Origin of the sequence: Streptomyces sp. NPDC058008 (assembly GCF_042886395.1) — a bacterium.
Lineage (GTDB): Bacteria > Actinomycetota > Actinomycetes > Streptomycetales > Streptomycetaceae > Streptomyces.
Window position 1 is genome coordinate 1 of the sequence record NZ_JBHVQX010000048.1, and the last position, 48492, is coordinate 48492.

At 70.7% G+C, this 48492-nt stretch carries 42 protein-coding genes and 6 pseudogenes; 28 read left to right on the forward strand and 20 right to left on the reverse strand.

Annotation, left to right across the window (positions count from 1 at the left end; all coding sequences use genetic code 11):
* Positions 1-751: 751 nt before the first annotated feature.
* Positions 752-2395, reverse strand: coding sequence for a class I adenylate-forming enzyme family protein (locus tag ACFVS9_RS32375; RefSeq protein ID WP_389938262.1), 1644 nt, complete (start codon positions 2393-2395; stop codon positions 752-754).
* A 254-nt stretch (positions 2396-2649) separates the two neighbouring features.
* On the opposite strand from ACFVS9_RS32375, the gene ACFVS9_RS32380 reads away from it, so the two are divergent.
* The 14 genes from ACFVS9_RS32380 to hsaA all read left to right on the forward strand — a co-directional run bounded on the left by ACFVS9_RS32380 (position 2650) and on the right by hsaA (position 18556).
* Positions 2650-3411, forward strand: coding sequence for an SDR family NAD(P)-dependent oxidoreductase (locus ACFVS9_RS32380; protein ID WP_389938265.1), 762 nt, complete (start codon positions 2650-2652; stop codon positions 3409-3411).
* A gap of 473 nt (positions 3412-3884) precedes the next feature.
* Positions 3885-5120 (forward strand): NADH:flavin oxidoreductase, encoded by a 1236-nt coding sequence (locus ACFVS9_RS32385; RefSeq protein ID WP_389938268.1) that lies wholly within the window; start codon positions 3885-3887, stop codon positions 5118-5120.
* 11 nt (positions 5121-5131) lie between these two features.
* A complete protein-coding gene (locus tag ACFVS9_RS32390; protein ID WP_383117980.1) occupies positions 5132-6790 on the forward strand; it encodes an AMP-binding protein in 1659 nt (552 codons plus the stop codon).
* Between the two features lie 61 nt (positions 6791-6851).
* Positions 6852-8018, forward strand: a complete 1167-nt coding sequence (locus ACFVS9_RS32395) for an acyl-CoA dehydrogenase family protein (protein WP_389938272.1) — start codon at positions 6852-6854, stop codon at positions 8016-8018.
* Positions 8015-9118 carry a bifunctional MaoC family dehydratase N-terminal/OB-fold nucleic acid binding domain-containing protein gene (locus ACFVS9_RS32400; protein WP_389938275.1) on the forward strand — a complete coding sequence of 368 codons (1104 nt, stop codon included), beginning with the start codon at positions 8015-8017 and terminating at the stop codon, positions 9116-9118. The genes ACFVS9_RS32395 and ACFVS9_RS32400 overlap by 4 nt, the downstream gene beginning before the upstream one ends.
* Positions 9118-10227: an acyl-CoA dehydrogenase family protein gene (locus tag ACFVS9_RS32405; RefSeq protein WP_389938278.1), complete on the forward strand. Its 1110-nt coding sequence runs from the start codon at positions 9118-9120 to the stop codon at positions 10225-10227. The genes ACFVS9_RS32400 and ACFVS9_RS32405 overlap by 1 nt, the downstream gene beginning before the upstream one ends.
* The gene (locus tag ACFVS9_RS32410) at positions 10224-10688 is read left to right on the forward strand and encodes a MaoC/PaaZ C-terminal domain-containing protein (RefSeq protein ID WP_389938281.1); all 465 of its coding nucleotides are present in this window, start codon (positions 10224-10226) and stop codon (positions 10686-10688) included. The genes ACFVS9_RS32405 and ACFVS9_RS32410 overlap by 4 nt, the downstream gene beginning before the upstream one ends.
* Positions 10685-11857, forward strand: a complete 1173-nt coding sequence (locus ACFVS9_RS32415) for a lipid-transfer protein (protein WP_389938284.1) — start codon at positions 10685-10687, stop codon at positions 11855-11857. Before ACFVS9_RS32410 ends, ACFVS9_RS32415 begins: the two co-directional genes overlap by 4 nt.
* A complete protein-coding gene (locus ACFVS9_RS32420; RefSeq protein ID WP_389938287.1) occupies positions 11854-12720 on the forward strand; it encodes a MaoC/PaaZ C-terminal domain-containing protein in 867 nt (288 codons plus the stop codon). The genes ACFVS9_RS32415 and ACFVS9_RS32420 overlap by 4 nt, the downstream gene beginning before the upstream one ends.
* On the forward strand, positions 12713-13501 hold the full coding sequence (locus tag ACFVS9_RS32425) for a 2-keto-4-pentenoate hydratase (RefSeq protein ID WP_383117973.1): 789 nt from the start codon (positions 12713-12715) through the stop codon (positions 13499-13501). Before ACFVS9_RS32420 ends, ACFVS9_RS32425 begins: the two co-directional genes overlap by 8 nt.
* A 183-nt stretch (positions 13502-13684) precedes the next feature.
* Positions 13685-14617, forward strand: a complete 933-nt coding sequence (locus ACFVS9_RS32430; RefSeq protein WP_389938290.1) for a 3-oxoacyl-ACP reductase — start codon at positions 13685-13687, stop codon at positions 14615-14617.
* A 261-nt stretch (positions 14618-14878) separates the two neighbouring features.
* The gene (locus tag ACFVS9_RS32435) at positions 14879-15682 is read left to right on the forward strand and encodes an SDR family NAD(P)-dependent oxidoreductase (RefSeq protein ID WP_389938293.1); all 804 of its coding nucleotides are present in this window, start codon (positions 14879-14881) and stop codon (positions 15680-15682) included.
* Complete coding sequence (locus ACFVS9_RS32440) at positions 15679-17367, forward strand: FadD3 family acyl-CoA ligase (RefSeq protein WP_389938296.1); 1689 nt, start codon at positions 15679-15681, stop codon at positions 17365-17367. Before ACFVS9_RS32435 ends, ACFVS9_RS32440 begins: the two co-directional genes overlap by 4 nt.
* A gap of 22 nt (positions 17368-17389) precedes the next feature.
* Positions 17390-18556, forward strand: a complete 1167-nt coding sequence (gene hsaA, locus ACFVS9_RS32445) for a 3-hydroxy-9,10-secoandrosta-1,3,5(10)-triene-9,17-dione monooxygenase oxygenase subunit (protein WP_389938299.1) — start codon at positions 17390-17392, stop codon at positions 18554-18556.
* Between the two features lie 451 nt (positions 18557-19007).
* On the opposite strand, the gene ACFVS9_RS32450 is transcribed toward hsaA, so the two are convergent.
* Together ACFVS9_RS32450 and ACFVS9_RS32455 are read right to left on the reverse strand one after the other, a co-directional pair.
* Complete coding sequence (locus ACFVS9_RS32450) at positions 19008-19820, reverse strand: SDR family oxidoreductase (protein WP_389938301.1); 813 nt, start codon at positions 19818-19820, stop codon at positions 19008-19010.
* 127 nt (positions 19821-19947) lie between these two features.
* Positions 19948-20565 (reverse strand): TetR family transcriptional regulator, encoded by a 618-nt coding sequence (locus ACFVS9_RS32455; protein ID WP_383117967.1) that lies wholly within the window; start codon positions 20563-20565, stop codon positions 19948-19950.
* Positions 20566-20841: 276 nt separating this feature from the next.
* On the opposite strand from ACFVS9_RS32455, the gene ACFVS9_RS32460 reads away from it, so the two are divergent.
* From ACFVS9_RS32460 to ACFVS9_RS32475, 4 genes are all read left to right on the forward strand, one after another.
* Positions 20842-22365, forward strand: a complete 1524-nt coding sequence (locus ACFVS9_RS32460; protein ID WP_389938304.1) for an FAD-dependent oxidoreductase — start codon at positions 20842-20844, stop codon at positions 22363-22365.
* Between the two features lie 552 nt (positions 22366-22917).
* Positions 22918-24078, forward strand: a complete 1161-nt coding sequence (locus ACFVS9_RS32465; RefSeq protein WP_389938307.1) for a Rieske 2Fe-2S domain-containing protein — start codon at positions 22918-22920, stop codon at positions 24076-24078.
* Positions 24078-24377, forward strand: coding sequence for a ferredoxin (locus ACFVS9_RS32470; RefSeq protein ID WP_389938310.1), 300 nt, complete (start codon positions 24078-24080; stop codon positions 24375-24377). The genes ACFVS9_RS32465 and ACFVS9_RS32470 overlap by 1 nt, the downstream gene beginning before the upstream one ends.
* A 295-nt stretch (positions 24378-24672) precedes the next feature.
* Positions 24673-25224 carry a DUF4241 domain-containing protein gene (locus tag ACFVS9_RS32475; RefSeq protein ID WP_383117941.1) on the forward strand — a complete coding sequence of 184 codons (552 nt, stop codon included), beginning with the start codon at positions 24673-24675 and terminating at the stop codon, positions 25222-25224.
* A 110-nt stretch (positions 25225-25334) separates the two neighbouring features.
* Here the strand turns inward: ACFVS9_RS32475 and ACFVS9_RS32480 are convergent, their stop codons facing one another.
* The 8 genes and pseudogenes from ACFVS9_RS32480 to ACFVS9_RS32515 all read right to left on the reverse strand — a co-directional run.
* Complete coding sequence (locus ACFVS9_RS32480; RefSeq protein WP_383117940.1) at positions 25335-26423, reverse strand: aldo/keto reductase; 1089 nt, start codon at positions 26421-26423, stop codon at positions 25335-25337.
* Positions 26424-26500: 77 nt separating this feature from the next.
* Positions 26501-27760: an MFS transporter gene (locus ACFVS9_RS32485; protein ID WP_389938313.1), complete on the reverse strand. Its 1260-nt coding sequence runs from the start codon at positions 27758-27760 to the stop codon at positions 26501-26503.
* Between the two features lie 247 nt (positions 27761-28007).
* A complete protein-coding gene (locus tag ACFVS9_RS32490; RefSeq protein ID WP_389938316.1) occupies positions 28008-28307 on the reverse strand; it encodes an aldo/keto reductase in 300 nt (99 codons plus the stop codon).
* Between the two features lie 288 nt (positions 28308-28595).
* Positions 28596-29407: pseudogene (locus ACFVS9_RS32495) on the reverse strand (IS5 family transposase).
* A gap of 41 nt (positions 29408-29448) precedes the next feature.
* The gene (locus ACFVS9_RS32500) at positions 29449-29643 is read right to left on the reverse strand and encodes a hypothetical protein (RefSeq protein ID WP_389938319.1); all 195 of its coding nucleotides are present in this window, start codon (positions 29641-29643) and stop codon (positions 29449-29451) included.
* A gap of 618 nt (positions 29644-30261) precedes the next feature.
* Positions 30262-31230 carry a helix-turn-helix transcriptional regulator gene (locus ACFVS9_RS32505; RefSeq protein WP_389938354.1) on the reverse strand — a complete coding sequence of 323 codons (969 nt, stop codon included), beginning with the start codon at positions 31228-31230 and terminating at the stop codon, positions 30262-30264.
* A gap of 141 nt (positions 31231-31371) precedes the next feature.
* Positions 31372-31905, reverse strand: a pseudogene (locus ACFVS9_RS32510) (transcriptional regulator); the annotation flags it as partial.
* A pseudogene (locus ACFVS9_RS32515) lies at positions 31885-32482 on the reverse strand (class I SAM-dependent methyltransferase); the annotation flags it as partial. The pseudogenes ACFVS9_RS32515 and ACFVS9_RS32510, both read right to left, overlap by 21 nt.
* Positions 32483-32816: 334 nt before the next feature.
* On the opposite strand from ACFVS9_RS32515, the gene ACFVS9_RS32520 reads away from it, so the two are divergent.
* Both ACFVS9_RS32520 and ACFVS9_RS32525 read left to right on the forward strand, forming a co-directional pair.
* Complete coding sequence (locus ACFVS9_RS32520; protein WP_389938322.1) at positions 32817-32987, forward strand: hypothetical protein; 171 nt, start codon at positions 32817-32819, stop codon at positions 32985-32987.
* Between the two features lie 153 nt (positions 32988-33140).
* On the forward strand, positions 33141-33509 hold the full coding sequence (locus ACFVS9_RS32525) for a VOC family protein (RefSeq protein WP_383117935.1): 369 nt from the start codon (positions 33141-33143) through the stop codon (positions 33507-33509).
* A 69-nt stretch (positions 33510-33578) separates the two neighbouring features.
* Here ACFVS9_RS32525 and ACFVS9_RS32530 read toward each other — a convergent pair whose 3' ends face one another.
* The gene (locus ACFVS9_RS32530; protein ID WP_389938325.1) at positions 33579-34223 is read right to left on the reverse strand and encodes a DNA-binding response regulator; all 645 of its coding nucleotides are present in this window, start codon (positions 34221-34223) and stop codon (positions 33579-33581) included.
* A 118-nt stretch (positions 34224-34341) separates the two neighbouring features.
* Here ACFVS9_RS32530 and ACFVS9_RS32535 point away from each other — a divergent pair, with 118 nt between their 5' ends.
* Positions 34342-35181, forward strand: coding sequence for an oxidoreductase (locus ACFVS9_RS32535; protein ID WP_389938327.1), 840 nt, complete (start codon positions 34342-34344; stop codon positions 35179-35181).
* A 274-nt stretch (positions 35182-35455) separates the two neighbouring features.
* On the opposite strand, the gene ACFVS9_RS32540 is transcribed toward ACFVS9_RS32535, so the two are convergent.
* A complete protein-coding gene (locus ACFVS9_RS32540) occupies positions 35456-35911 on the reverse strand; it encodes a hypothetical protein (protein WP_389938330.1) in 456 nt (151 codons plus the stop codon).
* Between the two features lie 303 nt (positions 35912-36214).
* On the reverse strand, positions 36215-37321 hold the full coding sequence (locus ACFVS9_RS32545; RefSeq protein ID WP_383117931.1) for an epoxide hydrolase family protein: 1107 nt from the start codon (positions 37319-37321) through the stop codon (positions 36215-36217).
* Positions 37322-37463: 142 nt separating this feature from the next.
* Here ACFVS9_RS32545 and ACFVS9_RS32550 point away from each other — a divergent pair, with 142 nt between their 5' ends.
* Entirely contained in the window at positions 37464-37946 is a 483-nt protein-coding gene (locus ACFVS9_RS32550) for a MarR family winged helix-turn-helix transcriptional regulator (RefSeq protein WP_383117930.1), read from the forward strand.
* 773 nt (positions 37947-38719) lie between these two features.
* Positions 38720-39853: an alpha/beta hydrolase gene (locus ACFVS9_RS32555; protein WP_389938334.1), complete on the forward strand. Its 1134-nt coding sequence runs from the start codon at positions 38720-38722 to the stop codon at positions 39851-39853.
* A gap of 260 nt (positions 39854-40113) precedes the next feature.
* Here ACFVS9_RS32555 and ACFVS9_RS32560 read toward each other — a convergent pair whose 3' ends face one another.
* Complete coding sequence (locus ACFVS9_RS32560; RefSeq protein WP_389938337.1) at positions 40114-40911, reverse strand: YrhB domain-containing protein; 798 nt, start codon at positions 40909-40911, stop codon at positions 40114-40116.
* 17 nt (positions 40912-40928) lie between these two features.
* Between ACFVS9_RS32560 and ACFVS9_RS32565 the strand changes: the two genes are divergently transcribed.
* Positions 40929-41642 carry a hypothetical protein gene (locus ACFVS9_RS32565; protein ID WP_389938340.1) on the forward strand — a complete coding sequence of 238 codons (714 nt, stop codon included), beginning with the start codon at positions 40929-40931 and terminating at the stop codon, positions 41640-41642.
* Between the two features lie 36 nt (positions 41643-41678).
* Here the strand turns inward: ACFVS9_RS32565 and ACFVS9_RS32570 are convergent, their stop codons facing one another.
* Entirely contained in the window at positions 41679-41927 is a 249-nt protein-coding gene (locus ACFVS9_RS32570; protein ID WP_389938341.1) for a hypothetical protein, read from the reverse strand.
* 54 nt (positions 41928-41981) lie between these two features.
* Positions 41982-42104, reverse strand: coding sequence for a hypothetical protein (locus ACFVS9_RS32575; RefSeq protein WP_389938357.1), 123 nt, complete (start codon positions 42102-42104; stop codon positions 41982-41984).
* Here ACFVS9_RS32575 and ACFVS9_RS32580 point away from each other — a divergent pair.
* Positions 42087-42430 (forward strand): annotated as a pseudogene (locus ACFVS9_RS32580) (hypothetical protein); the annotation flags it as partial. The gene ACFVS9_RS32575 and the pseudogene ACFVS9_RS32580 overlap by 18 nt on opposite strands.
* 725 nt (positions 42431-43155) lie before the next feature.
* On the opposite strand, the pseudogene ACFVS9_RS32585 reads toward ACFVS9_RS32580, so the two are convergent.
* A pseudogene (locus ACFVS9_RS32585) lies at positions 43156-43512 on the reverse strand (carboxymuconolactone decarboxylase family protein); the annotation flags it as partial.
* Between the two features lie 198 nt (positions 43513-43710).
* Between ACFVS9_RS32585 and ACFVS9_RS32590 the strand changes: the two are divergent.
* Positions 43711-44049, forward strand: coding sequence for a hypothetical protein (locus ACFVS9_RS32590; protein WP_389938344.1), 339 nt, complete (start codon positions 43711-43713; stop codon positions 44047-44049).
* A 358-nt stretch (positions 44050-44407) separates the two neighbouring features.
* Here the strand turns inward: ACFVS9_RS32590 and ACFVS9_RS32595 are convergent, their stop codons facing one another.
* A complete protein-coding gene (locus ACFVS9_RS32595) occupies positions 44408-45043 on the reverse strand; it encodes a TetR/AcrR family transcriptional regulator (RefSeq protein WP_383117923.1) in 636 nt (211 codons plus the stop codon).
* 147 nt (positions 45044-45190) lie between these two features.
* Between ACFVS9_RS32595 and ACFVS9_RS32600 the strand changes: the two genes are divergently transcribed.
* Positions 45191-45949: an SDR family NAD(P)-dependent oxidoreductase gene (locus ACFVS9_RS32600; RefSeq protein ID WP_389938348.1), complete on the forward strand. Its 759-nt coding sequence runs from the start codon at positions 45191-45193 to the stop codon at positions 45947-45949.
* Positions 45950-46903: 954 nt separating this feature from the next.
* Here ACFVS9_RS32600 and ACFVS9_RS32605 read toward each other — a convergent pair.
* Positions 46904-47603: pseudogene (locus tag ACFVS9_RS32605) on the reverse strand (transposase family protein).
* Between the two features lie 46 nt (positions 47604-47649).
* Here ACFVS9_RS32605 and ACFVS9_RS32610 point away from each other — a divergent pair.
* Complete coding sequence (locus ACFVS9_RS32610; RefSeq protein ID WP_389938351.1) at positions 47650-47967, forward strand: DUF6221 family protein; 318 nt, start codon at positions 47650-47652, stop codon at positions 47965-47967.
* Positions 47968-48492: the final 525 nt, after the last annotated feature.

A 48492-nucleotide genomic window follows, 5' to 3' on the forward strand; every position in this document is an offset into this window, starting at 1 on the left:
CGGGAGGCCTGGCGGTGCCATGCGGAGTGCGCTCGGCTCCCTGAGAAAGGGGGTCTACGTCGCCCTGGTGCCTTCGACGTGGCGTACGCCGCCCGTCGCCAGGATCCCGTGGGTCGCGGCGGGCAGGGGGCGGCGCACGGGCCGTGACGGCGCCGACGCCGTCGAACCGCTGGGGGAGAGTGCGCAGCCCCGCGCCCCCGTCCTCCGTCCGACAACGGCACCGAACCCGTGTCCAGGACGTGAGGGCCCCGCTCCTCGGTGCGGGGCTCCCGATGTGCGGCAGCGCGCCTCAGGCGCGGCGGACGGGGCAGGGATCCGGGCAGCTGGCAAGCACCTGCGTGCGAGCGTCCCCGGCCCCGCGGCGCGGGACCGCCGTGGCCGGGGCCGATACGACACCACCCGCGGAGGCCCGCCCCCCTTGGCCCCGGCCGCGCGGAACCGTGGACCGGCTGCTGCGACTCCCCAAAACCGCCGATCCGAGAGCCGGGACCGGGACCCCGTCCACCGTGGCGGGGAGTCGTCGGGGTGCCCGACGCGCCGGAGCCCCGGTCCCGCCGGTCCCACCGAACGCGCGGTCCCGCCGGTCCCGCTGAACGTACAGTCCTGCCGGTTCTGCTGCTCCGCCGACCGTGCCGTCCCGTAGTAACCCCCGGAATGCCTGGAGCGAAGGGCCCACCGCACGCGTACGTCCAGCGGGCCCCGCACGCCACGCCACGCCACGCCATGCCACGCCACATGACGTGACGTGACGTCAGGCGTGGACCTCGCGGCGGATGACCTTGCCCGTGGCGTTCCTGGGAAGACTCTCGTCGGTGACACGCCAACGTGAGGGGACCTTGTAGTACGCGAGGCGCTCGCTGACGAAAGCGGTCAGGGTCTCCTCGTTGAGGCCGGAGCCCGCGTCGATGACGACCACCGCCGCCACCTCCTGGCCCAGGTCGGGGTGGGGGACCCCGGTGACCAGGCACTCCCGCACCCCTGGGTGCTCGGACAGCACGCTCTCGATCTCCGCCGGGTACACGTTCTCCCCGCCGCGCAGGATCAGGTCCGATCGCCTGCTGGTGAGCCGCAGCCTGCCGTCCTCCACCATCCCGATGTCGCCCGTGTGCAGCCAGCGGTCCGCCCGGATGGACTGGGCCGTGGCCCGGGGGTCCTCCCAGTAGCCGAGCATCACGTACGGGCTGCGCAGGCAGATCTCGCCCTCCTGGCCCTCCGGCAGCGGCCGGCCGGCCGGGTCGCGTACCTCCAGGTCCACCCCCACCACCGGCCGGCCCAGGGTGTCCGGCGCGACGGCGAGGTCCGCCGGGGTCCCCACAGCCGCGCCGGTGCAGCACTCGGTGAGCCCGTAGCTGTTGGCGAGGCCGTCGCGGGCCACCGGCAGCACCGCGCGCAGCCGTTCGTGGAAGGCGGGGGTCGACGGGGCCGACGCCAGCGCGAAGGACGTCAGCGACGACAGGTCGTAGCCGCTGAGGTCGCCGTGCTCGATCAGCCGGTTCGCCATCGTCGGCACCGCGCCCCAGTTGGTGACCCGCTCCCGTTCGATCAGCCGCAGCACCCGGTCCACCTCGAAGCGGCCCTGGTACATCACCACCGTCCCCCCGTCCATGAGCCGGGGGACCGCCAGATTGTGCAGTGACGCGATGTGGAAGAGGGGCAGCGACAGCAGGTGCCTCCGGTCCTCGGGCGCGACCGGGTCGCCCAACTCCGCCGCCAGCACGTTGTTGTAGCGCAGGTAGCCGATGACGGCCAGCAGATTGCGGTGCGTGTGCACCGCCCCCTTGGGCCGGCCCGACGTACCGCTCGTGTACATGATGACCGCGGGATCGTCCTCGTCGATCTCCGGCTTCGGCAACGGGGCGCCCGGGTGGCGCCGGACCAGATCCGGCACGTCCTTCTCGAACGTCAGCAACGGCACCCCGGAGCCGTCCACCTTTGCGGCCCGCCTGGCGTCGGCCAGGACCACCTTGGGCCGTGTGTGCTCGATACCGCGGGCGATCTCGGGCGCCGTCCACCACGAGTTGTAGGCGACGGCGATGGCGCCGAGCGAGACCGTCGCCCAGAACGCGATGACCCAGCCGGGGTTGTTCGCCGCCAGCAGCGCCACCCGGTCGCCCTTGCCTACGCCGTACTCCTGCTCCAGGACCCGGGCAAGGGACGCCACTCGGTTCGCGTGCTCGGTGAACGAGATCCGCTCGTCCCCGGCCACGATGTAGTCGCGCTCACCGTGTCGCACGGACGCGGCCACCACATCGGCCAGTGACCTCTCCCGGTGGGCGAACACCTGCGTGCGTGCTCCGAGCACGTCCTCGCGGACCAGCTCGAAGGCACCGCCGGGGCCGGTCAGCCGCCGCAGGATCTCCGGCACCGTTTCCTGGTGATCCGCCGTCGCGCTCATGCGCCTCCCTCTCGCCGGAGTGGATGATGTGCGCGCCATCGTTCTCCTCCGGCTCGTGCGGGAAAGCGCGGTTCCCGGTCACCGGGACGCCGGCCGCGAGCACCCACGAGGCCCTACCACTCAGTGGGACCGCTGCCCCCGCGCCGCCCGCGCCACCCGAACCTGGACGGCCGCGGGCGCCCGGCCGGGCGCAGCCGCACCGACCGGTACCGCCCGGCCGGAGCGGTGCCGCACCACCGGGAAAGAGGGATCACGTGGGACACCTCCAGGGCAAGGTCGCGATCGTCACCGGTGCGGGTCAGGGGGTGGGCCAGGGCATCGCCCTCGCCCTGGCAGGCGAGGGCGCGGCAGTCGCCGTACTCGGCCGGACGGCGGCGAAACTGGAGGCCACCCGCGACCTGCTGCGGGCCCGCGGAGCGCGGGCCGAGGTGTTCACCTGCGACGTGTCGGACACGGCACGGATCCCGGGACTGGTGGACGAGATCGCCGAGCGTCTGGGACGTGTCGACGTCCTCGTCAACAACGTCTACGACGGTGCCTACGGGCCGCTGCTCTCGCTGAGCGACACCGACTTCCAGAAGGGGTTCCGCAGCGGCCCCTTCGCCACCTTCGCGTTCATGAAGGCCTGCCACCCCCACCTCAAGAGCTCGGGGGACGGTGCCGTCGTCAACCTGGTCACCTCCGCCATGGTCCGCTGGGACCTGAGCACCTACGGCGCCTACGCGGCCGCCAAGACCGCCGTCCGCTCCCTGACCCGTACCGCCGCGAACGAATGGGGGCCCGACGGGATCCGCGTGAACGCGATCGCCCCGCACGCCGCGTCACCCGGCTACCTGCGCTGGGCCGATGCCAACCCGCAGGAGGCCGAGGCCTTCTGCGCCTCCGTGCCGCTGCGCCGGGTCGGCGACTGCGAGAGGGACATCGGCCGGGCCGTGGTGATGCTGTGCGGGCCGGACGCCCGCTACCTCACCGGCGCGACCGTCCCCCTCGACGGCGGCCAGGCCAACTTCGACTGACGGCCGCTTCCCGGCGGGCGGCGTGTCCTCGTCGGGCCACCCGTTTCCCGGCGGGCGGCGTGTCCCGCACGAGTCGTCCGTCTTGCGATCACAGGTGCGTCCCCGCGCGGGGCGCCCGTTTCCCGGCGGGCGGCGGGCCCTCGTCGGGCCACCCGTTTCCCGGCGGGCGGCGTGTCCCGCACGAGTCATCCGTCTTCCGATCACAGGTGCGTCCCCGCGCGGGGCGCCCGTCCCCCCGGCGTGCGGCGCGCCCTCGTCGGGCCACCCGTCTCCCGGCGGGCGGCACGTTCCCGCAGGGGCACCCGCCTCCCGGTCACCGGCACGTCCCGGCCCGTCGGGTGCCCCGCCGGCCGGGGACGTACCGCCCGGCCGGAGCGCCCCTCCCGGTCAGCGGGACGAGCGCCCGACCGGCCGCCCAGCGCCGCATAACGTCGCGACCGCCACCACGACGGGTGCGCGGACGGAGGATCACCTTGACTGAGACATCGCAGCAGCCGCCCGGAACTCCGGACGTCCTGGCCCCCGCGACACTCGGACCCATCACCCTGCGCAACCGCATCGTCAAGGCGGCGACGTACGAGGGGCTGAGCCGAGACAGCCTGGTCACCCAGGACCTGATCGACTTCCACCTCCGGTACGCGCGGGGCGGGGTCGGCATGAGCACCGTCGCCTACTGTGCGGTGGCGCCCGAGGGCAGGACCGACAGGCACCAGGTCCTGTGGCGGCGCGAGGCCCTGCCCGGGCTGCGCAAGCTGACCGACGCCGTGCACGCCGAGGGCGCCGCCGTCTCCGCCCAGATCGGTCACGCCGGCCCGGTGGCCAACCCGAAGTCGAACGGACTTCCCGCGCTCTCGCCCAGCCGGCACTTCCACAGGACGACGCTCAGCTTCGCCAAGGAGGCGTCCCGGGCCGACATCCAGCGCATCGTCCGCAACCACGCCGACGCTGCCGCCATGGCCGTCGAGGCGGGCTTCGACTGCGTCGAGATCCACCTGGGCCACAACTACCTCGCCAGCTCCTTCCTCAGCCCGCGCATCAACCACCGCAAGGACGAGTACGGCGGCAGCCTGGAGAACCGGTTCCGCTTCGCCCGGCAGATCGTGCGCGCCGTGCGCGAGGCGGTCGGCGACCGGATCGCCGTCATCGCCAAGCTCAACATGGACGACGGTGTCCCCGGCGGCTTCTGGCTCGACGAGGCCATCCCCGTCGCTCGCACCCTGGAGAGCGACGGCTGTCTCGACGCCCTGGAGCTGACCGTCGGCAGCTCCCTGCTCAACCCCATGTACCTCTTCCGCGGCGACGCCCCGCTCCACGAGTTCGCGCAGATCATGCCCGAGCCGATGAAGACGGGCATCAAACTCGTCGGCAGGAAGGTGCTGCACAGCTACCCGTACGACGACGCCTACCTCCTCGGACAGGCCCGCCAGATACGCGCCGCCGTCGACATGCCGCTGATCCTGCTCGGCGGGATCACCGGCAGGCCGAGCATGGACCTGGCCATGGACGAGGGCTTCCAGTTCGTCGCCATGGGCCGCGCCCTGCTGCGCGAACCCGACCTGATCAACCGCATCGCGGCGGAAGCGGACACCCCCTCGCTCTGCATCCACTGCAACAAGTGCTTCGTCACCATCTACGGCGGCACCCGTTGCGTACTCGTCGACCCGCCCGGCCGCGGTACCGCCGCCGGCAAGACGCCCATCACCGCCTGAGGGGGACGACGTTGGCACCCGACACCATCGCCGATCTGCTCCTCGCCCGCGCGGGGGACGCCCGTCCCGGTCTGCGCACCCGGCACCGGGACTGGACCTGGGACGAGGTCGTGCGCGAGAGCGCGGCCCGCGCCTCACTGCTGCGCGAGCCGCGCACCGACGGCCCGTCCCACATCGGCATCCTCCTCGACAACGTGCCGGAGTACGTCTTCTGGCTCGGCGGAGCAGCCCTCGCCGGCGCGGCCGTCGTCGGCATCAACCCGACGCGGCGCGGCAGTTACCTGGAGCAGGAGGTGCGCCGTACCGACTGCCGGTGGATCATCACCGACCGGGCCGGGCTCAAGCTCCTCGACGGACTGGACCTCGGCGTCCCGGCCGAGCGGTACCTGCTCGTGGACGAACCGGCGTACGGGACGGCCCTCGCCGCGCACGCGGCGGCCGAGCCCGTCCGCGACCCCGCCGTCACCGCCGCCACCCGCATGCTGCTGCTGTTCACCTCCGGCACCACCGGCGCCTCCAAGGCGGCGATCTGCTCGCAGGGCCGCCTCGCCGCCCTCGGACACGACAACTCCGCCAAGTACGACGTCGGCGCCGACGACGTCTGCTACTGCCCGATGCCGCTCTTCCACGGCAACGCGCTGATGGCCCTGTGGGCCCCGGCCCTGGCAGCCGGTGCCACCATCGCCCTCACCCCCAAGTTCTCCGCCACCGGCTTCCTGCCCGACGTGCGGCACTTCGGCGCCACCTTCTTCACCTACGTCGGCAAGGCCGTCGCCTATGTCCTCGCCCGTCCCGAACAGGACGACGACGGCGACAACCGGCTGACCCACGCCTTCGGCACCGAGGCGTCCCCCGAGGACCAGGCCGCTTTCCTGCGCCGCTTCGGCTGCCGCCTCATCGAGGGCTACGGCTCCAGCGAGGGCGCCGGCATGCTCGCACGCGTCCCCGACGGGCCGCCCACCGCGCTCGGCAGGCCCGCGCGCGACGGGGTGCGGATCGTCGACGCCGAGACCCGCGCGACCTGCCCACCCGCGCGCCTCGACGAGCACGGCCGGGTACGCAACCCGGAGGAGGCGATCGGCGAGATCGTCGACACCGAGGGCGCCGCCCGCTTCGAGGGCTACTACAGGAACGACGCCGCCAACGCCGAACGCGTCCACCACGGCTGGTACTGGACCGGCGACCTCGGATACGTCGACGAGGCCGGGTACTTCTACTTCGCCGGACGGAGCGGGGACTGGATCCGTGTCGACGGGGAGAACACCTCCGCCCTGCTGACCGAACGCGTCCTGCGCCGGCACCCCGACATCGTCGCCGCCGCGGTCTTCGGCATCCCCGACCCCCGCTCCGGCGACCAGGTCATGGCCGCCCTGGAGATCCCCCGGGGCACGGCCTTCGAGGAGCTGCGACTGCCCCGGTTCCTCGCCGGCCAGCAGGACCTGGGCACCAAGGGCACACCCCGCTACGTCCGCGTCTCCCACGCCCTGCCCACGACCGGCTCGGGCAAGCTGCGCAAGAAGGAGATACAGGTCGAGAGCTGGCGCGTGGACGAGCCGGTCTACCACTGGCGGGGCCGCGGAGAGCCCGAGTACGCCCTGATGACCGACGAGGACAAGGCGGCGCTGCGCGCGGAGTTCCTCGCCAGCGGACGAGGACGCTTCCTGCCCTGAGAGCCCCGACACAGGCTCCGATTCCGCCGGCGAGGAGACACGAGAGGAACTGGAGAACCACATGCGACTGCGCGAGAGCGCCGCTCAGCTCGGACTGCGCCGTGAGCTGAGGGCGTACTTCTCCGGGCTGCTGCCCGAGGACGAACGGCGCCGAGCCGGTGAGGAGGGCGTCGGCGGCCCCCGCTTCCGCGAGATCGTCGGCAGGCTCGGCGCCGACGGCTGGCTCGGCATCGGCTGGCCCACGGAATACGGCGGCCAGGGCCGCTCCGTCGAGGAGCAGTACGTGTTCTTCGACGAGGTCCAACGGGCCGGTCTGCCCTTCCCGTTCGTCACCGTCAACACGGTCGGGCCCACGCTCATGCGGTACGGGACCGAGGAGCAGAAGAAGCGGTTCCTGCCGGGCATCCTCTCCGGCGACACCGTCTTCGCGATCGGCTACACCGAGCCGGGCGCGGGCACCGACCTGGCCTCCCTCAGCACCAGGGCGGTGCGCGACGGCGACGGGTTCACCGTCGACGGCGGCAAGATCTTCACCAGCGGCGCCAACACCGCCGACCACGTGTGGCTGGCCGCCCGCACCGACCCCGACGCGGCGAAGCACCGCGGCATCTCCATCCTGATCGTGCCCACCGACGCCACAGGCTTCTCCTGGAGCCCCATCCACACCGTCGGCGGCATGGTGGTCACCGCCACCTACTACGACGGTGTACGGGTGCCCGCCACCGACGTGGTCGGCGACGTCGACGGCGGCTGGCGGCTGCTGACCGCCCAGCTCAACCACGAGCGCATCGGACTGGCCGCCCTCGGCGGACGCATGATCCAGCTGTGGGAACAGGCCCTGGAGTGGGCCAGGGACAACGGAACCCTCGAACAGCCCTGGGTCCGCCAGGAGTTCGCCCGCACCCACGCCCGGCTGGAGGCCATGCGGCTGATGAACTGGAAGATGACCGACGCCGTCGCCCACGACCGGCTCACCGGAGCGGACGCCGGCGCGGCCAAGACGTACGGCACCGAGACCCACATCGACGTGCAGCGCACCCTGACCCAGATCCTCGGCGCGGCGGGCCGCATCCGCCCCGGTTCGCCCGGCGCCGCCCTGGCCGGACAGGTCGAACAGCTCTCCCGGCAGGGCATCGTCAACACCTTCGGCGGCGGAGTCAACGAAGTGCTGCGCGACATGGTCGCCGTCCAGGGACTCGGCCTTCCCCGCAAGGGGCGTGGCCGGTGAGCACACGCAGCGGGAACCCCCGCGACACGGCCGGCACGGCCGGTACCGCCGACTACGAGGAGCGGCTCGGCGCCTTCGTCGGCCGCGAGCTGACCCCCCTGACCCCCGGCCAGGACCCGGTCAACCAGCCGATGATCCGCCACTGGGCCGAGGCCATGGGTGACACCAACCCCGTCTACACCGACGAGGCCGCGGCCCGCGCCACCGGACGGCCGGGCGTGGTCGCCCCCGCCTCGATGGTGCAGGCGTGGACGATGCGCGGGTACGCGGCCACCGTCTCGCCGCCGCCGGAACGCCGCCGCTCCGACGAACTGGTCGATCTGCTCGGCGAGGGCGGATACACCTCCGTCGTGGCGACCGACTCGGAGCTGGAGTTCACGCGCGAACTGGTGCCCGGCGACCACGTCGCCGTGCGGGAGGTCGTGGAGTCCGTCTCGCCGGAGAAGAGGACACGGCTCGGCGCCGGCCGCTTCGTCACCACGGTGAGGACGTACCGCGACCAGGACGGCGAGGTCGTCGCCACCCAGCGCTGGCGCACCCTGCGCTTCCGCCCCGCCGCGACGCCGGACACCACCCCGGAGCCGGACACCACGACGACCGCGGCGGACCCGGACCCCACCACCGCACCGGACGCGGTGGACCCCGCAGGAGCCGAGCGGGCCGCGGCTGCGCCCGCCCGCGCCGAACCGCGCGCCCTGCGCCCCCGCCCCGCCCTCAACGGGGACAACGCCTTCTGGTTCGAAGCCGCCAGGGAGCACCGGCTGGTCATCCAGCGCTGCCTCTCCTGCGCGGCCACCCGCCACCCGCCCGGCCCCTGCTGCCCGCACTGCGGCTCCTTCGAGTGGGACACCGTACGCGCCTCGGGCCGCGGCCACGTCCACAGCTTCACGGTCAACCACCACCCCAGACACCCGGCGTTCGACTACCCGCTGGTCGTCGCCCTCGTCGAACTCGCCGAAGGCACCCGCCTGATCACCAACCTGACCGGCGTCGCCCCCGAGGACGTCACCATCGACATGCCCGTCGTCCTCGACTGGCTCGACGCCGACCCCGACCTGTCCCTGCCGGTGTTCCGGCCCGTCGCCTCGGAGAACCGCTGATGGACTTCTCGCTGGGAGAAGAACTCGAAGAGCTGCGGGCCCTGGCCCGCGAGATCTTCACCGACCACGCCACGCCCGAACGGCTGCGGGCGGCCGAGACGTCCCGGACCCGCGTCGACGACAAGCTCTGGGCCGACCTGAGCGCGGCGGGACTCCTCGCCGCACCGCTTCCCGAGGACGCGGGCGGCGCCGGTCTCGGCCTGCCCGGAATCTGCGTCCTGCTGGAGGAGCAGGGCCGCCGCGTGGCACCCGTGCCACTGTGGACGGCCGCCCTCGGCGCGCTCGCCCTCGCCGTCCACGGCACGGCCGCGCAGCGCGCCGCGCTGCTGCCGGCCGCGGCCGACGGGTCGGCCCGCATCACCCTGGCCCTGGAGGAGTTCGCCCCGGCCGACCCACGCACGCCCCTCACCACGGCCGTGTCCGAGGGCTCCGGCTGGCGGCTCACCGGCACCAAGGCCGTGGTGCCCTCCGCGGCCGGCGCCGCGCACGTGCTGGTCACCGCCACCACCGACGCCGGCACCGGCCTCTTCCTGATCCGCCGCGACGCCCCCGGCACCACCTGGACGCCGGCCGAGACCACCACCCACGACCTCGCCGCCCACCTCGGCCTGGACGCCACCCCCGCCGAAGCGGTCGGCGCGCCCGGGACCGGCGTGGGGGAGTGGATCGACGGCCACGCCCGTACGGCGCTCGCCGCGGTGCAACTCGGCGTGGCCCAGGGCGCGGTGCGGTACGCGGCCGACCACCTCAGCACCCGGGAGCAGTTCGGCCGCCCGCTGGCCACCTTCCAGGCCGTGCAGCACCAGCTCGCCGACTGCGTCATCGAGACCGACGCCATGCGCGTGACGCTGTGGCAGGCGGTGACCGCGCTGGCGGACGGCGAGGACACCGAGCAGTCGGTGCTGGTCGCCACGTGGTGGGCCGGTGAGGGCGGTCTGAACGTCGTCCACCGCGTCCAGCACGTGCACGGCGGCATCGGCGTGGACACCGACTACCCGGTGCACCGCCACTTCCTGTGGGGCAAGCAGATCTCGACCACCCTCGGCGGGGCCGCCGGCGACCTGGCCCGCCTCGGCGACCTCCTGGCGGAGCGGACGGTGACCTCATGACGGTGCCCGTGACCCGCACGTACGACGAGGTGACGGTCGGCGAGCGGCTGCCGCCGCTGGAGATCCCCGTGACCCGGACCCTGATCGTCGCCACGGCCCTGGCGAGCCGCGACTACCAGGACGTGCACCACGACCCCGAACTGGCCCGCGAGCGCGGGTCCGGGGACGTCTTCATGAACATCCTGACCAGCAACGGCCTGGTCGACCGGTACGTCACGGGATGGGCCGGACCGGCCGCGAGCGTACAGGCCATCCGCGTCCGCCTGGGCGCGCCCAACCACCCCGGCGACACCATGGTCCTCACCGGCACGGTCACCGCCAGGTCCGGCGGGACCGGCGGGCGGGACGAGGCCGGTGCGAGGGGCCGCGTAGAGATCGCGGTGCGCGGAACCAACGGCGTCGGCACACACGTCAGCGGCACCGTCACCGTGCTCCTGCCCAGGAAGGCCGGTGCGCGATGACCGGGACCGCACCGGCCGTCATCGCCGGTATCGGCGCCACCGAGTTCTCGAAGAACTCCGGCCGCAGCGAGCTCCAGCTCGCCTGCGAGGCCGTCCTCGCCGCCCTTACGGACGCGGGCCTCACCCCCGCCGACGTCGACGGCCTGGTCACCTTCACCGCCGACACCAGCGGCGAGATCCACGTGGCCCGCAACACCGGCATGGGCGAGCTGACGTTCTTCTCCCGCGTCGGCTACGGCGGCGGAGCGGGCTGCGGCACCGTGCGGCAGGCGGCCATGGCCGTCGCCACCGGCGCCGCCGAGGTCGTCGTCTGCTACCGCGCGTTCAACGAGCGCTCCGGCGAACGCTACGGCCTCGGGCAGGCCGACCGGGCCATGGACACCGGCGCCGACCGGGCCGCGTACGCGTGGATGACGCCGTACGGGCTGAACACACCCGCCCAGTGGGTCGCCATGTTCGCCCGCCGCTACATGCACGAGTACGGCGCCACCGGCGAGGACTTCGGCCGGGTCGCGGTGGTGGACCGCAAGCACGCGGCGAACAACCCGGCCGCCTGGTTCCACGGCCGCCCCATCACCCTTGCGGACCACCAGAGTTCACGCTGGATCGCCGAACCGCTGAGGCTGCTGGACTGCTGCCAGGAGACCGACGGCGGCCAGGCCCTGGTGATCGTCTCCGCCGACCGCGCCCGCGATCTGCCCCACCCGCCCGCCGTGATCCTCGGCGCGGCACAGGGCTCGGGCGACGACCAGCACATGATGACCAGCTACTACCGGGACCGCATCAGCGGCCTCCCGGAGATGGGCCTGGTCGGCCGGCAGCTGTACGCGCGCAGCGGCCTCGGCCCCGACGACATCGACGCCGCGATCCTCTACGACCACTTCACCCCACTGGTGCTGCCGCAACTGGAGGAGCTGGGCTTCTGCGCCGCGGGCGAGGCCAAGGACTTCATCGCCGACGGGAACCTGGAACTCGGCGGCAGGCTGCCGGTGAACACCCACGGCGGGCAGCTCGGCGAGGCCTATCTGCACGGCATGAACGGCATCGCCGAGGCCGTACGGCTGGTCCGCGGCACGTCCGTGAACCAGCCCGGCAACGCCGCCCACGTCCTGGTCACCGCCGGTACGGGCGTACCGACCAGCGGCCTGATCCTGGGAGCCGCCCGATGACCGCCCCTCCGGCCGTCTCCCCGTGGCGCGGCCACGACCTCGGCACCCGCACCGTCGCGTACACCGAGCGCGACGCGATCCTCTACGCGCTCGCGGTGGGCGCGAGGGCCGACGACCTCGACCTGGTCTTCGAGAAGCGCCTGCGGGTCCTGCCGGCCTTCGCGCTGACCCTGGCCCAGTGGGCGCCCGACGCCCTCGGCGCGCTCGGCGCCTTCGACACCACGACCGCGGTCCACGGCTCCCAGCGGCTCACCGTCCGCCGGCCGCTGCCCCGGTCCGGGGAGGTGTCGATGAGCGCACGCGTCGCCGAGGTGTGGGACAAGGGCGGTGCCGCCGTCTTCGACGTCGAGGTGAAGAGCCACCACTTCCTGGCGACCTGGTCCCTGTTCGCCCCCGGCAGCGGAGGCTTCGGCGGCGAGCGCGGGCCCAGCGGCCCGAAGCGCCCCGGACAGCCGGCCGGCCGGCGGCTGAGCGTGGCCACACACCCCGAGCAGGCGGCCCACTACCGGCTGCTCGGCGACCGGCACCCCATGCACATCGACCCGGAGGCCGCCCGCACCGCGGGCATGCGCCGGCCGTTCCTGCACGGCCTGTGCACACTCGCGGCCGTCACCCTGCCCGCCGCCGGCGCCCTGGGAGCCCACCCGGCCGGCCTGACGGAACTGGAGGCCCGCTTCAGCGCCCCCGTCTACCCCGGCGACAGGCTCGCCGTCGACGCCTGGGACGACGGCCCCGGCGGCCTGCGCCTGGAGGCATCGGCGTACGGCCGCCCGGTCCTCACCGGCGTGCGTATCCGCTTCGCCGGCGCGCCGGAGCACCCCTTCGACGCTCCCCTCCAGCAGAAGGAGACCTCGGATGCTTGACGCGTCGCAGCGCGCTGCCGCCGCCGACCTGCTGCGCCGGGCCGAACAGGACCGCGCCCCGGTCGCCCCGCTGGCCGGGACGTTCCCCGGCATCGGCGTCGTCGACGCCTACGAGATCCAGCTGAGCAACATCCGCAGGCGGCTGGAGCGGCCCGGGGTGAGCGTGACCGGCCACAAGGTCGGGCTGACCTCCGCGGTCATGCAGCGCATGATGGGCGTCGACGAGCCCGACTACGGTCATCTGCTCTCGGACATGGTGCTGGACGAGGACACCCCGGTGGAGACGGCCCGCTACTGCTTGCCGCGCATCGAGGTGGAGATCGGCTACGTCCTCGGCGACAGCCTGCCCGGCGAGGACTGCACCGAGAAGGACGTCCTCGCCGCGACGCAGTACGTCGTCGCCTCCCTCGAACTCATCGACAGCCGGATCACCGACTGGCGGATCGGGCTCGTGGACACCATCGCCGACAACGCCTCCTCCGCCGGCGTCCTCCTCGGCGCGACCCGCGTCGCCCCGGCGGACCTGGACCTGGCCGACATCGGCGCCGTGCTGTACCGCGGCGACGAGGAGGTCGCGCGCGGCCGCACCGGCGCGGTCCTGGGGGACCCGACCACGGCGGTCGCGTGGCTGGCCCGCAAGGTCGCGGCGTTCGGGGTACGGCTGGAGGCGGGGCACGTCATCCTGCCGGGCTCGTGCACCGCCGCCGTCGACGCCCGGCCGGGCGACCACTTCCGGGCCGAGTTCGACGGCCTGGGCGCGGTCTCGGCCCGGTTCGTCTAGGGCGGACGTGGCCCGGGAAGGCCGGCACACACAGGGAGGTCCCCGGGAAGAGCGGGGCCGGTGCGGCGCGGCCGTGCGGCGGCTCCCACCACTCAGCGGGACAGCTGCGACGGCAAAACAAGAATTCATACTAGTTTTTGCCGCGCCGTATCCGTCACGCAGGACAGGAACGAAAGAGGCAGCATGAGCACCAGGACCAGTCTGGAAGGCCGCACGGCCGTCGTCACCGGGGCCGGAACCGGCCTGGGCCGCAGCGAGGCGCTGGCACTGGCCGCCCAGGGCGCCCACGTCGTCGTCAACGACGTGGGCCCCGCCGCCGAGGACGTCGTCGCCGAGATCAAGGCCCTCGGCGCCGACGCCGTCGCCGCCACCGGCGACATCGGCGACTGGTCCATGGGCGACCGCCTGGTCCGCACAGCCCTGGAGACCTTCGGCAGCCTGGACATCGTCGTCAACAACGCGGGCATCCTGCGCGACAAGATGGTGTTCAACCTGACCGAGTCCGACTGGGACGACGTCATCCGCATCCACCTCAAGGGACACGCGGCCGTCACCCGAGCCGCCGCCGCGCACTGGCGGGCGGCCGGAAAGGCGGCAGGCGGTCCGGTCTACGGGCGGATCGTCAACACCTCCTCCGAGGCGTTCCTGTTCGGCGCCCCCGGACAGCCCAACTACTCCGCCGCCAAGGCCGGCATCACCGCCCTCACCCTCGCCACCGCACAGGGCCTGGCCCGCTACGGCGTCCGCGCCAACGCGATCTGCCCGCGCGCCCGCACCGCCATGACCGCCGACGCGTTCGGCGCCGGCGCCACCCCCGAGGGCGGCATCGACATCATGGCCCCGGAACGGGTCGCCACCTTCGTCGGCTACCTCGCCTCCCCGGCCGCCGAAGACATCAACGGTCAGGTCTTCGTCGCCTACGGCGACATGGTCGCACTGCTCGCACCGCCCACCGTCGAGAAGAAGTTCACGGCGGCGGACGGCACCTTCACCCCGGAGGAGCTGGAGGCCACCCTGTCCCCGTACTTCTCCGGCCGCGACCAGCACCGCACCTTCGCCGCCTACAGCGTCGCCGCACTCGACACCACCGGCACACAGCCCACACCCGGCAGCTGAGACGCGGCCCGCCCCGCCCGGACGCCGTAGGGCCCGGCACCGCCGAATAGCCGTAGGGCCCCGGCACCGCCGAGTACCGGCCCGCACGGGCACCTCACCGGCCGCACGGGCGCGGCGAGTCCGGGCGAGGCCGCCCCGGAGCCCGCACGCCCGGGGCGACCGCACCCGCCGCGCCGGGGAAACCCGCAGGCCACCCCGCCCCCCTTTCACCCGCTCTCCACCCGCCATCGCGCGGCCCCAATCCCCGCAGGAAGGAAACCGATGACGGACAAGGACCTCTACGGCCCGTGGGCGGTCATCGCCGGCGGATCCGAAGGAGTGGGCGCCTCCTTCGCCCACCAGCTCGCCGACGCCGGAATCAACCTGGTGCTCATCGCCCGCAAGGCGGGCCCCCTGGAAAAGACGGCCGCCAACACCCGCGCCAAGGGCGTCGAGGCCCGCACCCTCCAGCTGGACCTGCTCGACCCCGGCGCCCTGGACACGATCCGCGCCGTCACCGACGGCCTCGACGTCGGCCTGCTGATCTTCAACGCCGGAGCCAACACCTACGGCCACGAGTTCGTCGGCGGTGAACTCGACCGCGTCCAGGCCGTGATCGACCTCAACATCACCTCCCAGCTCGCCCTCACCCACCACTTCGCCGAAGCGATGAAGGAACGCGGCCGGGGCGGCGTCCTGCTCGTCGGCTCCCTCGCCGGCTACATGGGCCAGGCACGGCTGAGCACCTACTCCGCGGTGAAGGCGTTCAGCCGGGTCTTCGCCGAGGGGCTGTGGCTGGAGCTCGCGCCGCACGGCGTGCACGTCCTCGAACTCGTCCTCGGCGTGACCCGCACCCCCGCCATGGAACGGGCCGGCCTGCGCATGGACCTGCCCGGCCTCAACGTCGCCGACCCCGACGACATCGCCCGCGAGGGCCTGGAACACCTGGCGGACGGCCCCCTGCGGATCGCCGGCGGAAACCTGGCCACGGCCGAGGAACGCTCCGCCGTCCGCGACCGCACCGGCCTCGTCCGCGGCGCCCACGAGGCCTCCCAGCGCCTCCTTCCCGAGGAGCGACGGGCATGACGGCCGACGCGGCCACCGTCCCCGCCCTCCTCGCCCACGCCTCCGAGACCTTCCCGGACGCGGAGGCCCTCGTCGACGGAGACCTACGGCTGACCAACCGTCAACTGCACGATCAGACCCTCGCCGTCACCAGATCACTGATGGCACTCGGCATCCGGCGCGGCGAACGCGTCGCCCTGTGGGCGCCCAACAGCGCCCGCTGGATCACCACCGCGCTCGGCGTGCTCAGCGCCGGAGCCGTACTGGTCCCCGTGAACACCCGGTACAAGGGAGACGAGGCCCGCTGGCTGCTGGAGAGGAGCCGAGCCCGGCTGCTGCTCGTCGAGAACGGCTTCCTCGGCCACGACTACCTGGACATGATCGGCGCCGAGGCCCCCGATGCCATGGAGGCCCCCGAGACCGCCCAGTCTCCCGATACCGCGAAGGACACGGCGGGGGAGCGGAGCCCCGTACCCGGCCTCCCCGCACTCGCCCACGTGATCGACCTCGCCCGACCGGCGGCCCCCGACGACGGTCAGGACCCGTCGCACCGCCCCCGCGCCACCGCCTTGGAGGCCTTCCTGGACCTGGGAGCCTCCATCCCCACGGCCGACGCCGTCACCAGGGCGGCGGGCGTACGCGAGGACGACGTGTCGGACGTGCTGTTCACCTCCGGCACCACCGGCCGCCCCAAGGGCGTGATGACCACCCACCGCCAGAACGTCCGCACCTACCTGGGCTGGTCACTGCGGACCGGACTCACCCGAGGCGACCGCTACCTCATCATCAGCCCCATGTTCCACTGCTTCGGCTACAAGGCGGGCGTCCTCGCCTGCCTGCTGCGCGGCGCGACGATGGTGCTCCAGCCCGTCTTCGACGTCACCGAGACCCTGCGCCTGATCCAGCACGAGACGATCACCGTCCTGCCCGGCCCGCCCACCGTCTTCACCACCCTCCTGGACGCCCCCGGCCGCGACAGCCACGACCTGTCATCGCTGCGCCTGGCCGTCACCGGCGCCGCCACGGTGCCGGTCGCCCTGGTCAGACGCGTACGGGCGGAACTCTTCCCCGTCGTGGTCACCGCCTACGGCCTCACCGAGTCCTGCGGCACCGTCACCGTCTGCCGCGCCGCCGACGACGACGAGACCATCGCCCGCACGGCCGGCCGCCCCATCGACGGCGTCGAGGTACGCATCGCCGGCACCGACCGCGAACCGCTCCCCACAGGGCAGGACGGCGAGATCCTCGTCCGCGGCTACAACGTGATGCTCGGCTACCTGGACGACCCCCGGGCCACCGCCGCCACCGTCGACGACCAGGGCTGGCTCGCCACCGGAGACATCGGACACCTGGACGAAGCGGGCCGGCTGACCCTGACCGGACGCCTCAAGGAGATGTTCGTCGTCGGCGGGTTCAACGTCTACCCGGCCGAGATCGAACAACTCCTCAGCCGGCACGACGCCGTCTCCGAGGCCGCCGTCATCGGCGTCCCCGACGAACGGCAGGGCGAGGTCGGACGCGCCTACGTCACCCTCCGCCCCGGCACCAGAGCCACCCCGGACGAACTCACCGCCTTCTGCCGCGCACGCCTGGCCAACTTCAAGGTGCCCCGCGAAGTCGTCGTACTCGACACCTTCCCACGCAACGCCGCAGGCAAGATCAGCAAAGCCGACCTGGACACCCGGACCGACCCCGACGCCCGGTAGCGACACCCGAAGGGACGACCCCATGCGCAACACGGTTCTTGAAGCGGTGCGCGCCCTGCTCCCCGCCATCGCGGACAGGGCCCGGGCCACCGACGAAAAGGGACACGTCCCCGAGAAGACCGTGCGCGAACTTCAGGCCGCCGGAGTCTTCCGGATGCTCCAGCCCCGCGCCTTCGGCGGACACGAGAGCGACCCCGTCGACTTCTACCAGACCGTACGGGCCATCTCCGCCGCCTGCTGCTCCACAGGCTGGATCACCTCCGTCCTGGGCGTCCACCCCTGGCACCTGGGACTCTTCACCGCCGAGGCACAAGCCGAGGTCTGGGGCCACGACCCCGACACACTGCTCTCGTCCGCGTACGCACCCGTGGGCCGGCTCACCCCCGTCGACGAGGGCTACCGGCTCACCGGCCACTGGAGCTTCTCCTCCGGCTGCGGCTACGCCGGCTGGGCACTGCTGGGAGCGCTGGTCGTCGGCGACCAGGGGCGGCCCGTCGACTTCCTCACCGTGCTCGTGCCCCGGTCCGACTACCGGATCGAGGACGCCTGGGACGTCGTCGGCCTCCGCGGCACCGCCAGCAACGACATCGTCGTCGACCAGGCCCTCGTCCCACCCCACCGCGTGATCCGCAACTACGAGACGGCCCAGCTGAAGGGACCCGGCCAGAAGACCAACCCCGGCCCGCTGTACCGGCTGCCGTTCGCCGCCGTGTTCACCAGCGCGGTCACCGCACCCCTCGTCGGCGCCGTCGCCGGCGGCTACAGGTCCTACGTCCGCCTGATGAGGGAACGCACCCGGCTGAGCCTCGGCGGCGGCCGGTTCGCCGAGGACCCGCACACCCAGGTCGCCGTCGCGCGCGCCGCATCCGAGATCGACGCGACGATCCTGCAGATGGACCACAACATCGGGGAGCTCACCGCGCGCGCCGCCGCAGGCCAGGACATCCCGATGGAACTGCGCCTGCGCACCCGCCGCGACCAGGTACGCGGCACCGAACGCACCATCGCCGCGATCGACCTGCTCTTCAAGACGGCGGGCGGCAACTCGCTGCGCCGCGGCAACCCGATCGAACGCGTCTGGCGCGACGCCCACGCCGGCAGCGTGCACGTCGCCAACGACGTCGAACGGACCCTGGCCATGTACGGGCGCAACGCCCTGGGCCTGACGGTCGAGGACAACCTGATCTGACCCGCCCCCCGACACCACGCGCTCACGGTGCCCCGCCTGGCCAGGGGACCCGTTCCCTGCCGGGCAGTGTCACCTCACCCCGCCCGGCCCGGGGCCCTTCTCTGCCGGGCAATGGCACGGCACCTCGCCTGGCCCGGAACCCGTTTCCCGCCCGGCAACGACACGGCGCCCCGCCTGGCCCGGGGCTCGTTCCCCGCCGGCAATGGCACCTCACCCCGCCTGGCCAGGGGACCCGTTCCCCGCCCGGCAACGACACCCCGCCCGGCCCGGAACCCGTTCCCCGGCCGGGCCCGCTGCCGCCCTCACCGCACCGGCCCCACGCCCACGGGCGCGGTCCGTGACCCCTCCTGCACCCGCTCACGGGCGAGGCCCTCGGGGAGTCCGCCCTCCGGGCGGGCTGGACCGCACACCGCCCGGCGGCTACCGCCGGGACCCACCGGGCGGCAGCCGCCTACTCCGCCCCTGGCGACACGCCTGCGCACCCCGGCCGGCTCCGGGACACCGCGAGATAGCGGGCGGGCAGCTCCCCGCCGCCGTGCACCGCGATATCCGCGCCGTTCACGTACCTGGCCAGGTCTCCGGCCAGGTACAGACAGGTCCGGGCGACATCCTCGGGGACGGCCATCCTCCCCATCGGGATCACTCCGGCGACGGCCGCGCCACCGTCCTCGCCGTACACCGGGGCGGCACTCTCGGTACGGATCAGCCCGGTCGTGATGTGGTTGACCCGCACCCTCGGCGCCCACTCCAGGGCCAGGGCCCGGGTGAGACCGAGCAGTCCCGCCTTCGCCGCCGTGTACGCGGCGGTACCCGGCTGCGGGGTGTGCGCCGAGACACTGCCGATGTTGATGACCGAACCGCCCTCGTCCTGGGCCCGCATCACCCGGTTCGCCGCCTGAGCGGTGTAGAACGGCGCCAGCAGGTTCAACGCGACGATCCTCTCGACGAACCGCGGCGAGACGGTCGCCGCATCGGCGTCAGGGGAGCCGCCCGCGTTGTTCACCAGGACGTCCAGCCGCCCGAACCGCTCCACCGCGCCGTCGACCAGCCGGCTCGCGGCCTCGGGATCACGCACGTCCGTGGCGATGAACACCGCCCGCCGCCCCGCCGCCGACGGCAGCGCATCCGGCTCACCGCGCCCGCAGACAACGACGTGCGCCCCGGCCGCGAGGAACGCCCCGGCGATGCAGAAGCCGATGCCCTTCGTTCCCCCGGTCACCACCACGACCCGGCCCGTCAGATCCAGAGGATTGCCGATGTCCATGATCCGCCTTCCCCGCCGGGCGGAGGCCCGGCCGTCATCGTCGAACCCGACGATCGAAGCAGCCGGACCACGGGACAGGCGGGGACGGTCCCGATGACCGGGAACCGGGAACGAGGGCGCGGCCCCCTCAGCGCGCGGCGGTTCCGGAACGGGCGCCCAACAGCACCTGGCACGCCAGCCGGATCTCGGTCTCGGCGTCGACGAGGGTCGTGTGGCCGTAGATCACCGAGACGAGCACCCCGTGCCAGCTCTTCATCAGCAGCCGGATCAGCCGGTTGTCCCGGTCCGTCGGGTGTTCCAGCCCGAGCAGCCTGAGCACCGTACGGTGCACCCTTGCCTCGATACCGGCCGCCTCGCTGACCGTGGCGGTATGAGCGGCATAGTTGCTCTGCATCATCGCGCTCGCCAGCAACGGGGTCCGCAGCATGTGCCGCGTCGACCGCAACAGCGTCTCCGCGACGGCGTCCACGGGATCGCAGGCGGCGAGGATCTCGGGCGACTCGTCGTCCATATGGTCGACCTGGTCGGCCATGATCGCGGTGAAGAGATGCGTCTTGGACGGGAAGTAACGGTAGAGCGTGGCGATCGCGACACCGGCCTCCTTGGCCACGTCGTGCATCTGCACGTGCTCCAGGCCCCGCTGCGCCCCCAGACGGGACGCGACGTCCAGGATGCGCGCGTACCGCGCCTTCTGCCCGGGTGACTGCGGCTCCGCCGCTGGCCGATGCTCGGCGACTCTGGGCACGATTCCCCTCTCCCCGGCTCGTGATCGCGTCCTCGGCACACCATGCTATCGGTGCGGACGCCCCCGCGGACGGGAGACGGCCGCGGACCCCGGGGACACCACCGGGCCCGCCCGCCCCATCACAGCGCCTCCTCCCGCCGCCGCGCACCCCCACGTACTGCTCAGTGGGACCAGGGCCGGCACACCACGCCGACCGGGGGTTTCCTGACGCCCGCAGGACACACCGGCGAAACACCTTACGAACGCCGAGCACCGGCGAGTGCGGGAGGCCGAACCGTGACGCACGAACAGGAATGGGACGAGGAGTACGACGTCATCGTCGTCGGATCCGGAGGCGGAGCGCTGACCGGCGCCTACCTGGCCGCCCGCGCGGGCCTGGACACCGTCGTCGTGGAGCGGACGGGCCGCCTCGGCGGAACGAGCTCCTACTCCGGCGGCGCCATGTGGCTGCCCGGCTCACCGGTCCAGCGCCGCGACGGCGTCCCCGACTCCACCGAGTCGGCCCGCACCTACCTGCGGGCGCTGCTGGACGACAGCGCCGAGGCGAAGCTGGAGACCTTCCTCGCCCAGGCCCCCGCCCTGGTCGAGCGACTGGAGCAGGACCCGGCGCTCACCTTCACGTTCCAGGCGTTCCCCGACTACTACGAGCGTCCCGGCAGGGTGCCCGGCGGACGCTCCTTCGTCCCCCGGGCCCTCGACCCGGCCGAACTGGGCGACGACCTGCTCGCCCTGATCCGCCCCCCACTGGACCGCGACCGCGCCGGCCAGGACCACGACACGTCGGCCCCGCTGACCGCCGGACGCGCACTGATCGGCCGCCTCCTGCTCGCGTACCACCGCACCGGGCACGGAGCCGTGACCACGGACACCGTCATGGACGAACTCGCCGCCACACCCCGACGGGTCACCGGGATCCTCGCCACCCGGCAGGGCAGACGCATCCGTATCGGCGCCCGCAGGGGTGTCCTCCTGGCCGCCGGCGGATTCGAGCACAACGAACGCCTGCGCGGCGTCCACGGCGTCCCCGGCCGCTCCGACTGCTCCATGGCACCGGCCGGCACCAACCTCGGCGAACCCGTCGAGGCGGCGGTGGCGCTCGGCGCGGCCACCGATCTGATGCACGAGGGCTGGTGGTGCCCGGGCGTCCGGATGCCCGACGGGCGGCCCGCCTTCGTCTGCGGCTTCACCGGCGGCCTCGTCGTCGACGCGAACGGCTCCCGCTACGCCAACGAGTCCCTGCCCTACGACCGGTTCGGCCGGGAGATCCAGGCCGAACCGGACCGCACCCCGTCCTTCGTCGTCTACGACTCCCGTACCGGCGGCAGGCTCCCGGCGGTCACCCAGCCCCCATGGGGCGACCCCTCGGCCCACCTCGACTCCGGCACCCTGGTGAAGGCGGACACCCTGGAGGAACTGGCCGGCATCCTCGGCGTGGACGCGGGCCGGCTCACCGCCACCGTGGCACGCTTCAACAGCTTCGCCGACAACGGCAAGGACGAGGAGTTCGCCCGCGAGGCCGACGAGTTCGGACACTGGTTCGGCGACCCCGTGCTGCGGCCCGTGCGCGAGGCCCCCTACTACGCGGCCCGGATCGTGCTCTCCGACCTGGGCACCAAGGGCGGCCTCGTCACCGACACGTCGGCGAGAGTCCTCCGGGAGGACGGCACCCCCATCGCTGGCCTGTACGCGGCCGGCAACACCAGCGCGTCGTTCACCGGCCCCTTCTACCCGGGCCCGGGCATCCCCCTCGGCACGGCGATGCTCTTCGCCTCCCGGGCCACAGCCGACATGTCCGCCTGACCCGCCACCGCCCGTACGGCGCGGCAGCCGCCCTGGCAAGAGCCGGCGGCGCCCCGGCCGGGATTCCGGCGACGTCAGCGCCCGACCCGTCCGGGGTCAGCGCCCGGCCGGTCGGGGGCCGAGCCCGACCCGTCCGGGAACCTGAGGCCTGGCTCCGGGGGACCGGGTGAACGCACCTCGGGGCACGACAACGCCTCGGGGCCGTCCGGCCCATCGGCGCCCGTGACCGTGCCGCACCCACCCTTCCCACCGGGATACCGCTGAGTGGGACCGGGGATCCGGCGGGACGCCGGGCGCCGTACGTTCACGGAGACATCACCGTCGGCCGGCCCACCGGGGACCGCCCGTGCGCCGACCGCGACGGGTCCGCCCGCCGCAGCCCCGCAACGGCCGGCCAACGGACCGGGCAGGAGCCGCACCACCACAGGGCGTACGGGACGCCCCTCCCGGAACCCGCACCACCCCCGGCAGGAGCCGCACCACGACAGGCGCGGGCCGCCCACCCGCCCCGTACCGTGCCGAGCACAGCCTCGGTGGAAGGGAAGGCCACAGATGACCACCTCGCCCGAAGTCCGCACGATCGAGGCGGACGCCGTCCCGAACCGCTTCGCCCGCGGCTGGCACTGCCTGGGGCTCGCCGACGGCTTCGACGACGGCACACCGCACACGGTGCGCGCCTTCGGACAGAAGCTGGTCGTCTGGGCCTCCAGGAACGGCAAGCTCAACGTCCTCGACGCCTACTGCCGCCACATGGGCGGCGACCTCTCCCGCGGCACCGTGGAGGGCGACGACGTCGCCTGCCCCTTCCACTCCTGGCGCTGGAGCGGCGAGGGCCGCTGCACCCGCATTCCCTACGCCCGCCGCGTCCCGATGCGCGCACGCACCGCCGCCTACCCGACCCTCCAGCAGGACGGTCTGCTGTTCGTCTGGAACGACCCGGAGGGCAACCCGCCCCCCGAGGACGTGACCGTTCCCAGGATCGAGGGCGCGACCAGCGACGAGTGGACCGACTGGTCCTGGTACTCCGTCACGATCGAGGGCTCCAACTGCCGCGAGATCGTCGACAACGTCGTGGACATGGCGCACTTCTTCTACGTGCACTACTCGTTCCCCACGTACTTCAAGAACGTCTTCGAAGGGCACACCGCCACCCAGCTCATGAAGGGCGTCGGCCGGGAGGACGTGCGCAGGCCCCAGGCGGAAGGCAGCGGCGCCCCCAAGATGCTGGGCCAGACCTCCCTGGCGACCTATCACGGCCCGTCGTTCATGATCGACGACCTCACCTACCACTACGCCGACGGCGACACGAACTCGGTACTGATCAACTGTCACTATCCGGTTGACGAGAACTCGTTCGTCCTCCAGTACGGCATCATCGTGCGCAAGGCCGACCACATGGGTGACAGCGCCGACGAAGTGGCTGACAAACTCGGCGAGTTCATAAAGATCGGATTCGAGCAGGACGTCGAGATCTGGAGGAACAAGGCTCGCATCGACAACCCCCTGCTCTGCGAGGAGGACGGCCCCGTCTACCAACTGCGCCGTTGGTACGAGCAGTTCTACGTCGACGCCGGCGAGGTGCGCGACGAGATGACCGACCGCTTCGAGTTCGAGATCGACACCACCCGCCCGAACGAGGCGTGGCGGGCCGAGATCGAAGCCAACCTCGCCCAGCAGAATGCCACCGCGACACCGGCGAGCGGTTCGGTCTGATGGCGCCCCGGCCGGACAACAGGCTTCTCGACGCCCCCATGGTCCCCGTTTCCTGCGAGGCCTGCGGGGCGCAGGTGGAAGCCCGTAAGAGCAGCTGGGAGCAGACCAGCATCCAGTGGCACGCCGAGGGCCTGCGGACCTGCGCGGAACGCCGTGACGCGAGCCGCGCTGAACGGCCTGCACCGTTCACCGGCTGCCGCAGCCTGACGACGGCGATCGGCCAGGCCGCCCTCCGCGGTCGGATCCGGGTCCAGAGCGAGGAAGCGGACACAACGGACCGCCCGGCCGACGGCCTCTGACCCCCCGTACGGACACAGAAACACCTCGCGCCCGCCGCCGGAGCCCGGCGGGGGCGCGACACCTACCGCCCTCCGGCACACGTCCACCCACGCCCCACCACGACGCCCCTCCGGCCGCCCGCCTCATGACCGCCGCGGAGCCGCGCCGGTCTGGGACTCCGCGCGTGCCGAGCGGCCTGTCGGCCATATCCGGACCGGACGGCCCCTCCGACGACCGGCCCGCCATCACGGTCCCCGTCCCGCCCGGGGAGTACGTACTCGAAGAAGCTCGGGTCCATGTCGGCTACGACTGCGAGTGGAGCCAGAACTCACCCGCACGGACACCACAGCGGTCCGACTACGCGTCAGTGAAACCCCTGCCGCCTCGTGCGAGATGGGTCCCGGACCGGACGACGGCCCCCGCCTACTCGGGAAGAACGAGATCTTCGGCTTCGATACCGACGGCGCGACCGGCTGCTTCGCAGATGCCGGCGCCCGGGAGCCGCTCCACCAACTCTTCGAGCGACACCTTGTCCAGGGGGAGCCGGATGCCGGGGAGGACATCCCCGACTCCATGCACCTCCTGCGTGCTCAGGACGAGGCCTCGGGCGGCGAACCGGCAGCCTTCGCGACGACCAGCGACAGTACCTACCCCGTGTGGATGGGACGCTCCGCCGACGGGGACCTGGCCGAGGTGGTGGTGCTGGTGGACGGGACGCCGACGGTGCTCCAGGACGGCAGTGTCGACGGTGCGGTGACGACGCCGGCTCGGGACCGGGCCGGCCGGTCGGAACATCGGGACGAAAGCAGAGGGGCGACAACGGCTCTATCAGCGAACAAAGTTCTTTCGAGGCGGTCCACGACGTGACTCTCCCTTCCCCACGAACAACCCTGCGAGCGTCCAAGTCGGCAGTCACACCATGCGAGGCTTCTGTCAGGGTCTCTTGGTGGTTGACGACCAATGCCCCTACGGCGTGTTCAGTGACGGCCGAGCGGGTGGTCGGAGCCTTGTCCGACGAGGTCGCCGAGCGCCTGGTCTCCGCCCTGGAGGCGGCGGTCGCGCTGGCTGACGCCGAAGGCGCCGTAGGGGTAGTCGCCGGGTGTGGGGGTGCTGACCTTGTCGAGTGCGGCAGTGGCTTCCTCGTCCAGGGCGAGGTCGGCTGCGGCGATGCTGTCGTTCAGCTGCTCGAGGGTGCGGGCGCCGAAAATGGGTGCGGTGACGCCGGGACGGTCCGCGATCCAGCTCAGCGCGACCTGGGCGGGGGTGGCGCCGGTCTCGCCTGCGACGCGGACGACTTCGTCGATGGTGGCCCAGTTGCGGTCGACGGCGGCGTACTCGCCGGACACGTACTGGTACAGCTGGTCGTCGGAGCCGGCGCGGGTGTCTCGGGCGGGGGTGGTGCCGCGCCGATACTTGCCGGTGAGGAAACCGCCGGCCAACGGGGACCAGGGCAGCAGACCGATGTTGTTGTGCAGGGCGGCGGGGACCATCTCGAATTCGCTCTCGCGGGAGAGCAGGCTGTACTGCTGCTGGAGAGTGAGCGGGACGTGGACGCCCATCGCCTTGGCGGTGGAGACGGTCAACTGGAGCTGCCAGCCGGTGAAGTTCGACAGGCCCGCGTAGTGGACCTTTCCGGCGCGGATCGCGTCGTCGAGGAAGGACAGCGTCTCCTCGACAGGGGTGCGGGCGTCCCAGCCGTGCATCTGGTAGAGGTCGATCGTCTCCACGCCGAGGCGCTGCAAGGAGGCGTCCAGGGCGCGGGTGAGGTGGCGGCGGGACAGGCCGAGGTCGTTGACGTCGGGCCCCGTGGTGTAGCGGCCCTTGGAGGTGAGCACCACCCGGTCGGTGACCTCGGCGGGGCGGGCGGCCAGCCAGCTGCCGATGATCTGCTCGGAGAGGCTGCCGGAGTAGACGTTCGAGGTGTCGAGCAGGTTGCCGCCGGCCTCGGTGAAGGCGTCGAGCAGCGCGAAGGCCTCTTCTTCGGTGTTCTGGCTGCCGAAGTACATCGTGCCGAGCGCCAGCTTGGACACGGCGAGGCCTGAATGACCGAGAGTGCGGTATTGCATGGATGTGTATCCCTTTCGGTTGTTGTGTGGAGCATAGGCAGGGCGCGTGGCTGGTGCCACGGAAGCCTGCGGGTGGTTCAGCGAGCCGCGGGGTGGGTCTCGCTCTCGTGCGGGGTGCCCGCTTCGGGCCCGGATTCGGTGGCCACGGGTGTGCGGGGTGCCGTGGTGCGGGTGGCTCGGATTGCGCCGAGGGCGGCCAGTGGCGCGAGGGCGAGGATGACCATCACGGTGCCGACGAGGGCCGGTCCGGTCAGGCCCAGGGAGGAGTCCAGGGCACTGCCGGCGATCCAGGAGCCGGCGGCGATGCCGATGTTGAAGGAGGAGACGGCCAGCGCGGCGGCGAGGGTGGGCGCGGTGCCGGCGAAGCGCACCGCGAGGGAGGTGACGACCGGGGGAACGGCCATGCCGGTCATGCCCAGCAGCACCACCAGGACGATGGTCGGTAGGGTGTAGTGGGACAGCGGAATCAGCAGCAGCAGGATCAGCGCGGCGCCGATCGCGGCGCCGGTGACGGTGGTCAGCGGCTTGCGGTCACCGAGCCGTCCGCCGAGGTTGGTGCCGGTCAGGGCGCCGATGCCGTAGCCGATCAGGACCAGCGGCACCGTTCCGGCCGAGATACCGGTCCGGTCGGTGAGCAGGGGAGCGATGTAGCTGAAGGCGGCCATGGCGCCGCCCGTGATCAGGGCGGTGGCGCCCATCGACAGCCACAGCCTTCCCTGGCGCAGCGCGGTGAACTCGGATCGGACGGAGACGGTGGCGCGCTGTTCGTCGGCGGGGACGAACCGGCTGATCAGCAGGGCCGCGGCAGCGGCCAGGACGGCCAGGCCCCAGAACGTGCCGCGCCAGCCGACAGCCTGTCCGGCCCAGGTGCCGATCGGCACGCCGATCACGGTGGCCAGGGCGGAGCCGCTGACCATCACGCCCAGGGCGCGGGCACTGGCGGCCGGACCCGCGGCGGTGGTGGCCACGACCGAGGCGACAGCCCAGAACGCGCCGGTGGCCAGCGCGCTGAGCACACGGGCGGCGAGGACCACGGTGAAGGAGGAGCTGAGCGCGGCGATCACGTGACCGGCGGCGAACACGGTCAGGGTCAGCACCAGAGTGGAGCGGCGGGGCAGGCGCAGCGTGGCCAGGCCCATCGCCGGGGCGCCGACGATCATGCCGATCGCGAACGCGGTGATCAGCAGCCCCGCCCGGGCGACACCGACCCCGAGGTCGGTGGCGAGCTCGGGCAGGATGCCCGCGATGATGAACTCCGTGGTGCCCATCAGGAACGCACCGATGCCCAGCAGACAGACGACGAACGGCAGCGGGCCGGACTTCTCTTTCGAAGACATGAGGGAAGAAAAACCTTGCGTCGGGGACGGCCGCAGAAGTGCGGCACTCACCATGCAACCGCGCTCCGCGGCCAGGGGGGAGTCCGCGCTGTGAGGGGTACGCGCAGGGACCCCCACCCGCATACGCGCAGCTCACAGCGCTGCCCGGCGTACGAGTACGCCGGGCAGCGGGACGGATGTCAGGACGAACCCCTTGGTAGGACGCGCGGTTGCTCAGCTGTTGTCCACGAAGTACGTCGAGCCGGTCTCACCGTGGTGAGCCGGATCCGCGCCGCCGCGCACGGGGGTCCAGCGCCTCGGTCAGGAGGGCAACCTCGGACTCGGTGAGTTCGACGTCCGACACGCCGAAGTGCTCCCGGACGCGGTGCTCCTTGACCGACTTCGGGATCGCGGAGCGTCCTGCCTGGAGATGCCGACGGAGGATGATCTGCGCGGCGGCCTTCCCGTACCTTTCTGCCAGGGCGGCGATGGTCGGACTCTCGAGGGGTTCTTCACTGCGTTCGGATCGGCTGGCTCGTAGACGTTGACGCCGCCGAGCGGTGACCATGCCTGGGTGATGACGCCGAGGTCCCTGTCCGTTGCCCGCGGGTCGCACTGTGTGAAGTGTGGCCTGAGCGCGACCTCGTTGACCGCCTGGTCCGCATCCGTGGCGGCGAGCAGCGTGTCGAGCTCCTGCTCACCGTGATTGCAGACGCCGAATGCGTGGGGCCCGGCCCGCGCTGCGGATGCGTTCCGCGGCCCGGTAGGCGGCAATCGTGTCGTTGTACCGCGCGGGCACCGGCTGGTGCGGGAGATGCAGGTCGACGTAGTCGAGACCCAGGTCGTTTCGTTTGGATCATCGGGCTGGCCAGAGGAAGATGCCTGCGATATGGAGTCCGGCCAGGTAGATGGTCGCGGTCTTCTCGTAGCGGGTGGCGATGCCTCGCCACTGGTTCAAGCGGTGGATGCAGCGTTCGACGGTGTTGCGCTGCGTGTATGCCTCACGGTCGAAGGCGGGCGGCCTGCCGTCCCGGCTGCGGCGCCGCAGCCGGTGGCCGCGCTGATCGGCCGGAACTGGGATGACCGCCCGGATACCGCGCTTGCGCAGGTGCTCGCGGCTCGCGCGGGAGGGGTACGCCTTATCGGCCAGGACCACATCCGGCCTGGTTCGGGGCCGTCCTCGCCGTCGAGGAGCGCGAAGGCGGGCCATGACGTGAGTGAAGGCAGGTGCGTCACCGGCCTGTCCGGCGGTGAGCGCGAAGGCCAGCGGCCGGCACAGGGCATCGGAGGCCAGGTGAATGTTTGTGGTCAGTCCGCCGCGGGACCGGCCGATGGCGTGATCTGCCGGTTCGCCTGCTGGTGCGCGCGCACGATGGTGGAGTCCACCGAGACAACCCGGTTGAGGTCGTCGTCGGCATCGGCCTGTGCGACCAGCGCGGTGAACACCCGCTCCCATGTGCCGTCGAAGGCCCGTATCCGCAGCCGGTTGTAGACGCCTCGCCAGTTGCCGTACTTCTCCGGGAGGTGGATCCACTGCGATCCCGTCTGGAACTTCCAGGCGATCGCGTCGATCACTTCTCGGTGGTCCCGCCACCGGTCACCCCGCCAGGGTGTCCGATCTGGGAGCAACGGCTTGATTCGCTCCCACTGCGCGTCAGTCAACGGCACACACGAAACGACTGGCGGTGCTGGCCTGAACGGCGCCCCTGTCAGGCGGTCGGCCCGGTGCGGAGCCGCCGCACGTCCCGTACGAGCGTGTACGAAGCGCTGAGGAAGATCACGGCTCCAGCCACGAGCCAGAGGATCGAGGCCCCGTGGCGGTACTCACGAACGCCCGCAACGACCAGCATCACGCTGGCAAGGACGCCGAAGGCCGAGATCAGAGCGCTGATGCGGTGAGTCACACGGACATCATCAACGACGACCCCGGCTAGCGGAAGTGATCCAAACGAACCGGCCTAGGCGGCGAGGCTCGCGTCAAACGTGCGGTGCCTGGTCGAAGCCGTAGTCGGTGGTCCACAGCTTGGTGGTGACGAACGGGTCCGCGCGCGGCTGATCTGAGGGGCTGCGATGCCCTCGCGACCTGGCGCCCGTTGCTGGCGGCGGCAGTGCCGATCAGGCGGTAGCCGGTGCGCGGCGCCGTCCCGACGGCCGCCGCGGTCTCGTCGGCATCGCTGCGGAACACGCCGAGGCCGAGCGCCGGCACGGATGCAACCGTTGTCGAGTCCGAGACAGGGGGTGCTGGTCGTCACGGCGAATCCGGTCTCTCTCCGCACAGAGGTTGATGACGATCGGGCTGTCAGTTCCTTGCCGGGCCGGCTCGTTCTCCGATGCCGTCGACGCGTACCTGCGCGGCGCGGCCGACGGTCTGCGGAGGGAGCTGACCGGCGTGGCTGCGTGGGAGTGGTCCTCGGCCCGGCAGGCCGTGTGCGGGAGCGGGAGCACATCTCTGACCAGGTTCAGCGGCTCCGGCTCGTGGTTGCCGACGGACGGCGAAGGGAGCCGTTCGCCCGGGCGGGTTCTCAGCGGTCGGTGTCGGCTTCGGCCGCCGCCGGGCTCTCTGCGGTGGCGGCCCAGGATTCCAGCAGCTTGAGGCTGTCCTCGGCGGCGCTGCCGGGCACCGCGCTGTAGACGGCGACGCCGATCCGGTCGTCGGCGGCCAGGAACATCGTCTCGTGGTCGAGGTCGAGCTGGCCAACGGCCGGATGGCGGAAGCGTTTCGCCCCGTCCCGGAAGACCCGCACGTCGTGGGAGCCCCACATCACCCGGAAGGCATCACTGCGGGTCGACAGCTCACCGATGAGATGGGACAGCTCCCGGTCGTAGGGATCCTTGGCCGCCGCCACCCGCAGCGCGCCGACAGCGGTCTGGGCGATCTGGTCCCAGTCGACGTAGAACTGCCGGGCCGCCGGGCTGAGAAAGCAGAACCGGGCCGTGTTCCTGTCACAGGTCGTGTCCTGGTACACCGGTGCGTACAGGGCCCGCCCGAGCGGGTTGGCGAGGAGGATGTCGAAGCGGTGGTTCGTGACGAACGCCGGCAGGGTCGGCATCGCCAGCAGCATGCGCTCCACCCCCGCCCGCACCGCCGTGCGCGGCGGGGCGCCCCGCCGCGCACGGGCAGCACCCGTGCGCGCGGCGCGAGCCAAGTCGTACAGGTGGCCGCGCTCGGTGTCGTCCAGTCGCAGGGCCCGGGCGAGCGCGTCCAGCACAGCGTCGGATACCCCGCCGAGGCTGCCGCGCTCCAGACGGGTGTAGTACTCGACGCTCACCCCGGCGAGCATCGCGACCTCGCTGCGGCGCAGCCCCGCAACCCTACGGTTGCCGTACACGGGCAGACCGGTCTGCTCCGGCGTGACCTTGTCGCGGCGGGATTTCAGAAAAGCGCGGATTTCTGCCCGGTTGTCCATGTCTCCCAGCCTAGGTGTGGCGCGGCTTTCGCGAGAGTCCCCGCCAGTACCCCTCATCGCAGGGGTCCACCCAGGCTGTCTCATGCCGGAAGACGCCGCCGGGGGCTTGACGTCGCGGTATGCGCTGTGTTCGTTGCGGGGCGGGGCGGGGCGGGGCGGGGCGGGGTCGGGTGTGTTCGGCTCGGCGTCGTCGAGGGTGGCTGCCCAGCTGGCCAGGAGGCGGAGACCGTCGTAGGACGGGGTGCCGGGTTCGGCGCTCATGGCGGTGGGTGTGAGGCTGGAACCGGGGGACGGCAGGCCCTCGAAGGCGAGGAGCAGGTCGCCGACGGCGGGGTGATGGAAGCGTTCGAGACCGGCCTGGTGCGGTCGAACGTCATGGGCGGCCCTCAGGGTACGGAAGGCCTTGCTGTGGGTGGAGAGTTCACCGACCAGGTCGCCGAGATCGCGGTTGCAGGGGCCCCGGCCGATCTCGGTGCGCAACAGGGCTGCGGCTGCGGCTCTCTGCTGGTCCAGTTCAGTCATGTACTGGGCCGTGCCAGGGTTGAGGAACTGGTGGCGGGCCATGTTCACCGGCCGGGCGGTGTCCTGGAACAGCGGTCAGTGCAGGGCCTTGCCGAGCCGGTTGGTGGCCAGCGTGTCGAGGCGGCCGTTGCGGATGAACGCAGGCGCTTCGGACATCGCGTCCAGCAGCTGCTGCAAGGCCGGCCGGATCAGCGGCCCGGTACGCCGACGTGCGGTACGCCGGGCGCCGCGGAGCAACCGTGCCTGCTGCGTCTCGTCGAAGCTGAAGTGGTGCGATACGACGTGCTGGTGGAGTACGTCGTGGGTGTCCAGGCCGATGCAGCTGGGTTCCGACTTCGGACGGTGGCCGTCCGCCCTGGCGGCAGCCTGCGCAGCTCGGGTACCCAGGGTTCGATCACGAACCGGCCGCCGGGGGAGGTGGCGGGCCGCGTTGCGGAAGCACCGCACCTGTTCATCCTGCGTGAGCAGGTTGGAGATCGTGTTGTACACGAGGTAGACGAGGCCGTACTCCCCGGGCGTGGTCGTGGTCGCCATGTCGCCGATGATTACGGGGATCGCTCCCGCACCGGTCTTGGTACGCAGATGCCCGCCCATCGGAAGCGACAACTCGATGCCGGTGACGGGTACGCGTCGCTCCGCGAGCGGGACGGCTACGGCGGCCGGTCCCGAAGGCGAACACAAGCGCTCGCCCGCCGCCGGCGAGCTGGGCGAGACGGTCCACGGCCGGTTCCAGTACCCCGGGCGCGCGCACTTTGGAACCGGGCGCGTCACAGCGTCGGGCGGTATCGGCGTCCCAGATCTTCGCCGGCAGCATTCCGCCAACGATCGCTGCGGGACGTAGGTTGCCCACCGAGTATGCGGACCCGCCCCACGCCATCCGGCTCATCGCCCCCAGCGGATGCGGCACCGTCCGGCTCTCCCGTTGGAACGCGCGGCAGAAATCGCCCATCTCCACCGCGACCGCGGCGTGCCGGAGCAGCAGCGCTGCGATCGGCGCCGGGCCCTCCTCCGCCGGACTCCTCTCCGCCGGACCCCCCCGGCGCAGGCCTCCAGGAAGGCCCTGCGGTCCTCCGGAGGGAGGTAGTACAGCGCGACGGCCGGCCAGTTCACCAGGTGGGTCACGGCGTACGACCACCCAGTTCGTCGCCATGGTGTGCACGGCCGGCTCCCGCTCCGCACCGCTCGCCACGGCGATGGCCGGCTCCGTCCTGGCCGTGGCCTGGTTCCGGGCGGCCCCGGAGGCGCCGGCGGGTGAGGACGCGGATGCCACGCTGCGCGCCATCCCCTGGGAGGCTCTGGCCGAGGACTACGAGCTGTAGCGGCCTGCCCTGATCGCGGCGCCGACACGGCAGGCTGACCGGGACGCCGTCCGGCCACCGCCACGCACGTCCCCGGAAATCCCGGGCTCGCCGATGAGTTCTCCGTTCGTGAACGGTCCGATCAGTGACGCGACCGTTCTCGACAGGAGTGCCATGTCCACCATCCAGCCCGTGATCCTGACTGCCGACCAGGATGTCCTGCGCCGGTTCTATACGGACCTGTTCGGCGCCGAGGAGATCTTCCGGGTGCCGGCGGAAGGCCCGGTCTTCTACCTCGGCCTGCGCATCGGTGACACCGACCTCGGTCTGGTGACCAAGCCGGACCCGGGGGAGGGGGCGGCGCCGCGGATCCTGCTCAGCATCGGTGTCGACGACGTCGACGAGACCCTCGGCCGGCTGGAGGCGCTGGGCGGCGCGGTCAGCAGCGGACCCAAGGACATGCCGTGGGGGCAGAGGGTCGCCCACATCCAGGACCCCGACGGCAACGCGCTGAACATCACGCAGGCGATCCCGGCGGGGTGACGCCACCTACGACACCTGCGACACATGTGCGGAGGGTTATCCCACGACCCCCGACATGACGCCGCGCCCTCATCGCCCCGGCAGCCCCAGTTCCCCCGCCCGCAGCCCCGCCTGGAAGCGCGACGCGGCCTGCAGCGTCACCATGAGGTCCGCCACGCGGCGGCGGTACGTCCGCAGGGACACGCCCAACCGGCGGGCGGCCGACGCGTCGGTGAGGCCCGTGCTCAGGGACTCCAGGATGGCGCGGGACTCCGGGTTCAGATGCGGGGTGTCCGTCGCCAGGTACGTCGTGTAGTCCACCGACCGGTCCCACATCGCGTCGAACAGCGAGTGGACGCCGTCGATCATGTTCTTCGACGTCGTCACGGAGTACTCGCGGCCCGCGGACGCCTCGCGGCCGGCCAGGATCATGACGCGGCGGTCGATGATGATCGTCTCGTGCGGGAGCTCCGCGTCGGTGATGCGCACCTGGGCACCCGCGCCCAGCACCAGCCGCAGGTGATCCCTGGTCGCCTCGTCGGTGAGGGCCGCCGGGGTGAGCAGCTTCCGGGGCGTGAAGTCCGGGCCCGGGTCCGTCCACGTCGCCGGCCGGGGCCACGTCGTCAGGGTGCGGGCGGCGCACAGGAACTCGGTGCGGGCCGATTCGAGGAGGTGTCCGGCCCGCGCCAGCAGCTCCGCGTCGCCGTGGACCGAGAAAATCTGTTCGTTCCGCATACCGCCAGTCTCGCAGCATCCCGCATACCGCCGGTCTCGCAGCATCCCGCATCCCGCAAGTCTGGCAGCAAGCTGCCACGCGCTGGGCCGCCCCGGCCCCCGCGGAGAGCATGAAGCCATGACCACCACCTTCGCCCTCGGCGGCGACTTCCCCGTCAACCGGCTCGGCTTCGGTGCCATGCGGTTGCCGATGAGTACGTTCGACGGCCCCGCCCGCACCCCCGAGAACGGCATCGCGGTCCTCCGGCGGGCCGTCGAGCTGGGCGTGAATCACATCGACACCGCTGCCTTCTACGCCCGGGGTGACGTCCGTGCCAACGAACTGATCCGCGAGGCGCTCGCCCCCTACCCAGAGGACCTGGTCATCGCGACCAAGGTCGGCCCGCTCTTCGGCCCCGACGGTATGCCCAGCGGCCAGGCCACCCCCGACCAGCTGCGCGGCCTCGTCGAGGCGGACCTACACGCCCTCGGTGTCGACCGGCTCGACGTCGTCAACCTCCGCGTCGGGGGCATGAGCGGCCTCGGCGGCGAGTCCGTCGCCGAGCGGTTCGCCGTGCTCGCCGGGCTCCAGCAGGAGGGCCTCATCCGGCACCTGGGCGTCAGCAACATCGACGCCGCGCAGCTCGCGGAGGCGCGGTCCGTCGCGCCCGTCGCCTGCGTGCAGAATCCGTACACCGACGACCTGGCACTCCTCGCGGAGTGTGAGGCGGCGGGCATCGCGTACGTGCCGTTCTTCCTGCTCGGCGGCGGGCGCGAGCCGCTGGACACCCGGCGCCTGGAGAAGGTCGCGACCCGGCTGGACGCGACCGTCGCGCAGGTGCAGCTCGCCCTGCTCCTCGCCTCGTCGCCGGTCATGCTCGCCATCCCCGGCACCGGGAACCTCGCGCACCTGGAGGAGAACATGTCGGCCCGAGACCTCACACTCACGGACGACGACCTGGCCGAGCTACGCGGCTGACGAGGCCCGCTCGACCCGCGACGGGAGCGCCATCAGCTTTCCGGCTCGTCGACCAGGCGCGCGCCGTGCGGAAGCCGACCGCCGCCGCGTGGTGGGTCTGTACGGCGAGGGTGAGCAGGACCCGGCCCTCGCGTTCCAGCGCCCCAGCGTGAAGATCGGCGCCAGGTGGTCGTAGCCCACGCCGGGAGCCGCAGTCCGGTCCGGCGGGTCATCGCCGCGACCGCTCCGGCCCCCGTGCCGACCAGCAGCCCGCATGCGCGTCCGGGTACCGCGGCTATGCCCGCCGTTCCGCCTCCCACGAGGCATCCACGGGGACGTTCCAGCCCCGCAGCATGGCCAGGATCTCCGCACGTGTCCTGGGACCGGCGAACCGGAAGGCGCGATCGAGCACTTCCCTGCTCTCCATGAGGGGTTCCACGAAGGTGAAGTACGCCGTCTCCACGAGTTCGCCCCCCGGACTCTCCTCCAGGCCCTCGATGAAATCGAAGCAGCGCGCAAGGAACTCCTCGTCCTCCACGTCCATCTCGGCGGACTCCATCCCGGGCTGGAACAGCGGATGGGCGAGGACTTCGGAAAGCAGCGTCCCGGGATGGGTGTTGACCTGGTCCCAGTGGGTCACCTGGAATGCCCGCCTGCCGTACCGCCGTGCCGCCGTCTCAAGGTACGGCTCCACTTCCGGCAGCAGCCGGACGAGTTGCCCGACCAGATCCCGGGAGGAGATTCCCCACATGCGTCCGTACTCCTTCGGCTCGCGCAAAATACCGTCCCGCACACGATTGCCGAACTCCTCGACCAGCAAGGACACCGCAAGAACCGAGGCCCCGAGCCGGTCGCCCCACCGGCCTCGACAGCGAACGCCATAAAAACACAACACCGTCGAGCGCACCATCAACCGCCTCAAGGGCCCCCGGGCCGTCGCCACCCGCGACGGGAAACGTGCAGCTATCCCTCTCGGTACCGTCGCGCTCGCAGCCCTCGCCATCTGGTTCAGAACGTGGTCCGGGAAACGGTGCCGGCGCCTGGACGACAACTCCTAGCGGGTGGCGACCCGGTAGTCGTACTTGACGTGGGTGAGGAAGAAGTCCCGGATGTCCTCAGAGAGTAGTTCCGGGACTTCCATCGCGGCGAAGTGGCCGCCGCGCTCGAACTCCGACCAGTGCCTGATGTCGTACAGCTGCTCCGCCAGCGGTCGCACCGACTGCGTGATGTCGTGCGCGAACACTGCCACGCCCACGGGTACCGGGCACGGCCCGATCTGCCGCGGAGTCTCGCGGTGCAGCCGCGCCGAGGAAGCCGCGGTGGCGGTCAGCCAGTACAGCGAGATGTCGGTGAGCATCCGCTCGTCACTGATCTGTGAGCGAGGGTCCGTCCACTGTGCGAAGCGCTCGGCGATCCACGCCAGTTGGCCGACCGGCGAGTCGGTCAGCGCGTAGCCGATGGTCTGTGGGGTGGTGGCCTGCAGAGCCTGGTACGGCGGACGATTCGCCATCAGATGCCGGACCTTGTCCAGCCGCGCTTCGTCCGTTTCGGACAGTTCGATGTCGGCGTCCGGGACCGGCCGGGTCGGGAGGTAGTTGACGTGCACCCCGACGACCTGCTCGGGTGCCACCGCGCCGAGCGCTGTTGAGATGCCCGAGCCGAAGTCGCCACCCTGCGCGCCGTAACGCTCGTACCCGAGACGGCGCATGAGCTCGGCCCAGGCCCGCGCGACCCGGACCATATCCCAGCCGCGTTCGTGGGTCGGCCCGGAGAAGCCGTAACCCGGGATGGACGGAATCACCAGGTGGAAGTCGCGTGACAGCGGTTCGATCACGTCGAGGAACTCCAGGAACGAACCGGGCCAGCCGTGGGTGAGGATCAGCGCGAGCGCGTTCGGTTTCGAAGACTGGACGTGCACGAAGTGGATGTTCTGGCTGTCGATCTCGGTGGTGAAGTGCGCAAGTTCGTTGAGCTTGGCCTCGTGCTCGCGCCAGTCGTAGCCGGTGCGCCAGTATTCGGCCAGTTCCTTGAGCCGCGCCAGCGGGAAGCCGTAGTCGCACCCGGCGTCGGCGATCTCGTTGGGCCAACGGGTGCGGGAGAGCCGGTCGGTCAGGTCGTCGAGGTCGGCCTGGGGGATGTCGATGCGGAACGGCTTGATCATGGACTCAACTCCAGTGGCTTCATTCGGGGCCTGAGCGTTCGAACGGCCAACGTCTGGCGTACCAAATCGTTAGTCACGCTAACGCTCCTCTCGGCAGCGAAGATAGTTTGTTAGTGGGACTAACGCAACGTACGATTGCGGCATGAGCAACAGGACGCCCGACATGGCGAGCGCGACCGACCGCCCGGCCACTGCCGCGCGCCTGCGGAATCTGAGGACCCGGCTTCTGTCACTGGCCGCGATCCAGTCGGATCGCCTGGTGAACGAGGAGTTGGGGCGCGCGGGCGCCCGCAAGTGGCATTACGCGGCGCTCGCCACACTGGACGAGTTCGGACCCGCCAGCCAGGCGGACTTGAGTCGCCGCACGGGGATCTATCGCAGCGACATGGTCGCGGTCATCAACGAGCTGGCCGATCGAGGACTGGTGGAACGCTCGCCCAACCCTGCCGATCGCCGACAGAACATCATCGCGGTCACCAAGCAGGGGCACCGACAACTACTGGAGCTGGATAAACTGCTTACCGAGGTGGAAGACGATGTGCTTGCCCCACTGACCCCGCCGGAACGCGAGCAGTTGACCCGACTCCTCGCCGCCCTTGTGGATCATCATGGCCGGACCATGTGAACAAGCCGCGCTCCTTCACCCGGATCGAAGCAGTGCGCTTACTCATCGACGCACGTCCATCCGTACGCGGCTGTGCACATCGACCCGTACGCCGACAGATGCCGCCGACGCCGCTGACCTTCTCCATCTGGATCCCTTCGCGTCGCGCTTGAACCGGCGCCACGCGGCCCGCCTCAAGGCTCTGCGCTCGGGCGCGGTGGACCGCTCGTCAGCGCGGCCGCGGCCTGATTGAGGGTGACGTTCTCGTCCAGCAAGGCGGAGATCACGTTCGTGAGGGGCATCTCGATCTCATGGACGTGGGCCAGGGTGAAAATCGCTTGGGCTGACTTGACGCCCTCGGTGGTCCCCGGGTGGCGGCCGTCGCCTCCTCGGCGGCTGCTTCGGCACGTTGGTGACCGTGGTGCAGCGCGAGAGCGCGGCCGAACCGAGGGTCTGGCGTCCTTGGGGGCCCGGCCCCAAAAGGTTGTTGCAGAAGGGCGGGTACGGGAGCTGGCTGCCGCACCGAGGCCGGACGAGAAAGGCGATCGGAGGGGTCCTGCGCGTGATCGACACCGGCGACATCGACGTCTTCCTCGGCCTGGCCGTCGGCAAGGGCGAACACCACAGCGTCCGGCTTCGCGGATCTGATCCCCACTGTGGCGCTTTCTCCCGCCGCCTGGGGCTGGCTACCCCAAGTGCGTGCACGGAAAAGGCACTTCACCCTGCGCGCGTCGACGTCCGCGTGGTACCACGGAAAGTGTTTGTCTGGTCGGGACTCGAACGGGGGTGTTCTGGTGGCTGTGGGCTATCTGGTGACCGTGGTGTTGGCCCTGCTGATCGTGGTGTTCTGCCTGGTCCGTATACGCGGGCCCAAACCGCTCTTCTACTTCAGCTACCGGCTCGGCCTGGTCTTCAACGAGATCCCGCACGTCGCTCTCTACGCGCTGGTGGCATCGACGGCGCTCGCCTTCTCCCAGGGCGACATCGCCACGAGCCCCGACCGGGTGAACGTCGGAGTGGCAGTGGTCGCGGCTGCAGGGCTGGTGGTGGTCACCCTGCGCGGGATACGGGCAGCGTCCGTGGTGCGGGTCGCGCTGGACGACACGCTCGGCGCCGGTACAGCGACACGCCGCCGGCCACCGCTGGCACGCATCCTGCTCAGGCCCGTATTACGCCGCCGCCGTAACGTCAAGCGAGTGGGAAACCTCAGCTACGGGGACGGAGGCCGCCGCAATCTCCTCGACGTCTACCACCACCGCTCGCGCCCCGAGGGCGGCCCCGTAATGATCCACTTCCACGGCGGCCACTACGACCAGGGCCGGAAGAACACCCAGTCTCTGCCCCTGCTCTACCGGCTCGCCAGCCAGGGCTGGGTCTGCATCAGCGCCAACTACCGTCTGCGGCCCGACTTCCCTCACCCCGCCCATCTCATTGACGCGAAAAAGGTCATCGCCTGGGCCCGCGAACACACGACGGAATACGGTGCGGCGCCCGCGGCAGCAGTGTTCGTCGCAGGGAGCTCCGCAGGCGGGCACATGGCCGCGCAGGCCGCACTCACCCCCAACGAACCCGCCTACCAGCCCGGGTTCGAGGAGGCGGACACCTCCGTGACCGCGGCCATCGCACTCAACGGCTTCCTCGCGGAGTACTTCGACGGCGACCCGGCGACCTCACCGGTGAACCTCGTCCGGGCGGACGCACCACCGTTCCTCATCGCGCACGGCGACCTGGACGAGCTGGTGGACACCGCGAACCCCAAGGCCCTTGTCACCGCTCTGCGCTCCGTCTCGACCTCGCCGGTCGTGTACGTCGAACTGCCAGGCGCACACCACGCCTTCGACCTCTTCCACTCGTTCCGCTTCGAGGCGCTCATCGACGGAATCGAAGACTTCGCCGCGTCGGTGACGGCCCGGAAGATGCCGCACTGACTGATCGTCACAGAATGAAGTCGCGATAGCCCCTGGCAGTCGCGTGACGTGCCCGCAGAACCTGTTCGGTGCCGGCTGCCGACCGCCCCACGTGTCGGCTGTGGCGTGACGCGAGCACCTTGTCGCGGGGGATTCTGTGCCACACCTACAGCCCGGGCAAGAACCAGCACAGTCCCGTGCCCGGCTGCCCTACCCGATGATGTGCTCCCGACTCCCCCGCGACGGCTACCCGCCCCTGGCCCTGGTCTTTGCGAAGAACGTCAGCCCCGACACCGCCATGAACCGCATGAAGAGCATCCACGCCCTGTCCACCCCCTGCTGGCAAGGACACTGGCAGGGCGGCAGCATGTACGACCGAACGTCCAGGGACGGCTACCGGGACTACGCCCGCACGATCCCCAACCTGACCCGCCTCCAGCAACACGGACCTCACGGCCCTGTCTGGTGGCGCTTCGGGCACCCAGCCGTCGACACCCTCGGGCACCCCGCTTTTGAAACCCTTGAGCGTGCCCTCGACAACCCCGACGACTTCCGCGCGCCCGCGAGGAACAACGCCGCCTTGAGCATCGTGCCCGGGAGGAGCGCGGTCGCCAGGAGGAGGGAGAGGTCGAGCGCCGGCGGAGGGCTGCGGCGTGGCCTTGTCCGACATGCGGCCGCGACGTCTGGCCAACGCGCTGTCGCAGCAGGTGCATGGCGATGATCCGTCCCCGGGCTACCGCGGTCTGGCGGATCTCGTCGTGCAAGTCGTCTACGGCGGTCCAGGTGACCATCTTCCGGATACGGCTGCGGTAGTCGACCTCCCAGGCGCCGGTGACGTAGGAGACCGGTCCGATCTGGTGCAGACCACCGTCGACGAGGTCGACCAGGTAGGGGCCGTTGCCACCCAGCATGTGGCTCAAGTCCCCGGTGCGTAGGTACTCCGCGCTCTGGTAGTAGACGATCCAGACGAGTTCGTGTTCCTCGGTCCCGGACACCACCAGCTGTCCTGAGTATCGGCGGTCCAGGTCTTCCTGGGCCGCCCGGACAGCGAACTCGCGATCGATCACATCCGGCAGCATCTCGCACGCTGCCGCACGTGGGCAGCGGTTTTCGCTCCGCTTGTCCGGCGGGCACCGCCCGCAGCCTGGTCATCCTTGAAAGCTGTCTGAGTTCAGATGGGTGGGACCAGTACTGCTCCAGCGTGATGAAGCCGGATGGGATGAAGTTGGGGATCGAAGCAGCGCGCCTTCTCGCCGTTGCGGACTGCTGCGAGATAGCGCCGGGGCTGAGCGAGATCGAGCTCCAGCGTATTGAGCAGGAGTACGGCATCGAGTTTGCCGCTGACCACCGGGCTTTCCTAGCGTCGGGTCTACCGGTCAGCCAGCCGCCCGAAGAGGGGGGCATGTGGGAGAACCCGTGGCCGGACTGGCGCAATGGTGACCCCAAAGGACTCCGAGAGCGACTTGAGTCGCCCGTGGAGGGCATCGCCCTGTCAGTCCGACGCGGCTACTGGCATCCGAGCTGGGGGCAACGGCCGGAGGATGCCGACGAGGCCCTTCAGCAAGCCTTGGGTCTACTTGCTCGGGTCCCCAAGCTCGTTCCCGTCTATGGGCATCGGTTTCTGCCTGTTGGCCATGGCTCCCATGGTCACCCGATTCTGTCAGTGTGGGGCACCGACATCATCTGCTACGGCACTGACCTGGTCGACTACGTCAACCACGAGTTCGACGATTTCGACGCCCACACCCCCGACGACTGGCACCCGCAGGCGACCGTCTCGTTCTGGCGGGACTTCCTGCCCAAGACTTGATCTCGCGGCGACAACCATCCCGAATGCGCGGTCGACTCACAACGGGCCTGCCGCGGTTGGTGGGGTTGCGGGTTCGGCCCTGCTTCGTCCGGCGTTCCGGCGGAAGTCGGGCATGCCCAGGTGGACGGTGGACGGCTTGGCTGCACGCTCGTGCATGGTCTCCAGCTTCTGCGCGATGGCGGCCATAGTGGTCTCGATGGCGGCGACCTCGCCAAGCCAGCCCTGGTCCCGGGCCTCCTGGAGGCGATCGACGAGGTTGGCGTGGACCTCCTGGAGACATGGCATCTGGGCCGGGTTCCCGAGCAGTAGGGGACATCTGACGCAGGTGTTTTCATGCTGTCACAGGGTCGCGTAGTCGCGGCCGCAGGTCCCCAGGGCGACCTTGCGCAGTTCGAAGCGGGCCAAGAATTCGTCCCACTCGGTGGCGCTGCGGCCCTCGCCGAGTTGTGGCAGGACCGACACTCGGAACTGAGGGAGAGCCTCGAAGAGGACAGCTCATTGAGCGCTGTGCTGGCACAGGCGTACTTCTTGTTCCTTGAAGGGGACTTGGACGACGCGGCGATGGCCCTTGGTTCGGTCACGGGGGTGCGTCCCGACGTGGCATGGGGCGCTGCACCCTGGTTCGGCGATGGACGCTTTCTCGGCACGGTGAGCGCTGCGGCGCTGGCCGAGGCAGTCTGGGGGCGTTGGACTACGGCCACGACCTGGACACCGACGAGATGCGGAGACGGTTCGCGCCCTGGTTTCACGCCCTGTTTGAGTTCTTCGATGTCGTCAGCAGCGCCGAGACCGGTGTCGCGCCATGTTTGCTCGCCCAGTACGAGTGAGAGACGTTTCTCCAGCTTCTGAACGCGCGTGGCCAGGCGAGTGCCTCGCTGCCGGCTGTTGGCCAGGTCCGCCCTGAGCGAGGAGTGGCTGATGCCGGGTCCGGTCTCGGGGCCGTCCGGTAGTTCGGCCTCGGCGGCGTGCAACTGGGTGAGCAGGTTCCTGTGCTGGCTGCGGCAGAAGAACGACCGGTCGACGCCGGCAGCGCGTGCGATCGCGGAGACGGTGATCTCCGCGCCGGTGGCGCGGGCGTCATGGAGGGCCTTCAGGACGCGCTGGCGTCGGCGTGTGGTGTCTGCGCGGCATCCTTCGGCGAGGTTTGCGGCGGGGTGGGCCCCGATCATGCGGTGCGCTCCGGGCGGATATCGGGAATGGGCTGGCGGATACGGGGCATGCCGAGCAGGACTTGGCGGCTGCGGCAGACCAGGGTGGAGGCTTCCTCTAAAAGGCGGCGCTCGGGGCCGATGACCTCGTCGAGGTCGTCCATGCGTCGTACGAGGCGCCGGATCACGGGAAATCTCCTGATCGGAGGGCATGGACACACGCGTGGCCCAGTCGTCGGCGGTCGCCAGGCCGCGATACGTTCGCGGTTGCGGATCAAGTCGGCCAGGTATCCCTCCAGGTGGGGCAGGCAGGAGACGTCGGTGCCGAAGTGGCCGCAGCCCGCACAGCGGAAGCGGATCGGGCAGTAGTGGCGGGTGGCCTGCTGCCACACCTCGTCATCGACGCCGCCGGCCGCGTCTGCGGTCCGAGTGCCCTGCTCCGCCAGCGCCAGCGCCGCACGTTCGGCCTCGGTGAAGACCACCGCCTCCGGCCAGGCCGCGATTAGGTTCAGCCGCACCGCTTCCTCGCCGGCCGCGGACGCTTCCTTGGTGTGCATGTCGATGCAGGCCGCGCAGCCGTTGATCTGACTCACCCGCAGTGCCGCCAGCTCCTGTACTGCCGCGGGCAGCGCGGTCTCCTTCAGGGCTCGCCCTGCCGCCATGACGTGCTGGAGGACGTTGCCGGCGTTCGTCCCGGCGAAGTAGTTCAGTCGTGTGTCCATCGTGTGCTCCTCGGGGTCGGTCTGCGGTCAACCCCTGGGACGAGGCGGTCCCCAGGCCTGTGACACGGCATGGGGTGATGCACGTCACCCGTTTTCCTGCCCTGGGAATGTCACAGGGCGGGCGGCCGCCTCGTCCCGTGCACGGAAGCCTTGACCAAGGTTCTTCCCTTCGTCCGCTCACCCAGGAAGGTCGCTGGCATGGAGACCCTTCGGTACGTGTTCCTCGTCTTTCACCTCTTCGGTTTCGCCGCGATCCTGGGCGGGCTGTTCTACCAACTGCGGGGCAAGGACCTGGTGACGGGTGGCTACATGGTCACCAGCGCGGGCGTCCAGTTGGTGACGGGTGCCGGGCTGATATGGACACGCATCTCGCTGGACCTGTCGGTGATCGACGCGAAGATGTGGGTGAAACTGGCCCTGGACGTCCTGGTGGCGGCGCTCGCGCTGGTGGGTATGCGCAACCGGAAGGCGTGGCCCTTCTACGGTGTGGGCACCTCCACGGCCGCCGCGGTCGTGGTGGCCGTCGCCTGGACATAGCGGCCCGCCCGCGCCGCCGCTCACCGGAGTCACGGTCCTGCCGCGCTTCACATCGTGTTCACGCGGGGCGCGGGCCGGTCGACACAGTCCGCCGCATCCGTGCCGACCGGCTGGTCACGAACGAACCACTCCACGACCTGAGCGAGCAGGCCACCGCCGCAGGGCGCATTCCGGCCGGGCTTGGCGTCGAACTCGACCGCAGCCGACTGACTGCTGCGTGACAGGCTCACGTAGGGCGCCGAGTCGGTGCCGCCCTCCAACCGGCCCGAGCCCTCGCAAGGGGTGCGTCACACGGTCGCGGCTGCGCGAATCCCTCCGGCGCTGGGGCGGGCAGTGGCGTACGAAGTCCAGCCTCGGATCATGCTGGTCGATCGGAGGCATAGCGGGCGAGCGTGGTCTCTACCGCCTGCTCGACGGCGTAGTGGATGTCAGAGGCTGCGGGGTTCCAGTCGGTCAGTAGCATGCGGGGCCACAGGACGTAGTTGGCGATCATCCCGAGGAACTGGTTGGCCGCGCTCTCGGCGTCCGGGACGTCGGCGTTACCGGCCTCGTGCTCCGACTGCAGATAGTGCTGGACCGAGGTGAAGTACGGCAGCTTGCCGAGCTGGAACTGCATCCGTCCCAGTTCCGGGAAGCGGGGCAGCTCGGCGATGACGATGCGGAACAGCGCTGTCATGCCGGGCCGGCCGATCAGGTCGGCGTAGCGGTGGCCGATGGAGGTCAGGCCGGAACGCAGGTCTCCGGCCTGAGGGCGCGCGACGGCGCCTGCGGCGTCACGCTGCCAGGACTCGGTGACGATGGCCTCGAAGAGGGCTGCCTTGGTGGGGAACTGCTTGAACAGGGTGGACTTCGAGACCGCCGCCCCTTCGGCAATGCGGGCGAGGGAAGTGCCGTCGTAACCGCGGTTCAGGAAGAGGTCCGTGGCCGCGGAGATGATCGCCTCACGCTTTTGCTGAGCGAGACGGCGGTGATGTGCGGAGAGCTCTGCTGCCATGAGTGCAGTATGCCCTAGCCCCGAGGCGAGTCACTTGACTCGCCTCTTTGGGTGTGCCTACGCTGCACCGGAAAGGCGAGTCAGGTGACTCGCATCTAATGGCGGTGCCGGGTGTCTCTCCGGTGCCGTGCGATGAGGGAGTAGCTGATGACAGCCGACAGGATCGCTGTGGTGACCGGTTCGAACCGCGGTCTGGGCCGGAGTGCGGCTCTTGCGCTGGCGGCGCGCGGGGTGCGGGTCGTGGTCACTCATCGCGGTGATGTGGCCGGAGCCGAGGAGACGGCGCAGCAAGTGCGCGCAACGGGTGGGGGTGCCGCTGTCATACGTCTCGACATCAGCGACATCTCCTCTTTCGGAGCCTTCACTTCCGAGCTGAGCGCACTGCTTGAACGCTGGGGGGCCTCGCGGCTCGATATCGTGGTCAACAACGCGGGGGTGGGTGTCTTCGGTCCGCTGGAAGCTGTCACGGCCGACGACTTCGACACGGTGTTCGGCACCAACGTGCGGGGCACGTTCTTCCTCACCCAGTCGCTTCTGCCGCTGCTGGCGCAGGGCGCCCGCGTCATCAACGTTTCGTCATCGTTGACTCGCCACACCAGTCCCGCGACCTCGGTCTACTCCGCCTCGAAGGCCGCCGTCGAGGCTATGAGCCGCACTCTGGCCGCAGAACTCGGCCCCCGAGGCATCCGGGTCAACTCCATTGCCCCAGGGCCGACCGCCACCGACTTCAACGGCGGTGCCATGCGGGATGAGGCCGACACGCGCCAGGGTCTGGCCGGGCAGACCGCGCTGGGGCGCGTCGGCGAACCCGGGGAGATCGGCGACGCCATCGCCACGCTGGCGTCCGAGGGCATGCGCTGGATAACCGCCGAGCGCATCGAGGTCTCCGGCGGCGCCCTCCTCTGACCAACCGCGCGAGCCTGTCCAACGTGACCGAACTCGCCGGGTTCCTGGACGACCCGATCGCCTACGCCCTGGCCCATGTCAGAGGGCCCAAGCCAGCTTGGTTTCCTCAGTACTGGACGAGGAGTGCGGTGGGTATGCCAAGGACGACCGGCATCTCTACTAGATCTGGGTCAGCGGCTGGCACAGTTTTGTCGCGCCGTCCGCGCGGAGCAAGTTCCTGGCCAAGTCGTCGGTCTACGTCAACCGCAAGTTCCTGGAGATCGCGACACCGGCCGTCGTCGGCTCCGTCGGCAGCGCCCAGAAAATGGATTTCATCGGGGGAGTTCCCCCTAGCTGGCCATCACTGGCTGCTGTCGATTGAGGGAGAGAGGTTTCAGAGCGCTCTGGCGCCCGCGACAAGGAACCGGGCTTGCGCGGGGAGCTGGCCCACTACCGCCCCGCCATGCCCTTGCCGTCCTTAGACAACGTCCTACACACGCTCTATAGGCCGGATAGTGCTGCTGAGATGGGTTGCCTGTCACGGCTGTGGCCCCGGTGTCGCCCGGATCGTCACGCCGGCGCCCGCGTACCACCAGTAGCCAACTCCTCCTGACACAGGTCACCACAGGCGCGTTGGGGAACTGCCCGGAATTAGTTTTGGACCAGATAGAAAGGAGAATGGGCCTGTACCTGCAGCAGGTACAGGCCCATTCTCCTTTGCTCCGCAGGGCACCAGGTAGTAGCGTGACATCTCAATCCCTACACAGCGACTCCCCATGATGTATCAAGTTACTCACAGGAGCATGGCACGGCACTAACATTGGAATTAGCACCCTGCTTTTCAGGGGCAGCCATGAGTGAGTCTTCAGATTGACCCACCGTCAGTTGCAATTAGCCTGATTGAAAGTTAAGACCTGTCCCGTAAATGATCTCTGACCGATGCGGACGCGGTCGGTGACCAACCCGACTGCTCGCCTATCCGGCGAGGTTGATGTTGTGCATCCGGGCGATTCCGAGCATGGCGTGGTGGACACCCTCACCTTTGAGGCGGCAGTCTCGGAGGATCTTCCAAGTCTTCATGCGGGCGAAGACGTGCTCGACGCGGGCGCGGACCTGCTTGTGAGACTTGTTGTGCACCTGTTTCCCGTCGGGCAGCTCTTCGCCTTTGCGGCGGCGGTGGGGCATCACGAGCCCGGTGCCCGGATAGCCGCATTGCGATTTCCGGGCACCGGTCGGCCAACCGCGACGATGAGCCGACTGTCGGCATCGATGACGACCTGGTGGTTCGTGGAGTACCGGTAGTTCTTGGACTGCTCGGCGATGGCGTGATCGTGGACGGCACCAGGGTGCCGTCCACGATGAGCACGGTGTCCTTCGCGAACCGTTTGCGGGGCTGGAGGGCGAGCATCGGGGCGAGGTGATCGATGATCCGGTCCGCGGCCGACTTGGACACCCTAAACAGCGGAGCGAGCTGCCGCATGGTCAGATTCGTGCGCCAGTAAGCCGCGACCAGCAGGGCCCGGTCCTCCAGCGGCAGGCTCCACGGCCGGCCCCTGCGGACCGCGTCCGCACCCTCACGCCGCAGAAGCGTCACCAACTTCCCGAACTGATGAGGGCTCAGCCCGGTGAACGGGGCTACCCGGGACGGCTCCGACGCCGCGATCACACCAGACACCACAAGATCATTCCATGACGCCCAGCACAGCACCGAGAATGTCCCTATGACTGAAGAACTAGCGAGGTTCATCGAGGCGCGGCTGGACGGGGAGGCCGACTTGGCTCGGCGCTGCGACGGTGACGGATGCGGGGAGTGGTCCGCTCACGGTCAAACGGTCGACTTCTGCCAGGTTGACCTCGCTGGCTTCCACCCCACGATTGCTCTGCACGTGGCTCTGCACGACCCGGCCCGCGTCATGCGCGAGATTGAGGCCAAGCGGCGCATCCTGGCCCGTCACGTCCGCGACCCCTGGCCGTGCCACGACCTGCGTGACCTTGCCTCGCTCTACACCGACCATCCTGACTTCCCGGCAAGGGCCTAAAGCGGCGAAGTACATGGGTAGAAGCCCCAGCAAAGCCGCGAGACCGGGCGTCACGTCGCCCCGGAAGATCATTACGGGACAGGACTTACGACCTCGTGCACGATAAGAATCGCTGCAGGTCAGGGGCGTATGGCATTTTTGGCGCCCGAACCCCTGAGCTGCAGCGGTATGGCGGTCAGCGCTTATCGTGCACGAGGTCGTTAGGAGGCGGCACAGGTAGCCCCACGCTCCAGTTCTCCCGAGGCCTTACCGAAACTTGTGAACTAGGCCTGGCCTGCCAGGCCAGAGCTGGAACCTCAGACACTACACAGAATGCAACACGATGCACCGTCACCCAGCCTGCAACTGGCTGCCCGGCGAAGCCGGGCAAGGCCGAAGCGCAGCGAAGGCCCTAAGTCCCCGCTTGCGGGGACTCCCATAATTCGCGCTTGCGCGAATTATGGGATCTTTAAATTTCCGCATGCGGAAATTTATTTCCCTCGCGAGCGAGGGAAATTGTAGTGCGCTTGCGCACTACGCAATTTA

What these genes read in the sequence shown, in the direction of transcription:
- ACFVS9_RS32570 (WP_389938341.1), bottom strand. Translation starts at nt 41,927, where the DNA reads ATGCCATGTCTCCAGGAGGTCCACGCCAACCTCGTCGATCGCCTCCAG.
- ACFVS9_RS32545 (WP_383117931.1), bottom strand. Translation starts at nt 37,321, where the DNA reads ATGATCAAGCCGTTCCGCATCGACATCCCCCAGGCCGACCTCGACGAC.
- hsaA (WP_389938299.1), top strand. Translation starts at nt 17,390, where the DNA reads ATGCGCAACACGGTTCTTGAAGCGGTGCGCGCCCTGCTCCCCGCCATC.
- ACFVS9_RS32415 (WP_389938284.1), top strand. Translation starts at nt 10,685, where the DNA reads ATGACCGGGACCGCACCGGCCGTCATCGCCGGTATCGGCGCCACCGAG.
- ACFVS9_RS32610 (WP_389938351.1), top strand. Translation starts at nt 47,650, where the DNA reads ATGACTGAAGAACTAGCGAGGTTCATCGAGGCGCGGCTGGACGGGGAG.
- ACFVS9_RS32420 (WP_389938287.1), top strand. Translation starts at nt 11,854, where the DNA reads ATGACCGCCCCTCCGGCCGTCTCCCCGTGGCGCGGCCACGACCTCGGC.
- ACFVS9_RS32505 (WP_389938354.1), bottom strand. Translation starts at nt 31,230, where the DNA reads ATGAGACAGCCTGGGTGGACCCCTGCGATGAGGGGTACTGGCGGGGAC.
- ACFVS9_RS32470 (WP_389938310.1), top strand. Translation starts at nt 24,078, where the DNA reads ATGGCGCCCCGGCCGGACAACAGGCTTCTCGACGCCCCCATGGTCCCC.
- ACFVS9_RS32435 (WP_389938293.1), top strand. Translation starts at nt 14,879, where the DNA reads ATGACGGACAAGGACCTCTACGGCCCGTGGGCGGTCATCGCCGGCGGA.
- ACFVS9_RS32550 (WP_383117930.1), top strand. Translation starts at nt 37,464, where the DNA reads ATGAGCAACAGGACGCCCGACATGGCGAGCGCGACCGACCGCCCGGCC.
- ACFVS9_RS32535 (WP_389938327.1), top strand. Translation starts at nt 34,342, where the DNA reads ATGACCACCACCTTCGCCCTCGGCGGCGACTTCCCCGTCAACCGGCTC.
- ACFVS9_RS32465 (WP_389938307.1), top strand. Translation starts at nt 22,918, where the DNA reads ATGACCACCTCGCCCGAAGTCCGCACGATCGAGGCGGACGCCGTCCCG.
- ACFVS9_RS32540 (WP_389938330.1), bottom strand. Translation starts at nt 35,911, where the DNA reads ATGTGGGGAATCTCCTCCCGGGATCTGGTCGGGCAACTCGTCCGGCTG.
- ACFVS9_RS32595 (WP_383117923.1), bottom strand. Translation starts at nt 45,043, where the DNA reads ATGGCAGCAGAGCTCTCCGCACATCACCGCCGTCTCGCTCAGCAAAAG.
- ACFVS9_RS32450 (WP_389938301.1), bottom strand. Translation starts at nt 19,820, where the DNA reads ATGGACATCGGCAATCCTCTGGATCTGACGGGCCGGGTCGTGGTGGTG.
- ACFVS9_RS32425 (WP_383117973.1), top strand. Translation starts at nt 12,713, where the DNA reads ATGCTTGACGCGTCGCAGCGCGCTGCCGCCGCCGACCTGCTGCGCCGG.
- ACFVS9_RS32520 (WP_389938322.1), top strand. Translation starts at nt 32,817, where the DNA reads ATGGTGTGCACGGCCGGCTCCCGCTCCGCACCGCTCGCCACGGCGATG.
- ACFVS9_RS32560 (WP_389938337.1), bottom strand. Translation starts at nt 40,911, where the DNA reads ATGCTGCCGGATGTGATCGATCGCGAGTTCGCTGTCCGGGCGGCCCAG.
- ACFVS9_RS32405 (WP_389938278.1), top strand. Translation starts at nt 9,118, where the DNA reads ATGGACTTCTCGCTGGGAGAAGAACTCGAAGAGCTGCGGGCCCTGGCC.
- ACFVS9_RS32590 (WP_389938344.1), top strand. Translation starts at nt 43,711, where the DNA reads ATGGAGACCCTTCGGTACGTGTTCCTCGTCTTTCACCTCTTCGGTTTC.
- ACFVS9_RS32600 (WP_389938348.1), top strand. Translation starts at nt 45,191, where the DNA reads ATGACAGCCGACAGGATCGCTGTGGTGACCGGTTCGAACCGCGGTCTG.
- ACFVS9_RS32530 (WP_389938325.1), bottom strand. Translation starts at nt 34,223, where the DNA reads ATGCGGAACGAACAGATTTTCTCGGTCCACGGCGACGCGGAGCTGCTG.
- ACFVS9_RS32480 (WP_383117940.1), bottom strand. Translation starts at nt 26,423, where the DNA reads ATGCAATACCGCACTCTCGGTCATTCAGGCCTCGCCGTGTCCAAGCTG.
- ACFVS9_RS32440 (WP_389938296.1), top strand. Translation starts at nt 15,679, where the DNA reads ATGACGGCCGACGCGGCCACCGTCCCCGCCCTCCTCGCCCACGCCTCC.
- ACFVS9_RS32410 (WP_389938281.1), top strand. Translation starts at nt 10,224, where the DNA reads ATGACGGTGCCCGTGACCCGCACGTACGACGAGGTGACGGTCGGCGAG.
- ACFVS9_RS32430 (WP_389938290.1), top strand. Translation starts at nt 13,685, where the DNA reads ATGAGCACCAGGACCAGTCTGGAAGGCCGCACGGCCGTCGTCACCGGG.
- ACFVS9_RS32395 (WP_389938272.1), top strand. Translation starts at nt 6,852, where the DNA reads ATGCGACTGCGCGAGAGCGCCGCTCAGCTCGGACTGCGCCGTGAGCTG.
- ACFVS9_RS32525 (WP_383117935.1), top strand. Translation starts at nt 33,141, where the DNA reads ATGTCCACCATCCAGCCCGTGATCCTGACTGCCGACCAGGATGTCCTG.
- ACFVS9_RS32490 (WP_389938316.1), bottom strand. Translation starts at nt 28,307, where the DNA reads ATGGTCACCGCTCGGCGGCGTCAACGTCTACGAGCCAGCCGATCCGAA.
- ACFVS9_RS32485 (WP_389938313.1), bottom strand. Translation starts at nt 27,760, where the DNA reads ATGTCTTCGAAAGAGAAGTCCGGCCCGCTGCCGTTCGTCGTCTGTCTG.
- ACFVS9_RS32375 (WP_389938262.1), bottom strand. Translation starts at nt 2,395, where the DNA reads ATGAGCGCGACGGCGGATCACCAGGAAACGGTGCCGGAGATCCTGCGG.